The organism is Bacillus sp. DU-106 (assembly GCF_004799705.1).
GTDB classification, from domain to species: Bacteria; Bacillota; Bacilli; order Bacillales; family Bacillaceae_G; genus Bacillus_A; species Bacillus_A cereus.
In genome coordinates, this window is the sequence record NZ_CP026607.1 from 4,248,940 (window position 1) to 4,306,610 (window position 57,671).

Here is a 57,671-nt window from a genome sequence, read left to right on the forward strand (position 1 = left end):
ACAATACTCATAAATAATATTGTCCCTGACAAAGCTGCAGCAATACCAGCTTCTTTCGGATTACGTGAAGCGAAATTTGTAAAGAAATCTATTGAAAGATAACTTATACCTTTTTCAACAATTTGAAACAGTAACAAAAACAAAATTACGATTGAAAATAAAATTGCTATATAAAATAACAATTTGTAAATTCGATCTTTTAAAAAGCGTGATGCCATATTTTTTTGTATTTTTTTATGATTCAACATTCGCATATTATGTCATCCTCCTAAAACGGCGCATAATTGACTGCGAAATGATGTTCATAATAAAGGTAAACAAAAATAACGTTGCGCCTACAGCATACATGCTGTAATACGTAATCGTTCCATGCGGAGCATCACCTAAACTTACTTGCACAATATAGGCTGTTAACGTTTGAATAGAATGTGTCGGATCAAGCGATACATTTGGTGTGGATCCTGCTGCAATTACAACGATCATCGTTTCACCAATTGCACGAGAAGCTGCTAATATAATTGCTGCCATAATCCCTGTAAAAGCGGACGGAAACACCACTTGTTTTACCATTTCAAACCGCGTCGCTCCGAGTGCTAATGAAGCTTCTTTCGTCCCTTTCGCCACAGCTCTCATCGCGTCTTCAGATAGAGATGCAATTGTAGGCATCATCATAAATCCGATAACGATTCCTGGACTAATCGCATTAAAAAACTGTAAATCTGGTATAATCCTTTGTAAAAGCGGTGTAACAACTGTTAATGCAAAAAAACCATATACAATTGTCGGGATACCTGCTAATAGCTCTAACATCGGCTTTAATATTTTCCGTGCACTATTTGAAGCATATTCGCTTAAAAATACGGCACACGCTAAACCGATAGGAATTGCTACAAACATAGCAATTGCTGTTACAAGGAACGTTCCACATATAAGTGGTAATATACCGAATTTAGGATCTTCAAAAAATGGTAACCATTCTTTCTCCGTTAAAAAGGAGTATAATGATATTTTTTGAAAAAACATGATTGTTTCATTAGAGAGCGTAAAAACAATTCCAAGTGTCGTCACAATAGAAACACTAGCAATTATTTTTAGTAATAAAGGCACTATTCGATTGATTCGCTGCGTTTTTTTTCTTTGTTTTGTATTTCTTTCAATCAAATGTTGTACAGAAAATGTAATTTGACTTTTGTCATTATGAGCCAAAGATGAAAACCCCTTTCCACCCTGACATTACCCTTTTATTTCTGTTAACATACGCAGCTGTTCATTGTATTTTTCTTTTCTTAATTTTACATATCCGACCTCTTCAGCGAGGTTACCGACATGCTGAATCATAAACTCAACATAGTTTGCTACATTCATTTTATTTCGGATAGATGCATTATTCACATAAGTAAGTAGCGGCCTAGATAACGGCTTATACTTACCTGATTGAATGGTCTCTTTCGTCGGAAATACACCATTTACTTTTATTGCTTTCACCTTATCTCGATTAGCCATATAATAAGCATATCCTACAAAAGCAATGGCATGTTTATCATTCATTACCCCTTGCATAATAACTTGATCATCTTCAGACAAAGAGACTTTTTTTACAATGCGATGATTTTGTAAGATGACATTTTGAAAATAATCATACGTACCAGAGTCTACGCCTGGTGCATAAAACTTCACTTGTTCACGTGGCCATGTTGAATGAATTTGTGACCATCGCTTCTCTCTTCCATCTTCACTCCAAAGTAGTCGTAACTCGTCTACTGACATATCGTCTACCCATGTATTATGGCGATTCACAACAATCGTAAGACCGTCGTTAGCAACCTCAAAAGGTGTGAACTGAATAGAGTTTTTCTTCATTTCATTTTTCTCGACTTGTTTCATTACTCTCGAAGCATTATTTATATCTACTTCTCCTTTACTGAAACGATTAAATCCTCCCCCAGTTCCAGAAATACTGATGGAAATTTTCACGTCTGGATGCACCTTTGTATATTCCTCCGCTACTGCTTCTATAATAGGAAAAACCGTTGAGGATCCATCAACTCTCACTTCTCCCGTATCATTTAAAGCAAATGCAGTAGACATTTCAAAACAGAGGAACCATATTGATAATACGAAAACTTTAATCGGTGTACGCATCCATTTCACGTGTTCTTCCTCCTAGAAGTAACCGGAAATAACAGGATTACAGATATAAGAATACTGCTAAACTATTAATTCGGTTTTAATTGTTTGTAAAAGTTTTGTAAAGTTCCACAAAAATCAACATACGGTACAATTTCAATTCAGTAGTAGCTATTCATTTCCTCTGATGATTTCCCTATAAAACAGTTATCCCCTATCCCATCATATACAAGTATCATTTATACGGCCGCGTTTTTTCAATGTTGTATACTTGTCCACATTTATTACACGATATGCATAAACCATAAAAAAAAGCACACTATCTTTTCAGATAGTGTGCTTTTTTACAACTTTTTTATTCATCATCTTGCTCTTTATTTTTATTGTCTTTATCATCTTTTGGAGCTTCACCATTTACTTCCTTGTTTTTCAAATCAAAGTAAGCGTCCATAATTTCACGACCAATATATCCATTAATACCAGTCTTATCATCATGTACCCATGGAACGACAACAGAGAATGCTACTTCTGGATCTTCAAGTGGCGCATAACCTACTAATGTTAAGTTATATGTTTCCACACGTTCACCTTTTGCATTTCTACCAATCTCTTTATCTCCACCATACACAGTTTGCGCCGTACCCGTCTTCCCTGCCGCTTTATATTTTGCACCTGTAAAGTATTTTGTAGCTGTACCACCTGAATCATTATACACTTGTCTAAATCCTTCTTGAACATGTTTAATTTGCGATTCCGGCATATCAATACGATTTAATACTTTCGGTTCCATAGATTGAACAACTTTCCCAACTTCATCTGGTTTCACTGCCGGTTGACGAATTTCTTTTACAACTTGTGGTTGCATGCGATATCCGCCATTGGCAATCGTCGAAATATATTGCGCTAATTGAAGCGGTGTATACGTATCATACTGTCCAATTGATAAATCTAGTAAGAAACCTGGTTGACTACTTCTACCCATCTGACCAGCAGATTCATTCGGTAAATCAATTCCTGTTTTTACACCAAGTCCAAACTGTCCAAAATAATAACGCATCGTATCAAATGCTTTTTGAGGTATATCTAACGTACCACCTCTCACATATTTAACACCGGCGATATTCATCGCTGTTTTAAACATATAAACGTTAGAAGACATTTTTAAAGCTGTAAGGTCATTAATGTATCCCATCGTTTTCCAAGACGACTTCGTAGGTGTACCTTTTAATTTAATTGGTTCATCCAATTGCACCGATCCTGGTTGAATCGCACCAGTTTGATATCCAGTAAGTACTGTTGCACCTTTTACAGTTGATCCCATCGGATAAGAACTTGTCATGGTACCTAATGCAAAGTCATTTACTTTCGTTTGACCATCTTCGTTAACTAATTGTTTCCCCGCCATAGATAAAACTTCACCATTTTTTGGGTTCATCATTACAACGAATGCGCGATCTAAAAGAGGTTCGCTTCCTTTAAATCTCATTAAATTCTTCGCAAGAATATCTTCCACACGCTTTTGTAATTCCATATCAATTGTTAAATTCAGATCATTACCACTTTGTCCTTTTGATACATTAATCGTTTCTAAAATATTACCGTTTTTATCTGTAACATTTCTAACTTCTGCTTTCGTACCGTGCAGACTATCTTCATACTGTTGTTCAAGATAACTTTTTCCTACTCGGTCATTTCGATTATAATCACGAACAAGATAGTAATCTAGTCTTTCTCTCGGTAAGCCTTCATCAGATGTCGACACCCCACCTAGTACACTTCGGAATAAATCATCGTACGTATATTTTCGCTCCCAATCAACATTCGTATCTACACCTGGTAATGCTGCTAGGTTTTCACTAATAATCGAATATTCCTTTTCTGTAGCATCCTTTTTAATAACTTGAGGTGTCATTGCATATCCGCCGTCCATCTTACTTTTAATCGCTAGTATTTCTAGATCTTTTGCGGATAATTGATTAATCTCTTCTTCTGTTACACGACTTCGCTGACGCTCGTCTAATTCTTTATCATCAATTTTTTTATCTTTAAACTCTTGACGATCTTTATTCGTAATTTTTTCTTTAGCTTCCTCTTTATGCATAGCAAGCCAATAATCTTTTTTATCGCGATCTGTTAATTTATCTGTCGGTACTTCAATCAAATCTGCTAGCTTTTTCGCTGTTTCTAAGCGATCTTCTGCAGTTGATCCTTTCATTTTTGTAAATGTAATAGTACGAACGGCTGCATTATCTACTACAGGTCGCCCATAACGGTCAAATATTTTCCCACGCGGTACAGGATTACTTATCGTTGAGTTTTCTTTCTTCTCCACTTCATTCTTATATTCTTCACCGCGAACAATTTGTACATATCCGAGCCTTACAATAACAGCGGAGAACATTAAAAACACGCAGAAAAACAGCACGTTTAACCGAAAAGGAACGTGGGTCTTTTTCTTATTTTGCTTCTGCTTCTTGCTCATACAAACCCCCTCTACCAACAGCTATGTAATGTGAAAGGGACACCTTCATACAGGTGTCCTCACTGCTGTCTTACATCTTTTTCTATTCTAGCATAAAACAAACGAGAAGTTAACCTTCTGGTTCAGTTTGGTTTTGCGCGTTCCCTTGCGTTACAACACTTGCTTTACTCGCATTTCCCTCATCATATTTGACATTTTTAACTGCAAAATAAATAAGAAAATGTCCAGCACCTAAAATACATAATAAGTAAGGTAAACTTTTTTCAGGTGGAAAGAATAGTACAGCACATAAAAAACTTAAAATGGAACAGATTCTTCCGGCGTTTAACCATAGCTCCCGAACAACGACATATTCCACACGCCATTCTCTCGCATTTTTCGCTCTACCAATTACGTCATATGTCATTGATCCGTACGGAACAAGTAAAATAGGATATGCAATTGCAATACATGCCGCATAAATAAGTAATTTCGTGTATGTAACATTGAAAATAACTAAAAAGACGACAGCATATAAAATAATGCCTCCAAGTAAAATTGCTTTTTTTCGCCACTCCTTCTTTAACATACGAGCAACTAAGTAATAACATACAAAGGATACAGCAGAGTTCACTAAACTGTATTTCCCTAATGCAAACTCACTATTAGTTGCTAAATAAACATATACTGAAATGACAAAAATAAACGTTCCTTCTCTCAATCCTTGGAAAAAATGAGCTCGTGTAATCTTTCCCCAATTTTTATCAATCCGTCGTTCTTTCAATACTTGCACGATTTCATAACGCCCTTCACATTCTCTTTTAGATAAAAAGAAGCTTAAGACGACAGCAATTGCAAATAGAACTAATGAAAGAAAGAATATAACAGTATAGCCACTCCATTTCTCCATACGTGAAATTGTGTATCCTGCTGCTATTGGTCCAATCATTCCAGAGAAGGATGTAAGAAGTCCAAGAAACCCATTAAAGAAATCTCTTGTTTCTGGTTCTGTAATTTCAAATGTCAATAAGTTAAAAGCCAACCAGTAAAAACCGTATCCTACTCCTAAAAGAGCCCCCATTAATAAAATATACTGAGAAGCACTTTTCCCTGCTACTAAGACAACAATAAAAAAAATTGCGAGCGTCCCTACTCCTATTCGTAATAAAATCGAGCGATCGATACGTTTCGCTAATTTTCCCCCTACAAGAAATGTGAGAGGCTGTAATACCACGCTGGCTAAATTATACAAGCCAAGATTCACATAATTTTGTGTTTGTTTCCATAAATAAATATTTACAAACGTATTCGATAAAGAAATTGCGAGCGTGTATAAACCTCCTATAAGGAGCAATAACACTAAATCCCGATTCACTTCAACGTCACCAATTATATGTTTCCATTTCATACACAACTCTCCTTTACTTCATGTTCTAGTCTTCCAAAGACAAGCCCAATTATGTAAAAGGAAAGCATAGAAAAAAGCTAGGAGCTCTCCCCTAGCTTTTTCTATATTTATTACGATTATTTTGCTTCTTGGTAACGTTTTTCAGCAGCGTTCCAATCTACAACGTTCCAGAATGCGCCGATGTAGTCTGGACGACGGTTTTGGTAGTTTAAGTAGTAAGCATGCTCCCAAACATCTAAACCGATAACTGGAGTTTTACCTTCAGTTAAAGGAGAATCTTGGTTTGGAGTGCTTGTTACTTCTAACTCACCATTGTTTACTACTAACCAAGCCCAACCAGAACCGAAGCGAGTTGCGCCAGCTTTTGCGAATTCTTCTTTGAATGCATCGAAGCTACCGAATTTTGCTTCAATTGCAGTTGCAAGTTCACCTACAGGTTGTCCTCCGCCGTTTGGAGATAGGATTGTCCAGAAGAATGTATGGTTAGCATGTCCGCCACCATTGTTACGTACTGCTGTACGGATTGCTTCTGGTACTTCGTTTAAGTTTGCAACTAATTCTTCTACGCTTTTGTCAGCTAATTCTGCATGACCTTCTAAAGCAGCGTTTAAGTTTGTAATGTACGTGTTGTGATGTTTTGTATGATGGATGTTCATTGTTTCTTTGTCAAAGTGAGGCTCTAAAGCATCATACGCATAAGGTAAATTTGGTAATTCGTGTTTTGCCATTGTTATATTCCTCCCAGTTTATGTATTGCCACTTAAGTGACATACAACTTCATTCTACCCTAATTGCCATAGGGTGCAAACAAATAAATCACATTGTCTTGCTATCATTAAAGTAGCAAAATTCCCACTTCTTTTCAATTAAAATGCTCATATATTCCGTAAAAAAAGCTTCCTTCTACAAGGAAGCTTCCTGCTAACATAATAAACATGCGAAATGGATATGGACCCTGTAGGACTCGAACCTACGACCGGACGGTTATGAGCCGTCTGCTCTAACCAGCTGAGCTAAGGGTCCACAATTATGTATGTAACAACATATCAAATAGAGGAATTCCTATCGGATATGCTCTTTAAGAAATGTAAGATAAATTTACCATATAGAAAAGAAAAGTGTCAATTGTATTTTTCTTATTTAAAAGAAGAAAGTTAATAAAAGAAATTTAGTTATCTCCACTATATGTAAATATAATATATCTTGAGATTCTCTAGATTCCTACGTTACAATGATTTTATACATACATAAAGGAAGTGAATCTATGTCCATATTTACCCAATTCGTAAAAAGCATATACTCGCCTAAAGATATGGCGCTATTCCGTTTTCAAAAAATCGGTAAAACCATTTTGTATATTATGCTACTTTGCTTAATTACTACTATTCCAAGAACTTTTTTGTACGGTAGTTTTATCCAGGATGGTGTTGGCATGGTAAATCAAGTCATCGATAAAGATTTACCTGATTTTAAAATCGAAAATGGCGAACTAAAAGCCGATATTGATCAACCTATTGAAAAAGAAGAAGGAAATACACTTTTCGTATTTGATCCAAATTCAACAGACCTAGAAAAATATCAAAATAAAACAGGTTTATTTGTTTTAAAAGATAAAGTAGTCTCTATGGGAAATGGTCAAACACAAACGTATTCTTATAACGATTTGTTAGGTGCATCTCTTGAGAAAAAAGATCTACAAGAATTTATTTCTTTATTCGATAATATTTATCCAATTTTATTATTTGTTATTGGATTCTTAGTGTACCTATTCCAATTATTCATAACTTTTGTAGGCGTGACTTTACTTGCGTTCATCGGTTCTGCTATGAGCGGTCAACGTAAACTATCCTATAAACAAGTTTGGACACTAACTGCATACAGCTACACGATCCCAACCATTTTCTTCATGATTATGGATTTATTCAAAATCGTCGTACCTGGAGCAACGTTCATTTATATCGCTGTTGTTTTAATCGTTCTATACTTAACGATTAAAGAGGTACCCAAACCGAAAGAAAAATAAAAAATGCCTAAATAGGCATTTTTTTTTTGGACAAGCATATATTCCTAGCAAAGGAGTGAAGAATATGAAGAGATTAGGTATATTCCTATTCGTGCTTGTTCTCGGTTATATATTTTATTACGATATAAAAATCGGTACTTTACCGATGTTAAGTTCATATAAAAAAACAACTGCTGCTCAAACAATTAAAAAAGAAAACACAGACAGTCAACAAAATAAAGCGAACAAAACAGAAAAAGAAACGGATGTATCTTATAAAACAATTGAAGTAAAAACTGGTGAGACAGTTCTTTCTATTACAGAACAAATTAACAAGAAAAAAATTCCTTCCATAGAAAAAGTCATTGACGACTTTAAACAATTAAACAAAAGTACATCTGCTACAAAAATACAAATTGGAAAGTCTTATAAATTCCCGTTATATCAATAAGCTATCACTTAATCCTTGTCAATTACATAAAGGCGCTGATACAATAGTAAAAGTGAAACCGAGTACTTCGGTTTCTATAGCCCTATATCACGTATACTATCATTGATATGAGGGACTAAATAAGAAACTTCTTTTATAAGGAGAGCGATCTATTCGTGAATGAAATGACTCATCGTACAAAAACACGTCCAGTTAAAGTCGGTAATTTAACAATCGGCGGTAATAATGAATTAATTATACAAAGTATGACAACAACAAAAACACATGATGTTGAAGCAACAGTTGCTGAAATCAAGCGTTTAGAAGAAGCCGGCTGTCAAGTCGTCCGCGTTGCCGTTCCAGATGAACGCGCAGCAGATGCTATTGCTGATATAAAAAAACAAATCAACATTCCACTTGTTGCTGATATTCATTTTGATTATCGCCTTGCTTTAAAAGCAATTGAAGGTGGCATCGATAAAGTACGTATCAATCCAGGTAATATTGGTCGTCGCCATAAAGTAGAAGCTGTTGTAAATGCAGCAAAAGAGCGCGGTATTCCAATCCGTATCGGTGTAAACGCTGGTTCATTAGAGCGACACATTTTAGAAAAGTACGGGTACCCAACTGCAGATGGTATGGTTGAGAGCGCGCTACATCATATTAAAATTTTAGAGGACTTAGATTTCCACGATATTATCGTATCTATGAAAGCCTCTGATGTTAACTTAGCAATCGAAGCATACGAGAAAGCTGCTCGTGCTTTTGATTATCCATTACATTTAGGTATTACAGAATCTGGAACATTGTTTGCCGGAACTGTAAAAAGTGCTGCTGGTCTTGGAGCAATCTTAAATAAAGGCATCGGAAATACACTACGTATTTCATTAAGTGCTGATCCAGTTGAAGAAGTAAAAGTTGCTCGCGAATTATTAAAATCATTCGGTCTTGCGTCTAATGCAGCAACACTTATCTCTTGTCCAACTTGTGGTCGTATTGAAATCGATTTGATTAGCATTGCTAACGAAGTGGAAGAATACATCTCTACACTTCAAGTACCAATTAAAGTTGCAGTACTTGGTTGCGCTGTAAATGGCCCTGGTGAAGCTCGTGAAGCTGATATCGGTATTGCCGGTGCACGTGGAGAGGGATTATTATTCCGTAAAGGGCAAGTCGTTCGTAAAGTACCAGAAGAAACAATGGTAGAAGAACTGAAAAAAGAAATCGACGTAATTGCTGCTGAAATGGCTGCTGAACGAGAAAAAGAAAAAGAGACACAAGAACAATAAAAAGAAGGTTGCCACAATATTTGTGAGCAACCTTCTTTTCTACGTAAAAAAGCTCGTCAGTTACATAACCGACGAGCTTTTACTTTGCACATTTTGGACAACGACCATATATTTCAAACTTATGACCCGTTACTTCATAACCAGTAAAATCTTTATTCATAAAATCCATTGGGCAGGAAGTAATCTCTTTCGTCCCCCCACAATCCAAACAAATAAAATGATGATGATGTTCCATAATAGAACAAGTAAAACGAAAATGTTTTTCGCCATTTAATTCCGTTTGTTCTAAAACACCAATCTCAGCAAAAACTGTTAAGTTACGATAAATCGTATCAAAACTAAGCCCTGGATAATCGTCTTTCATATGTTCTAAAACGTCTTTCGCAGTTAAATAACGATTATGTGCTGCAAATAATCTGAGCATCTCTTCTCTTTTTCCAGTATGTTTATATCCTTTTTCTTTCATTAGGCGTAAAGCTTCTGTTAGATTCATACCTATCCCTACTTTATGCAGTTTTTTTCTTCTTCCATAAAATCGCACCGATTAAAATAAGAACTGCTATCATAACAATTGTACCACCTGGCGCTAGATCAAGTTGATACGAAGCAAACATTCCACCAATTACTGCAATTTCACCAAATAAAATGGAAAAGAAAATTGTTTGTTTAAATCCTTTAGCAATACGAATACTTGCTGCAACTGGTAATGTCATTAATGATGATACGAGAAGAACCCCCACTACACGCATTGATACTGCAATGACAAGAGCAACTAATATAATGAAAATAAAGTGAATCCATTTCGCTCTTAAACCAGTTGATACTGCGTATTCCTCATCAAATGATAATAGAAACAGCTCTTTATATAATAAAATAATTGTCGCAACAACAACAATTGCTACAATCCCAATAATAATTAAATCTGTACTTGTTACAGCACTGACACTACCAAATAAATAACTAAATAAGTCTGTGTTAAATCCATTTGCAAGTGAAATGAAAATAACTCCAACCCCCATCCCTGCCGAAAGGATAATTGGAATTGCTAATTCTTGATAGTGCTTATATACAGTTCGTAACTTTTCGATTAGTAGCGCTCCACCAATCGAGAAAATCATCCCCATATATAAGGGGTTTAAAAATCCACCTGTAAAAATGGTTTTTTCAAGTAATAAACTTGCTGCAATACCCGATAACGTCACGTGACTTAATGCATCCGCAATAAGAGATAAACGACGAATAACAACAAACACACCAATTAGCGGTGCAACAAGTCCAATTAAAATACCTGCGTATAAAGAATTACGTAAAAAGTCATATTGTAAAAAATCTTGTATCATTATATCCTCCCGTGATGCTCATGTTCGTGTTCTAAACGATGAACATGATGTCCATATAAGACGGACATTTCTGCATCTTCTAACTCTCGGAACTTCTCTACATTTCCATGGAAATGTAGATGTTGGTTCAGGCATGCAACATGTGTTACTTTTTCAGTAACAGCTCCCATATCATGAGTAACAAGAATTAATGTGATCCCGAGCCTTTTGTTTAAATCCTCTAATATTTCGTAAAAACTTTCCACATTTTTCACATCGATTCCAACAGTAGGCTCGTCCAAAATAAGCAATTCAGGATCACTAACGAGCGCACGAGCAATAAATACACGCTGTTGCTGTCCACCAGAAAGCTCTCCAATGTTACGACCTTGAAACTCACTCATCCCTACATCAGCAATTGCTTTTTCTACCTTTTTTTTATCCTCTTTTGTAAAAAAGCGAAAAAGCCCTTTTTTCGAAACAAGTCCCATTGAGACAACTTCAGAAACAGTTGCTGGAAAACCAGAATTGAAACTATTTGCCTTTTGGGATACATAACCAACTTTGTTCCATTCCTTAAACCTCTTACTATCAACGCCAAACACGCGTATACTTCCTTCTTTTGGCTTTAAAACGCCTAATAAACACTTAAGTAAAGTTGATTTACCTGAACCATTCGGTCCCACTAAACCTAAAAAAGCTCCCTTCGGAACTTGCAAATTAATATTTTCTAACACATTCCGATCTTCATATCGGAATGTTAAACCTTCAATTTCTAATATATTATTCATAGCATCTCACCTATTTTAATTCAGAATGATTCCGATTTATATCTATTTGAATTATAGTACAGCTTATTATAGTTGTAAACCAATCTGCCTAAAATATATCTATTTTTTCAAGAAACCTTACTATTATAACAAAAAGCAGAGAAAAATTCTCTGCTTTCAAAAAATATTCCTATAAACTTTTAGTGAATAGCCGATTTAAACTTACCACCATTTGTCTCTTGCGTGCTCATAATCGTAACAAACGCATTTTCATCAATTTCATGCACAATTGACTTTAATTTCGTCACTTCTAGACGCGTTACAACTGCATAAATAACTTCTTTTTCTTTATCCGTGTAACCACCTTTTGCTACAAGCTTTGTCGTTCCACGGCCAAGACGATGCAAAATCGCGTTTGATACTTCCTCATATTGATCAGATACAATTAAAACCGCCTTCGTTTCATCTAGCCCTTGAATTACTGTATCGATTGTTTTAAATGCGATATAGTACGTCATAACAGAATACATCGCTTGTTCCACACCAAACACAAATGCTGCCCATGCAAAAATAAATAAGTTCACAAACATTACGAATTCACCAACAGAGAACGGTAGTTTCTTCGTTAATAAAATCCCCATAATTTCAGTTCCATCTAACGACCCACCATGACGAATTACAAGTCCTACACCAAGACCTAAAATAAGCCCACCAAACACTGTCGCTAAAATAGGTTCTGTTGTAAATGGTGGCACCGCATGTAACGTTGACTCAATGAAAGCTAACGCTACAATACCAAATGTCGAAGATAACATAAATGTTTTTCCAATTTGCTTATAACCGGAATACATAAATGGGATATTGAGAACAACGACTAAAGTAGAAAAACTTAACCACCAAATGTTAGGAGTAAGATAATCTAATATAAGAGAAATACCAATAATTCCACCATCAATAATTTTATTTGGCATTAAAAATAGTTCAATCGCCACCGCCGCGCATGCTGCTCCAAAAATAATCATAACTAAACGATAAATGAGATGAATAACACTTTCTTTTCGATGTTGCTTTTGCTCCATAAGCCCTCCCTGTACTCTTTTTCTGTAGTTTCGTCCTTATATTATAACATACGCTTCTTTTCCTCATGAAAAAAGAAACTCCATACGAATATGTACAAGCTACATGCTCATATATTTCGATAGAAGAACGCGTGAAGGAGGATAATAAGATGAACCTCATTAAACAAATTGTTAATAAAAAATTAAATCATATTTCTACAAAAGAGTTATTAAAATATAGCAAAGAATACGAAGTTCCTATTACAGCCGCACAAGCTGACCAAATCGTTTTACTTATGAAGGGTAAAAATATTAATATTTACGATAACAACGAGCGACTAGAGCTCTTAAAACAGATCGCAAAAGTAACTTCCCCTGCCACTGCCCAACAAGTAAATACATTATTTCAGCAACTACTAAAATAAGGAGGGGATTTCCCCTCCTTATTGCGCTTTAATTTTTTCAAGAAGCCCTTCATCAAAAGTGCCGTTTTTCAGCATTTCGATTTCCAATTTATATGGTGGCTTCTTATCTTTTTTATCTTCCCCTACATACGGTGTTTCAAGAATTTTTGGTACATGCATTAACTGTGGATGATGTACAATGTGATGCAATGCTTTATACCCAATGTGACCAAATCCAATGTTTTCATGACGGTCTTTTCCTGCTCCGCGTACATTTTTACTATCATTAATATGAAGTACTTGTAAACGATCTATACCAACGATCTTATCAAATTCGTTTAATACGCCGTCAAAGTCATTTACAATATCATATCCTGCATCGTGCGTATGACACGTATCAAAGCATACAGATAGCTTTTCATTATATTTTACACCATCAATAATTTTTGCAATTTCTTCAAAGCTACGACCGCATTCTGTTCCTTTTCCTGCCATCGTCTCTAACGCAATGTTAACCGTCTGTTCTGGCGTTAATACTTCATTAAGCCCTTTAATAATTTGTTGAATACCAGCATCTGCTCCAGCACCAACGTGCGCTCCTGGGTGAAGAACAATTTGTTTCGCTACACCTAATGCCGATGTTCTTTCAATTTCCATGCGAAGAAAGTCTACGCCTAATTGGAATGTTTCTGGCTTCGTCGTATTCCCAACATTAATAATATACGGCGCATGGACGATAATTTCCTCAATTCCGTTCAGCTCCATATGTTTTCTTCCTGCTTCTATGTTCAATTCTTCAATTGGTTTTCTTCGTGTATTTTGCGGTGCACCTGTATAAATCATAAACGTTGTTGCACCGTATGAAACAGCCTCTTCACTTGCTGCTAATAACATTTTCTTACCACTCATGGAAACATGAGATCCAATCTTTAACATACAATCACCTCTTCAATATACAATAGATATAATGATAGCATAATTTGTAGAAATATGTAGTGAATTGTTTGTTCACAAAAGACGCACTACACAAATTCATATGACTATTTAGACAGACTATACTCTTCATTTAAATTAGCGGGATTAAAAAAAGATAAGGGAAACCCCTTATCTTTTTTTATTGCTATATTTTCTCTTCACTTTGTCACGTTCTGTTGCAAGTTTACGTTTATAGTTTGGTTTTACTTTTTTCGGTTTTTTAATAACTTTCGTTGCCATAACATCAAGTTCGTCATTTGGTTTTTTACGGCTCTTACGACGACGACGCTCACCTAAATCTGCCCACTCATCTCCACGTAAATCTACATGTTTAAACTCGATATGACGTTGTTTTTCTAAGCTATCTAACGCTTCTTCGTTTGCTGGATCATAAATCGTCACTGCAATACCAGAATGCCCTGCACGTGCTGTTCTTCCAACGCGGTGAACGAAGAAATCTAAATCTGATGGTAGCTCATAGTTAATAACATGGCTAATCCCTTCAATATCAATACCACGTGCTGCTAAATCAGTCGCAACAATATATTGGAATTCAAGGTCACGAATTTGTTTCATCATTTTTTTACGATCACGTGGTGATAAATCCCCGTGAATTCGTCCAACTTTTAAGCCACGTTCCATTAATCCATCAGCAACTTGGTCTGCCATCTTTTTCGTATTCGTGAAAACAACTGCTAAATACGGTTTAAATTGAAGTAGCATTTTATGCACTAAATCAATTTTATTACGATGTTTAGAAGGCACTAAATAGTGTTCAATGTTTCCAGCTGCAACTTGTTTTGGATTGATATGAATATGCTCTGGATTCTCCATATATTTCTTCAGAAACGGTTTTAGTTTTTGAGGAATTGTTGCAGAGAAAACTAACATTTGCAAGTTTTTAGGCATGCGTGCTGCAATTTTGTCTACATCATGAATGAATCCCATATCAAGCATTAAGTCTGCTTCATCGACAATAATCGTATTTGCTTTATGAACAAATAACGCTTGTTCTTCAACTAAGTCTTTAATACGTCCTGGTGTCCCAACTACGATATGAGGTTGTTTTTTCAATTTCTCAATTGAACGTTGTTTATCAGTTCCACCAATTAAACAACGTGCTGTAATCATTTGGTCTTCCGCACAAAACTTTGTTAATTTCACGATTTCTTCGTAAATTTGTTGTGCTAACTCACGAGTAGGCGCTGTAATAACAAGTTGTACTTCTTCACGACTTGCATTAATTCTGTTTAATGTAGGAAGTAAGTATGCATGTGTTTTCCCAGAACCTGTTTGGGATTGTCCAATTACACTTACACCTTTTTTCACGACTGGGAAAATTTTCTGCTGAATTCCTGTCGGCTCTGTAAAGCGTAGTTCACGAACTGCATCTATTAAAAATGGTTTAAAATCATACTGTGTAAAAGTTTGTTGTGTCATAAGTTACACCTTCTTTCTAAAATTTCTACTGCGCGCACAAATCAGTCAAGTCTACATTATATCGAAATCTACAAGTAAAATCCATCTTTAGTTTAGGTTTTCACTTCAAAAACTAACCTTCTTCCCTTTTATTGCATATTGTATGTGTATATACCTAACTGAAGAAAGGAGGATTTCTCACATGTTTCCGAAATCCCCTACAAGGCAAATGTATCCGAATCCAGGGCAGCAACCTTATACACCATATCCAATTCCACAACTACCACCAATGGCACAAAAAAAGAAAGGTTTTCTTGCTAAGCTTTTTAAAAAACACGATCCAACCGAGCCATTTATGCAAATGGTTCCACCTTACCGACAAATGGAAGGGCAACCAATGATGCATCAGCAACCACCACCGCCGCAATATCATCAGCAATATCCGCAGCAATACCAGCAACAATATCCGCAGCAACATCCTGAGCAAATGATACCGCCTCAAATGTATGAATCAAATGAAACGCGCGGCGGCTCAACTACAACTGCGGCAACAGCAAGCAGTGGCATCGGCAGTTTTTTTTCGAACTTAATTTCGAATCCAACTAATATGATAAATAACATCGAAAAAGTATCCCAAATCGTTCAATCTGTAGGTCCTGTCGTCGAACAGTATGGTCCTATTATGCGTAGTCTACCAAGCATTGTTAAAATCCTCACCTCTGGAAAAAGCACGGAAGAAAATCAAACGGAAAATGTAACAGAGCCAGTTGAGGTAGAAAGTCCGCCTCCTGCACCTCAAAAAAAGAAACGAAAACGAAAGAAAATAGTGATTGAACCTGTAATAGAAAAAGAGTTACCGAAAGAACCAGTTCAACAAACAGCAACAAAACCAAAACTATATGTGTAACAATCCTTTGTTTTCTATCCACTCCTCCTTTATAATGTAAAAGACTATGCACAAAAGTATCCCTTGTTTAGAAGGAGAGGATTACTCATATGAAAATTGTTAAAATTTCCCCTCGTGGTTATTGCTACGGTGTTGTCGATGCAATGGTAATTGCACGTAACGCCGCATTAGATAAATCATTGCCGAGACCCATTTATATTTTAGGTATGATTGTTCACAATAAACATGTTACAGACGCTTTTGAAGAAGATGGAATCATCACATTAGACGGTCCAAGTCGCTTAGAAATTTTAGATAAAATTGATTCTGGTACTGTTATTTTCACTGCACACGGTGTTTCTCCAGAAGTTAAACAACGCGCAAAAGAAAAAGGTTTAACAACAATCGATGCTACTTGCCCAGATGTTACCAAGACGCATGACCTTATCGAAGCTAAGAAAGCGGAAGGGTATCATGTCATTTATATCGGTAAAAAAAATCATCCAGAGCCAGAAGGCGCAGTTGGTATTGCACCTGACATCGTTCACCTTATCGAAAGAGCCGATGATTTAAAAACATTAGAAATCCCAACAGATAAAATTTTAGTAACAAATCAAACAACGATGAGTCAATGGGATGTTCAACATTTAATGGAGGACATTCAAAAAAAATTCCCAACAGCAGAATTCCATAAAGAAATTTGTTTAGCAACTCAAGTTCGCCAAGAAGCTGTCGCTAAACAAGCTGATGTTGCAGACTTAACAATTGTTGTTGGTGATCCGAAAAGTAACAATTCAAATCGCTTAGCACAAGTATCACAAGAAATCGCGGGTACAAAAGCATATCGAGTTGCTGATGTAAGCGAAATTCAATTAGAGTGGCTACAAGGTGTAGAAAACGTAGCTGTTACAGCAGGTGCTTCTACTCCAACGCCAATTACGAAAGAAGTTATCGCTTTCTTAGAGCAATATAACCCAATGAATCCCGCTACATGGGAAAGAGTTCGAAAAGTACCGTTACAAAAAATATTACCTCGCGTGAAAGTGAAAAAAGAACAATAATAAAAACCGTTGCTTGCATGAGCAACGGTTTTTATTTTTCTTATACAAATATAAATGGATCTGTATGTAACTGCGAAGCATGAATGTGTACATTGAGTTTCTTTGCATCCACTTTTTCTTGTAATTGCTTTTGTACACCTTGTTTCATTACTTTTTCAACATTATGTCCTGGGTCAACTATATTTAAACCGAGCATCATCGCATCATGAGCAACATGATAGTACATGTCACCAGTTACATATACATCTGCTCCTTTAAATTTCGCTTGGTTTATATATTTATTACCATCTCCACCAAGTACAGCTACTTTACGCACTTTATCGTCTAACTTACCGACAACTCTTGCGCCCTTCACGTCTAATGATTGTTTCACATGTTCTGCAAATTGACCAAGCGTCATTTCTTCTTGTAAGTATCCTATTTTTCCTAGGCCTAACGTTTCACCTTTATTATCAAGCGGATACACATCGTATGCTACTTCTTCATAAGGGTGCGCCGTTACCATTGCTTTAATCACTTTCCGCTGTAATGAAGCTGGAATAATCGTTTCGATTCGCACTTCTTCTACACGTTCTAACTGTCCAGTTTCCCCGATATAAGGATTTGTCCCCTCTTGAGGTACAAATGCGCCTGTACCCTCGCTACTAAACGTACAGTGGCTATAATTGCCGATATGACCAGCACCTGCGTCTCCTAATGCATTCCTTACTTCTTCTGCATGAGTGACTGGCACAAACACAACAACTTTTTTCATTTCTTCTGCATATGTCGGTGCCAAAACTTCTGTATTTTGCAATCCTAACGCCTCAGCAAGTAAATCATTTACCCCGCCCTTAGCAACATCCACATTTGTATGCGCTGCATAGATTGCAATATCATTTTTAATACACTTTTCAATAATTTTCCCATACGCCTTATCTGTATGAATCGCTTTTAACGGGTTAAAAATTAAAGGATGATGAGCAATAATGACATTTGCCCCTAATTGAATTGCTTCATCCACAACTTCTTCCGTTACATCTAACGCAATCAATACGTGCCGCACGGGTTTATTAAGCGCTCCAATCTGCAGGCCAATCTTATCTCCTTCCATCGCCAAATGCTTCGGATACATACTTTCAAATAAAGAAATAATTTCATGGCCATTTGGAATTTTACTCATGATAAAACCTCCCCTATCATTTTCATTTTCGCTTCTACTTCCCCACGCTTCGCTTTTGTTTCTTCAGAATCAGCTGCACGTTCTAACTGTTTTAAAATATTTTGGAAGTTTTTTAATTCTCCTTCCCATTTTTCAACGAAGGCTTCACTTTTTTCTGTTATTAAAAATGGTCCCATAAACAATTCAGCTTGTTTATTTTCAGAGTAAGGCGCTGCAACATTTCCTCGCTCCCCTACTAAAATTTCGTAAATTTTCCCATCTTCTTTTACGATTTTTTCATGGATAAGCTCCCAACCATTCTCAATAAACCATTCACGAATATGATGCGCTGCAATATTAGGCTGTAAAATTAAACGTGTTACACCTTCTAATTTTTCTTTACCACTTTCTAAAATGTCACGAATTAACGCTCCGCCCATTCCGGCAACCGTAATTACATCTACTTCTCCTGGTGCGATAACAGCTAATCCATTCCCTTTACGCACATCTACTTTATCTTGTAAACCACTTTCAGCTACAGTTGCTTGCGCAGAGCGAAATGGTCCATCTACGACCTCTCCTGCAACTGCTTTTGTAGCAATATTATTTATAATTGTATAACACGGTAAATACGCATGATCCGATCCAATATCAGCGACTGTAGATCCTACTGGTATTTCACGTACAACTTCTTCTAATCGTTTTGAAAGCTTTACTTCATTCATGTATTTCCATTACTCCTTCTCTTGTCAGTCTGTCTCCATGATAATGAATTTATAGTAGTTGTTGCAAGCCCATAACAACAATTCACTGCTCTATCATTCATCGTATTTTAGAAAATATAGAAAAACAAGCCCTTTGCATAAGCAAAAGGCTTGTCATACGGAACTTTATTTTTTCTTCGATAACCAATCAGCTACTTTAGCGGCTTGATCAGCTGGAACTATATTGGCAGGCATATTGCCTTTTCCTTTCGAAAGAATTTCTTTAATTTCATCCTTTGAAAGTTTCCCACCAATTTTTTGCAAGTTAGGTCCAACTGCCCCTTGTAACTGATCACCATGGCAGCTCGTACAACTTTGCTTCACAATATCTTCTGGTTTTGATGCCGTTTGTGCTGGCTTCCCGCCATTTTTTGCATCAGCTAACTCTTTAGATTTATTTAGCCCCTGAAATGAAAATACAAACATAACGATAATACCCAATGCTGCAATAAGAGCGAACGGAATCAGCGGATTACGTTTCATATCTCTTCTCCCCCTTCTATATCCCTAAATAGTTAGATGATTCAGTCATTTCCATTGTACTTGAAAACGCTCTATCAGAAAAGAGTAAACTACCACTTGTTAAAAATATTCCATAAATTCAGTTTATTGTTTTTTATTGTCATATCGCTTATTATTTCGATAATTATTAACGTTTCTCATCATATTTTTCGCTTTTCTACATATATTTTTGTATAGAATAAACAAAATTAATCGAAAAATCGAAAAATGAGCATTTGCAAATCAAAAGACAATTCTGTAAAATAAATTACAAGAAATTGTAATCGTTGCCGATAGCTAAATTTTAACAAAAATTAACAAAATAAAAAAGTTTACTTCACAATGGTGAAGTAAACTTAAAAAATAACCTATTCTAAGAAATCCTTAAGACGCTTACTACGGCTTGGATGTCTTAATTTGCGAAGTGCTTTTGCTTCAATTTGACGGATACGCTCTCTCGTTACGCCGAATACTTTCCCAACTTCTTCAAGCGTACGAGTTCGTCCATCATCTAAACCGAAACGAAGACGTAGAACATTTTCTTCACGATCTGTTAGCGTATCTAACACATCTTCTAATTGTTCTTTTAGCAATTCATAGGCTGCATGGTCCGCAGGCGATGTTGCTTCTTGGTCTTCAATAAAGTCACCTAAATGGGAGTCATCTTCTTCACCAATTGGTGTTTCAAGAGAAACTGGCTCCTGTGCAATTTTTAAGATTTCACGTACTTTTTCTGGAGCAAGATCCATTTCTTCACCAATCTCTTCAGGAGACGGTTCACGACCTAAATCTTGTAATAATTGGCGTTGTACACGAATTAACTTGTTAATCGTTTCAACCATATGAACTGGAATACGAATTGTTCGCGCTTGGTCTGCAATGGCACGTGTAATAGCTTGGCGAATCCACCAAGTTGCATACGTACTAAATTTGAAACCTTTACGATAATCGAACTTTTCAACAGCTTTAATTAGACCCATATTACCTTCTTGAATTAAGTCTAAGAAAAGCATACCACGGCCTACATAGCGCTTTGCAATACTTACTACAAGACGTAAGTTTGCTTCTGCAAGACGACGTTTCGCTTCTTCATCGCCTTCTTCAATACGCGTTGCAAGTCGAATTTCTTCTTCTGCAGATAGTAAGTCTACACGACCAATTTCTTTTAAATACATACGAACAGGATCGTTGATTTTAACCCCTGGTGGTACACTTAAATCATTGAGGTCAAACTCTTCTTCTGTTTTTGAAATTTGGCGATTATTAGGGCCTTCTTCGTTGTCATTATCACCAACTAAGTCAATGCCTTGTTCACCTAAATATTCATAGTATTCATCCATTTGATCGGATTCAATTTCAAATCCATTCATGCGTTCTGCAATCTCTTCATATGTAAGAACGCCACGTTTTTTTCCGAGCTCAGTGAGTTGTTCTTTCACTTGCTCAAGGGTCATTTCAGTTTCAATTTGTTTAGAACGAGCTGGTTTGTCAGCCATCTGTTCCCCTCCTTACGCGAGATACAAACATTCATTATACTAAAACTTTATCAAAAAAGCTATTTTCTCGCTTTTTGATTTTGTAAATATGCTACATAATATTTAGCAGCCTCTACAGGATCTGTTTTTTCCATTTGTTTCACTTTAAAGATGATCTCCATCTTTTCAAGTTTTTCCTGATGCCGTCTAAGCGTCTCCAAATGGCCTTGTAACACTTCTTCTGTGTATTCTGGATTAATAAATTCATCCGTCGAAATATCAGTGATAATATTTTTCAACTTTTCATCAGAGAGCCAACTTAAAAATGTTCCGACTGAAGGTTCATTTCCCTTTTCATAATATGCGTATAGTTCATATAAAATCCCTTTATGTTCTTCTGTATGAAAATCTTCTATATGGGATTCCATACGAACAGCTACTTCTGCACTTTGCAACATATGGTAAATAATTTCTCTTTCCGCTCTTTCAAAACCTGTTAACTTCGGTTTTGTTTGAACGACTTGAGACGGTTTAGCAACCTGCTTTATTTGTTTTTGCTGTACCTTTTGTTCTTTGCGATATTGGTGCAATTGATTCAAAAGTGTTTCCATTGAATACGAAAATTCTTGCGATAATGACTTCAAATATGACTCTGCCTGCATCGCATCTTGTAACAACGATAACTCTTTTAAAACACTTTTCACATATTCTTCTTTGCCAGACTCATCTTGCAAATTTTTCCCTAAACGCAAATAATTTATTTTAAAACCAACAAAACTCACACTTGATTTCACAAGATTTTCAAAAGCAGTAGTCCCATATTGTTGCACATATTCATCAGGATCAAGCTTATCTGGCAAGGATGTGACTTTCACTTGGCAACCAACTTTTAGCAATAATTGCCCTGCTTTCATCGTCGCTTCTCGCCCTGCTTTATCACCATCATAGCAAAGAACAACAGTTTCAACGTTACGTCGCAGAAGTTTTGCTTGTTCTTCAGTTAAAGCTGTTCCCATTGTCGCAACAGCTTCTTCCACACCACTTTTTACCGCAGCTAGTACATCGGCATATCCTTCGAAAAGAACCACTTGCCCACGCTTTCTAATAAATGGTCTTGCTTGGTGGAAGTTATACAACAATTTACTTTTGTGAAAAATCGGTGTTTCAGGACTATTTAAATATTTCGGAGTGTCATCTCCTAACGCCCTTCCACTAAACGCTATCACCTTACCTTGTAACGTATAGATCGGGAACATAACTCTTCCACGGAAGCGATCATAATGACTACCATCCTTCTCACTTCTTATTAGAAGGCCAGCTTGTTCCATAGTAGACAGCGATAAACCTCTTTTTTGTAAAATTTTCGTCGCTGCATCCCAAGCAGGTGATGCATAACCAATTTCAAACTTCTCAATCATCTCTTTCGTAATACCACGGTTTAATAAATATGAAAGTGCTTCATTTCCCTCTTCCGTATTTACTAATAAATGATGATAATACTTTTTCAATAATTCATGAGCTTGTTGCATGATGACAGTGTCATCAGATATGTCTTCTTGTTGTCCTTGCCCTGATGTATACTCTGCAACCGCAATTCCATTTCTTTCGCCTAGCTTTTGAACAGCCTCGGTAAAAGCCAGTCCTTCCATTTTCATTAGAAAGGAAAATACATTTCCACCTTCTCCACATCCGAAGCAATGAAAAATTTGCTTATCAGATGAAACAGAGAATGAAGGAGAATTCTCACCATGAAATGGACAAAGACCGAAATAGTTACGCCCCTGTTTTCTAAGTTGAACGTATTCACCAATGACTTCTACAATATCGGATGATGTCCGAATCTGTTCAACAACTTCTTCGGGAATTCTGTTCCCCATAACTCCATCTCCGTGTCGTATTTTGTATTCGATATAAATTAAAAAATTCCTTTATAATTCGACAATATTTTTCTAAACTTGTTAGAAAGTGTTGCCGATTACATTGTATAAACGATTTTGAACCTTTCCTATAGGTCCCTTATCTGTATAAATCGCATATACATACTTGCTATATAAAATTGTATACATTTGCTCATCTGTTACAAATGTATCTCTTAGAAACAATACATATACACCTTTTTACAAGAAGAGTAGCAAGCCACATATACTGTTTGATCTTGAGATTTGTAACTTTTTTATGTTGATCCATATAACAATCAACTACATTTTGTTCAGTATCTACAAAGATCCAATTGCCTTGCTATTTCCTTAAAGGATGAGCATATGATGCGACAAACAAAATTCCGACATGAAATTCCGCTCCAACTTGCACAATTTTAGCCTTCACGGGATATACATCTACACCAACTAATATGTTGTTGATGTTTTGCATATTTCTGTATTCTACATCCCTTCTGTGAATCCTTCCATAATGTGCGTTTTCTTGTATAGATTTTGTCGATTTAACGTAATTACATGTCTTTTTCGTAAATCCTATCCCTAGTTTATTCTGAAAAATTAAAGTCTAAACGTAAAATATAGGTTTTTATCACAATTTTTTATTATAATATATTTTCTTCAACTACGCTACATATCCCTTTATTTTTTCATCTTACATTTCAGGATGACAAACTCACACCTTGAATATACTAAAAGACAAAGGAGTATAAGTATAACCATTACACTACAATCTATTACAAAGTCCATAAGCACCATATTTCACACGAGCGAAAAAAGCACATTCACCTTTGGTAAATGTGCTAAAACATTTTTTGGTTTTGCACTGCATTCACAATAATATTTGCTGTTTCTTCAATCGCTTTATTCGATACATCGATTACTTGGCAATTTATTCTACTAATTACTTCCTCAAAGTGATCAATTTCTTCTTGAATACGATTAATATTTGCATATGTTGCTCCATCACTTAATCCAAGTGATTTTAATCGTTCTTTTCGAATATGATTTAACTTATCTGGCGTAATTTTCAAACCGAAACATTTTTCTTTTGCCACTTGATATAGTTCTTCAGGTGGGTCAACTTCTGGCACGAGTGGTACATTCGCAACTTTCAAGCGTTTGTTATGAGCTAAATATTGGGAAAGTGGTGTTTTTGATGTACGCGAAACACCAATCAACACGATATCTGCTTTTAAAATACCTCGTGCATCTCTGCCGTCATCATACTTCACAGCAAACTCAATCGCTTCAATCTTTTTAAAGTATTCTTCATCTAACCTACGGACAACACCTGGCTCATATCTCGGCACTTGCCCCGTAATTTCTTCAATTTGATCAATAAGAGGGCCGATAATATCGTATGCCTCTACCCCTTCTTTTGCAGCCTCTGTTACTAAATACTGGCGCATATCAGGCTTAACTAACGTAAAACATATAAGTGCTTGATTACTCTTAGCAATCGAAATCACTTCTTTTAATGTCCCTGTATCTTCTACATACGGTACACGTCTAATATCAGGAGCAAACGGGAATTGCCCCATTGCTGCTCGAACAACCAAATCAGCCGTTTCTCCTACAGAGTCAGATACGACATATACGATTTTATTATCCATTACATTACCTCACTTTAAACAAATTACACTTATTCGTTATTTACTAAATTTACAAACGCACGTGTAATATTTGTTTTTGTAATTCGCCCAATCACTTCTAAACCTTGTTTCGTATCTTTTACAACTGGCATTGCATCAATCTGTCTTTCTATTAATTCCATCGCAATATCATATAAAGAATCCTCTCTACGACACATCGCAATGTTTGGCATCCTTGTCATGATAATATTAACCGGAAGAGAGGTTAAATCCTGCTTTCCTAAGCTCGCTCTTAATAAATCTTTACGAGACACAACACCAACTAATAGAGTCATCTGATCTACAACGAACAATGTACCAACGTCCTCTAAAAACATCGTACAAATTGCATCGTATACGGAAACATTTTTATCAATTACAACCGGTCTAGATTGATAATCTTGTACTTTAATTTTCTTAACAGCTTCAGATAATAGCTGCCCCCCAGTTTTACCCGTATAAAAATAACCTACGCGTGGACGTGCTTCTAAATAACCAGCCATCGTTAAAATTGCTAAGTCTGGTCTTAGCGTCGCACGTGTTAGACCCAATTGCGCTGCAATTGATTCCCCTGTAATAGGACCGTGATCTTTTACAATCTGAATGATATGTTCTTGCCGTTTATTCAGCTCTATGATAATCACCACCTTTAATGCACAACGAAAAAAGTTATACTATCTCTTAAATATTATATACTAAATATGCTATTCGAAAAAGAAAGTATGTAAAAAGGACCGTATACGGCCCAAAATTATATTTGAAACTTATCAAGTTGTTCTAAAAAACGTCTTGATTTCAAATAAATTCCGCAATATTCATCATAATATGTATTCAATACTAAACGCATTTGTTTTTTTGTGCTATCCTTTACCGATACATTTCCGAGCCTATGTAAATCGAAATGGAAGAAAAGGCGTAATAATTTATGAACAGCTTCTCCTACCGGTATACGATATGGGTCTTGCTCTGCATGACGTGAGCACAGAAAACCGCCTTCCCTTACGGAGAAGGCGACAAAGTCTGTTTCTTGATGACAAATCGCACATGTATCAAAGTACGGGCGCATCCCTAATACCGGAAGCATTTTCGTTTGATAAATTAATGATAATACTTCTGGATCAACACCCTCACACATATAATGCAACGTTTGATATAACATTTCAAATAAATACGGATTATGTTTTTTATCTTCTGTTGCTTTATCAGTTAACTCAACAATAAATGATGCATAAGCAGTTAAAAATATATCCTCGCGAATTTCTTTCATAGTTGAAATAATCTCGCCTTGTTGCAATGTTCCAAGCCCAGATCCCATTTGAATTAGAAAATGGCCATGTGTCATTAATTGCGACACAGATGCTAATCGGCTTTTCGGTTTTTTTGCCCCTCTTGCCATTGCACTTACCTTACCAAGTTCTCTTGAGAATATTGTAACAATTTTGTTCGTTTCTCCGTAATCTGTCGTACGGATAACGATACCCTCAACTTTTTGAAACATGTTCGTCACCATCCAAGGTTTGAACAAAACGGGTCAAGAAATTGGAGAGTCTAGATGCGCTAGCTCCTCTTCATGTTGATCCATCTCATCGTTTACGTCTTTTTCCATTTCTTTCAAAAGCAAGTACGTTTCAATGCTTCCTGTTTTGGAGAAAAACTTCCAGGTAAAATCTAGCATAAGAATCCACCTTTCTCAATAAGCGTAGCCTATAAACCAATTTCCTTTGTTGTTATTAAATTGACCCATTTTGTCCATTTTCATGTGAGAAAAATTTTTCCTAATTTATCAAAGTTCATAAAAACCAATAATCAGTGGATGAACCAACCATCCACTGATTACAACTTTACTCTATTTTAGTACTCATCCTCGCGGAAACCTAGGTCACGAAGCTGAGACATTTTATTACGCCAATCTTTTTGCACTTTTACCCATACTTCTAAAAATACTTTAGAACCAAGTAGCGCTTCAATATCAAAACGAGCTCGCTTACCAACTTCTTTTAACATTTTCCCTTGTTTTCCGATGATGATTCCTTTTTGTGATGCACGTTCAACAACAATCGTTGCATTTATATAAACTGCCCCGCCCTCACGCTTTTGAATCGCATCGATAACAACAGCCACAGAATGCGGCACTTCTTCACGTGTTAAATGTAGTACTTTCTCACGAATAAGCTCTGCAATAATAAATCTCTCCGGATGATCCGTTACTTGATTCTCTGGATAGTATTGTGGTCCTTCTGGTAAATACTTTTTAATTGTTCCAATTAAAGCGTCCACATTATTACCGTCTAACGCAGAAATTGGTACAATCTCTGCAAATTCATGTAGTTTACGATATTGATCAATTAACTCTAGTAATTGCTCTGGATGAAGTTGGTCAATTTTATTAATGACTAAAAATACTGGTTGTTTCGTTTCTTTTAATTTCTCAATGATGAATTCCTCACCACGACCAAATCCTTCAACTGCATTAACCATAAACAGAACAATATCAACTTCTTTTAATGTCGTTTGAGCCATCTTTACCATGAAGTCGCCTAATTTATGTTTAGGTTTATGTATTCCTGGTGTATCAATGAAAATAACTTGTGCATCATTTTCTGTATATACACCTTGAATTTTATTACGAGTCGTTTGTGGCTTATCACTCATAATAGCAATTTTCTGGCCAATAATACGGTTTAAAAATGTAGATTTTCCAACATTCGGTCTGCCAATAATAGAGACAAAACCTGATTTATAACCTTTTCTATTCATGTAAATCCTCCGCTAAAAATGCTCCTGGTAACAATTCTCCGACTGTCGTCTCCTGAACGTCACCATGTAAGTTTGATAAGTATACTTTCGTATCCTGTTTACATAATTCTACCATAACTTGTCGACATGCTCCACAAGGAGGTACTGGGCGCTTTGTATCTGCTACAACCGCAATGGCTACAAATTCTTTATCTCCTTCAGAAACCGCCTTAAATAAAGCTGTTCTTTCAGCACAATTACATAAGCCATATGATGCATTCTCAACATTACATCCACGATATACTTTTCCACCGCGCGTTAATAATGCTGCACCTACTTGAAATTTAGAATATGGTACGTACGCTTGTTTACGCGCTTCGATTGCTTCTAGAATTAATTGTTTACTATTCATATTCCCGCATCCTTCCTGTTCACAGCTATGAAGAGATACACTCTCTCATTAAAGGCCCTTACAGCACTTCCAAAGCTTAATAAAAGCTTCGGAATGCAACTATACCATATACGGTAAAAAGATAATAGCACCAATTATAACAGCTATAATTGCAAACAATAAAACCGCTCCTGCCGCAACATCCTTTGCAATTTTTGCAAACGGATGAATATCGGCAGTCGCTAAATCTACCGTTTTTTCCACAGCCGTATTTACCATCTCTAAACTCATTACACTCCCTATTACAACAAGTAATATCATCCACTCTATTTTCGTAATATGGAAATAAAAGCCGCAGCATATAACAATGACTGCGGCTAAATAATGGATTTTCATATTTCGTTCATGACGAAAACAAAAGAATATACCAGCTATAGCATATCCAAAACTATCTATAAGTTTTCCTTTTTTCATCGTCCTAATCCAAAAGCTTCTAAAATTTCTTTTTGTCTTCCGAACATTTCTTTTTCATCTTCTTCTGTCATGTGATCATAACCAAGTAAATGTAAAAAGCCATGTAACGCCAAAAATCCAAGTTCACGATCGAAAGAATGTCCGTACTCTTCAGCTTGCTCTTTCGCCCTTGGAATAGAGATAATAAGATCACCTAACATGCGCGGCATCTCTGCGCCAACAATCTCCATTTCTCCTTCTCCCATCTCTTCCATAGCAAAGGATATTACATCTGTAGGTTGATCTTTATCTCGGTAATCACGATTAATTTCTCTAATGCGCTCATTATCTACAAATGTCACCGATACCTCCGCACCAGCCTCGATATTTTCCATTTGAGCTGCTTTTTCTAACACTTCACGAATTAAACTCATATACTCTTCTTTTACTTCTTCTGTTTCATCAATAAAATCAATTAACAAACTCATTCTTTCTCCTTTTCTTCCGGAGGTTCCGGATATGTAATACGCGAATGGAAAATACCATTTAACGTTTCACACAACGTTTTTCCAACGATTTGTAGTTCCTTAAACGTCAAATCACATTCACTAAATTGACCGTCTTGCAGTCGATCTTTAATAATACTTTGCACCAAATTATTAATTTGTTCTGGCGTTGGGTGATTCATAGAACGTACCGCAGCTTCTACACTATCAGCAATACCAACAATTGCCGATTCTTTCGAAGTTGCTTTTGAACCTGGATAACGGAACATCTCTTCTGTATATTTTTCTTTATCTTCTTTAATAGCTTTATAATAAAAATATTTCAGTAACGTTGTACCGTGATGTTGCCCAGCGATATCAATAATTTCTTGTGGAATATGATATTCTTCGAGCATTCTTACTCCATCCGTTACGTGAGCAATTATAATATCTTTACTTGTTACAGGATCTAATTTATCATGCGGGTTTTCAATTCCCATTTGGTTTTCAATAAAGAATTGCGGTTGTACTGTTTTTCCTACATCATGATAATATGCCCCTACACGCGCTAATACACCATTTGCCCCGACTGCTTCACAAGCAGCCTCAGAAAGATTCGCTACCATTACACTATGATGATATGTCCCTGGCGCTTCTAACAAAATTCTGCGTAAAAGTGGATGATTTGGGCTTGATAATTCCATAAGCTTCATACTTGATACGATTCCAAGTCCACTTTCTAAATATGGTAAAATCCCCATAGCCAAAACGGATGATATAATCCCTGAAAGTGAAGCCATTAATAATTGCGTACCAATTTCAAGAGGCGAAAAATTCCCATTACGTAATAATAAGAGCGCCGCCAATACGACTACATTTAATACAGAAACGAGTATACCAGCTTGTAAAATCATTGTACGACGATTTTTTTCTCGCAAGAAAATACTAACCGATAACGAACTTAACAATACGTAAATCCCTACACTATAATTTAATGTACTCGTTACTCCTTCATTAAACATAATACTTCCGCATACAGAAAAAATCATACTCGTTAAAAAGACAAATCGATCACCAATCATTAGTTTTACAAGTATTGTTCCCATCGCAACTGGGACAACATATGCAATCCCTGCGTATTCAAGTTTTTGAAACAAACTAATGATTTTCATTAAGACGATTGTGATAGACAAAATCGTAATATACGCTAAAACATACGGTCTATCTTCTCTTTTTCTCTTTAAAAATAATTCAAATTGTTTATGCATAAAGTATAGTAACACACCAATGAGTACCGCTAATCCAACATAAGGTTGAAAGCCGTTCCCTTTTTCTAACAAACCAACTAATTTCAACTGATTATACACATCACTTGAAATTGTTTCACCTTCTCTAACAAGAACTTGTCCTTGAAGAATATAAACAGGTGGAACTAAATCTTCCTCTGCTTTTCTCTTCTCTTTCGTTAAGATTGGGTCATAAAAATAGTTAGCTGAAATTGCATATCTTCCTAGCGCCTTAATTGATTCTTTTAAACCATTATCAACATTAACACTATTCATCTCACTTACATATCGTTCTTTCGCATCTTTCAATTCGTCCATTTTAATATGCTCAGTCATGATACTATTAATCGCTGTGACCGCAGCATCTTTCGCTAATACTAATTGGCTCGGATCTGCATTAATCAAATTCAGTAAGTTTGAATCAGATAACTCTTTCGTTAAGTCAGCGGGTAGTTTCTTTTTTAACTTGTCCACTTTCTCAGCATCAGTCATCTTTTTTTGATCATCCGGTCCAACAGCTTTAATCTCTTGCACCACTTCATCCACTTTAGCAAAGACGTCATTCACAATATCAACTTTGTTTTGTTTATACTCACTTTTATATGTATATTGATCTTCAACTTTTGTAGCGGCTTCTTTTTTCTTTTTATCCGTTGTAACTTTATCTTCAATTTTTATAGGAGAATGGATTGTCTTTTTCGCAATAGAATACATATTAACATCTAATTGTTCTGGTTTTACATTATTCATAAGCGCAAAAAACAGCACTGCTCCTAACACAACGTAAGAAATCCAACTTAGTTTTTTCGAATGTTGTAAATTACGAAACCACTTAGAAATTTCTTGAGATCTTGACATGATTTCAATACCTTCTCCTCTCCAGAAATAAAGTGAAACTATTTATAGCTTTCATTTCTTCTACCAAACGATACTTTGAGGCAATATTTTATACACTAGTACCAATAGTTTATTTTCCTTATCTTTCATGATAGTAAAAAATATGACGTTCGCCAACCTTATCATACAAAAAGAAATGATCCTGACAAATAGGATCATTCCATTTTATCATATGCCTCAATAATACGTTGCACCAATGGATGTCTCACAACGTCCGTTTGTTCTAATGTAATAAATGACAGACCTGATACACCAGATAAAATATTAGCAGCTATAGATAGCCCTGATTTTACCCCTTTTGGCAAGTCTACTTGTGAAGGGTCCCCTGTAATAACCATTTTAGAACTAAAACCTAATCTTGTTAAAAACATTTTTATTTGAGCACCCGTTGTATTTTGAGCCTCATCTAAAATAACAAATGAATCATCAAGCGTACGCCCCCTCATATAAGCAAGCGGAGCTATTTCAATTACTCCTCGCTCCATCATACGCTGCGTATATTCTTGTCCAAGAATATCATGTAAAGCATCATATAACGGGCGTAAGTATGGATCTACCTTCTCTTTCAAATCCCCTGGTAAAAAACCTAAATTTTCTCCAGCTTCTACAGCAGGTCTTGTTAAAATAATTTTCTTTACATATCCTTGTTTTAAAGCCCTCACAGCCATTACTACAGCTAAATATGTTTTTCCAGTTCCTGCAGGCCCTATCCCAAAGACAATATCATTCTTCTTCATCGCATGAATATATCTTCTTTGCCCCATTGTTTTTACACGAATGGATTTACCTTTTGCAGTCTTGAAAATTTCTTCCTCATATAACTCTTCAAATTGAGCAATTTTCCCTTGTTGTGCAAGCTGAATCGCATACGCAACATCTCTCTCTGAAATTGATATACTTTTACGAATTACAACAAGTAATTGCTGTAAGATTTTTTCTACGAGTGCCACCGTTTCAACTGCCCCAGATACATGAACAGTTTCTCCTCTAGTTACGATCGATACATTCAGTTCTCGTTCAATTACTTTTAAATGCGCATCATTAACTCCAAAAAGAGCGATTGCTTCGTTAGCATTTTCCAATTGTTGGTTCATTTCTACTAATTGTTCTGCCATTACTCAGTCTCCTTGAATATCGGATTCGGATATTGGTTGTGGCTCTGCAATATTTTCAACCACAGTATAATGCAATGTGACTTTTAGTTGATCCGCCTCAACCTCTTTACTCAAAATCTTATCACTTACAATCATAGCATGTTCATCCAATTTTTTCTTTAGTTCTTTTTCGGCCATCTCCTTCGCTACTTTCAGCGCTTGCTTTTCTGTATATTCTCGATTCGCTTCTTCCTCTTCTCTCACAACATCTTTTTCATATGCAATCGGCAGTGTAAAACCAAATAATTTCACATCATGCTTTACACTTTCAGTACGAGAGCGTTTATACTTATCATGCTGAAATCCCCATATTTTTATTTTCGTATCCCCGAATTTAAGAAAATGTTCATTGTATACATTACCAGTATACACTTGGAATTGCGTCTTTAACGGGACATCCACCTTAGATGTATACCACGTTTCGCCATATACAATACCTTTCGCTGAAACAATCGTCGGACTTTCCTCATTACCATATATTCCCGATACGAGAATCTGTCCTTTTTCTACATGATCATTTTTCAGTACAACCGGCTTTCCAACTTCTACAAACGTTTTTGTAATAATCGCTTCTTTTTTTGCTACTAAATTTTGCGGCCTTTGTTCCTTTTCTTTCTTCGGTTCGTTTTTTTCAACAATTTTAAAATGATAAGTCGTTCCCCTTACTTCTAGTCCCGCCCAAGTAATGGCATTAATATTATCTGTCAAATGGCGTTGTACATCTTCTACATTCGGCATTTGAAATTGTAGTTTCCCTTTTTTAATACCCATTTTATCCAATTCTTTCATCAATATATATTCTGTTTCAGGTTTAGCTCCTGTAATTTCAATTTTCCAAACCATATTTGACATTGCAATCACACCAAAAAAGAAAATTAAAAAACCAATTAAAAATCCACTGTTTTTAATTAAACGTTTATTCCAAAAAGGAAAACCATAACGTCCAATAAAATATAATTTACATTCATTTTTTCTATAAATTGGTTTTATTTTTTTCACATCGCGTAACAACATACAAAAAACTAACGTTTCATCAGCTATCTTTTTAACATCCCAAACTAATAAATTCCTCCGTACACATTCATTAACAAACCGTTCCGCTCCTCTACCTTCAATTCGCACTTTTACATATCCAAGCCACTTTATAAACCATTTATTTTTCATTTACCACCTTCACTACCTTTCTAAAAGTAGATATACTACTTTTTATTTGAAGCATTAAAATAGCTCGTACTAAAATAAAACAGAGTAAAACTGTAATCAGTCTCTATCAACGGAACTTTTACAGGATAAAGAAGAAAAACTTCACAAATGGAAGTTTCACTTCAATCACCTTTTTTTTCATTTTCTAAAAATGTTACTTGCTCAATTATCCCCTCGAGTAAAAGCTCTTCTGGAAGAATCGTTTTAATAACAAAGGATTGTCCTTTAATTAATAATTGACCGTGTTTTAAAAGCAATCGCACTTCTTTATCTGAAAACACTAATAACCCCCGATGATTTTCTATATAAATATGTATTTGCCCAACAAGAGTAATCCGAGGTAGATCCATTAATACATCCACTGGTAGGTCTACTTGTTTTGTCAACCAATTTTTCATTTGTTCTAATTTCTTCATCTCGAAAGACCCCCTCTCATCCCATATATATGTATTTTTTCACAAGTGCCTATCGTGTTATAACGACTTCACTAACATAACTATATTCTGCAAGAGTTCATATCATGTTAATTAAAACAGTCGCTATATGAAATCATATTTGTCAGGACAATGATGGATCAGAGGATGTTACCTTTAATAATAGAAGTATTAATACAAGAATATGCGCCCCTACAGGATATCAGTACAAGTTACATTAAGAAATTGAGCCTAGCGAGAAGTGGGAAACTTGAAAAAACCTGTTACAATTCGTTCTGGACGTGACATACTGACCATAGAATAAGTAGTTGTCATTTATTGGACAACTGAGATAAAGTAAAACTATAATCAATCCTCACCAATCGGGCTACCCGTTAATGCGGGATAAAATCAAAAAAAAAGAAAATTTCTTCACTCTGAATGTTACGTTGTAAGTAAGAATATTTTATAGATGGTTGTTATATGAATTTCAAAAAATATTAGGGTTCATTAAAAAATGAATTAATAAATGAGGAAATACGAAAGGAAATCGGCTTTGGTCAAGAAGTTTTGAATGTTATAAAACAAGTTACCGACAGTAATATCCAGCCATTTTATGCAACTGATGCAAAATCTAAAATAGTTAGAATCTCTTTCGTTACCTTTGAGGATTATGCTGAAGAGCAAGCTATAAAACTTCAATCTGAGTTTCAGAAGGCTCGGTACTTAGCTTTTATTCGCGAAAGAAGTTTTAGTCAAGGAAGTAAGAATAGGTGTAGAATCGGAATTATACAAGGAAATAATAAATTGAAACTTTAACTAGAGGGGTTTTTATCACTTACAGAAACGCTTTTTAAGCAATATAGCGTTTCGCCTTAATCAGAACAATAAAAAAACGTCTCATACGAAATGAGACGTTTTTTTATGCTAATAGCTGGATAACCAGCTTATTCACAAGTGATCCGTCTGTTTTACCTTTTACTTTCGGCATAACAGCAGTCATCACCTTACCCATATCTGCTTTAGAAGTCGCACCAACTTCAGAAATAACTTGCTTGATTACATCAACTAGTTCTTCTTCAGTTAATTGCTCTGGCAAATATGCGCTTAAAATCTGAATTTCACTTTGCAGTTTATTAACAAGGTCTTCACGACCAGCTTTTTTAAATTCAAGGAGGGAGTCCTTATACTGTTTTACTTCACGAGCTAAAACTGTTATTTCCTCTTCTTCAGTAAGAGTATGTTGCAGTTTAATACCTTCATTTTGTAAAGCAGCCTTAACCATACGAATAACGGTTAATTTTTCTTTTTGTTTATTCTTCATCGCTTGTTTCATATCATCGTTTAAACGACCGAGAAGACTCATAACTTACACCCTCTCTTAGAATTTACGCTTTCTTGCCGCTTCAGATTTCTTCTTACGTTTTACACTTGGTTTTTCATAAAACTCGCGCTTTCTTGCTTCAGCAAGTGTACCAGTTTTAGAAACCGATCTTTTAAAACGGCGAAGTGCATCCTCCAAAGACTCGTTTTTACGAACGACTGTTTTTGACATTCTCTTTCCCTCCCTCCGAAACATCACACTTACATACTAACTTCAGCATGCAAAAAGAAACACTTCTTCAGCATGTCTTTTACGATTATAATACATTTTATCACTTCAGGTCAACTATTTGGCAGAATAAAAGAAGAATAGAAGCATTTCCTTTTCAAAAGTTATGCAAATAACTAGTATCCTTCACTGATGAAGACAACTATATTTTTATCATTTCATCTTTTTTCATACAGGGATGCATGAAACGCCTCCCCACCTTCTATTACTTAACCGCTTCAAATAAAGAAAGCATGCAAACCGTTTCCGGTTGCACGCTCTTTTTATGCGCTAGCTGATTCTTTTTTCACATCATCTTCAAGAACACGAACAAATTGCGCTTCGTTATATGGATAACCAGCTTTCGTAATTTTCACTTTCACTAGCTTACCAATTAATTCTTCTGATCCTTCAAATACAATTTTCAAGTAGTTATCTGTATAACCTACATATAACCCTTCACGGTCGCCCTCTTTAAATTGCTCTTCCGGAATGATTTCAAGCACTTCACCTTCAAACGCTGATGCGTACTCTTTCGCTAATTGATTAGATAGCTCAATTAAACGATGAACACGATCGTTCTTCACATCTTCAGGAACTTGATCTTCCATGCGCGCTGCAGGTGTTCCTGTACGTTTTGAGTAAGGGAACACATGTAACTCAGAGAAGCGGTTCTCTTTAATGAAATTGTATGTTTCCATGAATTCTTCTTCTGTTTCACCTGGGAAACCAACGATTACGTCAGATGTAATCGCAAGGCCTGGTAACGCTTCTTTCAAACGATCTAAACGCTCTTGGAAGAATTCCATCGTATATTTACGACGCATACGTTTTAATACAGTATTAGAGCCAGATTGCAACGGAATATGCAAGTGGCGTACAACTACTTCAGATTTATCTAACACTTCAATTACTTCATCTGAAATTTGACTCGCTTCAATAGAAGAAATACGAAGACGTTTTAATCCGCCTACTTCCGCTTCCATATCACGAAGTAATCCAGCTAAGTTATAATCTTTTATGTCTTCGCCGTATCCACCTGTATGAATACCCGTTAATACGATTTCTTTATAGCCTGCATCCACTAATTGTTGCGCTTGTTTAATAACTTCTTTTCCATCACGAGAACGCATTAAACCGCGCGCCCAAGGAATGATACAGAATGTACAGAAGTTATTGCAACCCTCTTGTATTTTTAAAGACGCACGTGTACGATCCGTGAAATAAGGTACATCAAGTTCTTCGTACACACGTGTTTTCATAATATTGCGGACAGCATTAATTGGTTGACGCTCTTTACGGAATTCTTCGATGTAACCTAACATCTTTTCACGATCCTGTGTACCAACTACAATATCCACACCCGGGATCGCCATAATTTCAGCTGGAGATGTTTGTGCATAACATCCCGTTACACAAATAACTGCATCTGGATTTTGACGCACAGCACGTCTGATTACTTGACGGCTTTTTTTGTCCCCAGTATTCGTTACTGTACATGTGTTAATAACATATACATCAGCTTTCTTTTCATATTCTGTTCTTTCATAACCACCTTGTTTAAACAATTGCCAAATGGCTTCTGTTTCATAGTGGTTTACTTTACAACCTAACGTATGGAACGCAACAGTTGACATTGATCATCACCCCATCAATTCAAAATGATACGAAGCAGCACTTAACGCGTATAACGGCGCCGTTTCTGTTCTTAAAATTCTTGGTCCTAAACTACATGGTACAAATTTATGTTCACGAAGCGCTGTAATCTCTTCCTCAGCTAAACCGCCTTCTGGGCCAAATACAATCAATAGCTTTTGACCTGGTTTCATTGTCGTTAAAGCTTTCGCAAAATTAGATTTCTCGCCTTGTTTTGCTTCCTCTTCGTAAGCAACAAGACAAGCATCATACTCACCAATCATTGAAAGCAATTGCTTAAATGATGCTGGAGCATGTACTTCTGGAATTTCACTTCTATGTGATTGTTCCGCAGCTTCTTTCACAATTTTTCTTAAACGCTCAACTTTTTTATCAGCTTTTTTCGCATCCCATTTTACGATAGAGCGAGATGCTTGAAATGGTAAGAATGCAGCTGCCCCAAGCTCAGTTCCTTTTTGAAAAATTAACTCTAGCTTGTCTCCTTTTGGCAGTCCACTTGCAATCGTCACGAAAACAGGAAGTTCACTTGACGCCTCTACCCATTCTACAATAGCCGTATTAATAAATTCACTGGTAATTTCATCAATTGAACATACTGCTGTTTTTCCATTTACACAGCAATAAATATGATCACCAGCTGACATACGCATCACTCTTGCGATATGATGTACGTCATCACCTACAATGCGAATACTTGTCTCATTTACATATTTCTCTTCTACAAAATAACGTTGCATATAATCACCTTAGTAGAGTTTCGTTCCTTTCGTAAGTCAACACTTACGAAAAGAACGAAACGTTATCATTTTTCATATAACAAACGGCAAGTCCCTCACCTTATAGTGAGAGACTCCCCTTTTCATTATAGACTAAAATCTATATTACGCATTTCGTGCAATAATTGCTACCCAATCTTCCATTCGTAACACTTCTTCAATTGTAAATCCAGCTTTTTCTAGCGCCTCAGAAATTACTTTTTCCTTCGCAGCAATAATGCCCGATGTAATAAATAATCCACCTGACTTCACAACTCTTGCTGCATCTTCAGGGAATAATAGAATAATTTCTGCTAATAAGTTAGCTACGATTAAATCAACAGGACCTTCAATACCTTCTAAAAGACTATTTTGTCCAACAGACACGATATCATCTGTTTTATTTAAACGTACATTCATTTCTGCACTTTCAACCGCAACCGGATCTAAATCATACGCTTGAACAGAAGACGCACCTAATTTTGCTGCTGCAATACTAAGTACACCAGAACCTGTTCCTACATCAATAATAGCGTCACCTGGCTGTACTGTTTTTTCTAAAGCACGGATACACATCGTTGTTGTTGGATGAGTTCCTGTACCAAACGCCATACCCGGGTCTAATTCAATGATTTTTTCATCAGGAGAAGATGGTGTATATTCTTCCCAAGTCGGTACGATTGTGAATGTATCAGAAATTTGTACTGGATGGTAATATTTTTTCCAAGCAGTAGCCCAATCTTCTTCATTGACTTCGTTAACGGTAATATTTCCAGTACCAATTTCGATGTCGTAAGATGGAAGCACATCAATAGATGATTTTACACCTGCAATCGTTTCATGTAAAGAATCGGTTTGCGGGAAATATGCTTTTATTAATACACCTTCCGCCGGATATTCATCTGGATTCAATGCATAAATTTCACCATATTGTTGCTCGCGCTCTTTCGTTAACTCCGCTGGATCCTCAATCGCAACTCCGCTAGCACCAGCTTCATGTAAAATATGAGAGACAGCTTCTACTGCTTCTTCTGTTGTATGAATACTAATTTCTGACCATTTCACAATTTACCAACTCCATTTTTTATTTCCATTATTCCCCTTTGAAAGCACGTTTAAGCTTTCCGAATAAACTATCATCCTGCTCTTCTTGTCCTGCAAATTCACGTAATAAATCTTTTTGCTGTGAAGTCAATTTCGTCGGTACAACAACACGAACGACTACATATTGATCTCCTTGACCGTATCCACGTACGTTCGGAGCACCTTTTCCTTTTAAGCGGAACTCTGTTCCAGTTTGTGTTCCTGCTGGGATTTTCAACTTTACTTTACCATGAACAGTAGGGACTTCCACTTCAGCACCAAGTGCCATTTGTGCAAATGTTAATGGCATTTCGCAAATAATGTGGTCTCCTTCACGCTCGAAGAATTCATGATTTCTTACATGAACAACAACATATAAGTCTCCTGCTGGTCCGCCATTTACGCCGGCTTCACCTTTTCCAGACACACGAATTTGTTGACCATTATCAATACCCGCTGGAATTTTAACATTAATTTTTTTACGTTTACGAACTTTACCTGAACCGTGACATGTCGTACATTTTTCTTTAATAATTTGTCCAGTTCCTGAACAATGACCACAAGCTTGACGGTTTACGATACGACCAAACGGTGTGTTTTGTTCAACACTCACTTGACCAGAACCTGAACAATGTTTACATGTTTCTTTTGAAGTTCCTGGTTTTGCTCCACTACCTTTACAAGTATCACATGGATCTTCTACTGGAATTTCCACATTTAATTCCTTACCAAAAATAGCTTCTTCAAAATCTAAAGTGACTTGATATTGTAAGTCAGCGCCTTGGCGCGGAGCATTTGGATCACGACGTCTGCCGCCGCCACCGCCAAAGAAAGAACTAAATATATCTTCAAAACCGAAGCCACCGCCGAAGTCTCCTCCGCCGCCAAATCCACCGAATCCTTGATTTGCACCAGCATGACCAAATTGATCGTACTGCGCACGCTTTTGATCATCACTTAACACTTCGTATGCTTCTTGTACTTCTTTAAACTTTTCAATTGCATTTTCTTCTTTGCTTACGTCTGGATGGTATTTTTTAGCCAAACGACGATACGCTTTTTTTATTTCATCTGTTGAAGCGCCCTTGCTAAGTCCAAGGACCTCATAATAGTCTCGTTTACTCATAAATTTACAACCCCCGAATCTTTCACATAAACGTAATTTTAACACCGAAAGAAAGTGCTTTGCAACAAAGTTTCCTCACTTACAGTATGCAAAGCGAAAAACTTAAGATCCTCACACATCGCTTCTCATTCGTGAAAAAAGCCAAAGTCAAGGCACGCTTGACTTTGACTTTTTGTCATCTTACTTATTATGTTTACAGTTGAATTACTTGTCTTCTTTTACTTCTTCAAACTCAGCATCAACTACATTGTCTTTCTTCGCGCTAGCGTCTTGTGCACCTTGCGCACCTTCTGCTTGACCAGCAGCTGCTTGAGCTTGCTCGTATAATTTAACAGTTAATTGTTGTACGATTTCTTGTAAAGCATCTTTTTTCGCACGAATTTCTTCAAGCTCGTTTTTCTCGATTGCAGCTTGTAATGCTTCTTTCGCTTCTGTTGCTTTTGCAACTTCAGCTGCATCTACTTTACCTTCTAAATCTTTTACAACTTTGTCTGTTTGGAATACAAGTTGGTCAGCTTCATTACGAAGTTCAACTTCTTCCTTACGTTTTTGGTCAGCGTCAGCATTTGCTTCCGCTTCTTGTACCATACGTTCTACTTCTTCATCAGAAAGACCTGAAGAAGATTGGATTGTAATAGCTTGCTCTTTGCTTGTTCCTAAGTCTTTCGCACGTACGTTAACGATACCGTTCGCATCAATATCGAATGTTACTTCGATTTGTGGAATACCACGTGGTGCTGGTGGAAGGTCAGTTAATTGGAAACGACCTAACGTTTTGTTGTCAGCTGACATCGGACGCTCACCTTGTAATACGTGAATGTCTACTGCTGGTTGATTATCAGCAGCTGTCGAGAATACTTGTGACTTACTTGTTGGAATTGTAGTGTTACGCTCGATTAATTTCGTGAACACGCCACCCATAGTTTCAATACCTAAAGAAAGTGGAGTTACGTCTAATAATAGAACGCCTTCTACATCACCAGTAAGTACGCCACCTTGAACTGCAGCACCTAATGCTACAACTTCATCAGGGTTTACACCTTTATATGGCTCTTTACCAGTTTCACGTTTAATAGCTTCTTGTACAGCTGGGATACGAGTAGATCCACCAACAAGAATAACTTTATCTAATTCGCTTGGAGCAAAACCAGCGTCTTTTAATGCACGACGAGTTGGCTCTAATGTTCTTTCAACAAGACCTGCTGAAAGCTCTTCGAATTTCGCTCTTGTTAACGTTAATTCTAAGTGTAATGGACCAGCAGCTCCAGCACTAATGAATGGTAATGAAATTTGAGTTTGTGTTACACCAGAAAGATCTTTTTTCGCTTTTTCAGCTGCATCTTTCAAGCGTTGAAGCGCCATTTTATCTTGACTTAAATCAATGTTATTTTCTTTTTTGAACTCAGCTACTAAGTGATCGATGATAACTTGGTCAAAGTCATCGCCACCAAGACGGTTGTCACCAGCAGTTGAAATAACTTCGAATGTGCCGTCTGCTAACTCAAGGATAGATACGTCAAATGTACCGCCACCTAAGTCATATACTAAGATTTTTTGTTCTTCGTCTTGTTTTTCTAAACCGTAAGCAAGTGCTGCTGCTGTTGGCTCGTTAATGATACGCTCAACTTCTAAACCAGCGATACGACCAGCATCTTTCGTTGCTTGACGCTCTGCATCGTTGAAGTATGCAGGTACTGTAATAACAGCTTTCGTTACTGTTTCACCTAAGTATGCTTCAGCAGAAGCTTTTAAATTTTGTAAAATGATTGCAGAAATTTCTTGAGGTGTATAATCTTTACCTTCAACTTCTACTTTGTAGTCTGTACCCATATGACGTTTAACAGACATGATTGTATTTGGGTTTGTAATTGCTTGGCGCTTTGCAACTTCCCCAACTTGACGTTCTTCATTTTTGAAAGCTACAACAGAAGGTGTTGTACGGTTCCCTTCTGGATTTGGGATAACCTTTGGTTCTCCACCTTCCATAACAGCTACACAAGAGTTTGTTGTACCTAAGTCAATACCGATAATTTTACTCATGGCGAATCCTCCTAGTTTTATGTAAATTATTGATTTACTTTTACCATTGATGGGCGAATCACACGGTCTTTTAATTTATAACCTTTTTGGAATTCTTCCACAACCGCGTTTGATTCAAATTCACTATCTTCCACTTGCATAATAGCTTGGTGTTCATTAGGATCAAACTGTTTACCAACAGCTTCAATCACTTCCACACCTTCTTTAGTCAGCGCTTCTAACAATTGACGATGCACCATCTCCATACCTTGTAACAATGATTTCGTTTGCTCATCAGTCGCTTCCACTTGCATTGCTCTTTCAAAATTATCAAGAGCTGGCAAGATGTCTGAAACTAGACTTTGTGCTCTATATTTTTCAGCAGCCTGTTTATCCATTTGGACACGGCGCTTATAATTTTCAAAATCAGCTTGTAGACGTAATGTGCGACCTTCCGTTTCCGTTAGTTTCGCTTGTAACTCATCTACTTTTTCTTGTAAAAGAGCAGCCTCACTTTTTTCTTCTACAGTTTCTTCACTGTTTTCTGGCGTGACAGCTTCTTCAACTTGCGCTTCTTTTACTTCTTCTACCACTTGTTCGTTACGCTCTTCCACAATATTCACCTCCTTAAAAGGTATTAGGTATCATGCATAGCATGATTACCTAATCATTATATATTACACACAGCAATGAAAATTTCATCACTTGAGCGAATGTATTACTCTCATTTACTTTTTAAGCCCATCAGTAAATTGTCTCGTAAATAACTGTAACAAACTAATTACACGAGAATATTGCATTCTCGTAGGACCTAAAATAGCAATTGTTCCAAGTTGCTCTTCGCCGATCGAATATGTTGCAGAAATTAAACTACAATCCTCCATAGCCGTCGAAGAGTTTTCCCTACCAATTTTCACTTGAATCCCGACTTGTTTATGACGCAAAATGTCATAAAATTCGGCTTCATTATCAATCATGGTAAGTAAAGATCTAACCTTTTGAATGTCATGGAACTCTGGCTGCGAAAGCATATTTGCTTTTCCTCCAAAGTATATCTTTTCCGATAACGGAACTTGAAATGTACCATCCAACATTTTTATTGCACTATCGTAATTATGAACATACCCACGTAAAACTGTAACAATTTCCTTAAAGATTTTATTATGAAGTTCTTCCATCGGTACGCCAGATAGCTTTTCATTTAAAATATTAACCATTTTTTCTAAATCTGATAAATCAACAGATTCCGGAACGGTAATCGTTTTACTTTGTACATGCCCTGTATCGGTTACAATAATAGCGACTGCAGTTTGACGATCAAGCGGCACAATTTGTACATTTTTAAGTTTATTTGTACTTAACTTCGGTCCAAGAACAATTGCCGTATAATTCGTAAGTTCTGATAAAATTTGAGCAGATTGCTGTGCAATTTTTTCCGCTTCAAAAATTCTTTCAGCAAATAAATCTTTAATTTGTACAATTTCAGCGTTCGGTAAGTTTTGCGGCGCTAAAAGATGGTCTACATAAAATCGGTAGCCTTTCTCAGAAGGAACACGTCCAGAAGAACTGTGCGTTTTTTCAATAAAACCTAATTCTTCTAAGTCCGCCATTTCATTTCGAATAGTAGCTGAACTAAATGTGATTTCATCTTTTTTAGCCAACGTTCTAGACCCAACGGGCTGCGCTGATCCAATAAAGTCATCAATAATTGTTTGTAAAATTAAGAGCTGACGTTCCGTAAGCATCTCATCATCACCTCTGTTAGCACTCTTTGTCTTTGAGTGCTAAATCTATTAATAACTTACCAAAATTGACATTCAATTGTCAACGGAAACGTCACGAAATAATGAAACTTTTTCACGCCTATGGAACATTTAATTAGTCAATCAAAAATGATTGGAATACTTCATTCCCTAATAATTTTCCTTTTCGCGTTAAACGCACATGTCCATCTTCCTCTTCAAGCAATCCCTGCTCTTGGTTGCTTTGTAACTGCTTCGCGAAAACTTGATCCATCTCTACATTAAATTTATTGCGGAACGCCGTTTTAGAAACACCTTTTGTTTTTCGAAGCCCTAAGAACAGCTCTTCTTCCATTCTTTCTTTCTCCGTCACTTTGTGAACATCTAAATACGGAAATCCTGTTTCATCAATTTTATTAAAATATTGCTTCAGAGGACCAACATTTTGAATACGTTCTCCGTTCACATAACTATGAGCTCCAGCTCCAAATCCATAATACTCTTCATTATTCCAGTATGTGAGATTATGTCTACTTTTATTGTCACCTTTTGAGAAATTACTAATTTCATACTGGTTATAACCGTGTTTCTCCATTTCATCCATTACTATTTCATACATTTTCGCTTCATGGTCTTCACCCGGAAGACGTAATTTCCCTTTGTTCATTAAGTTATAAAACACTGTTTTTGGCTCCACAATTAATGAATATGCCGAGAAATGTTGTACACCAAGCGTAAAAGCAATATCTAATGTTTCTTTTACATCTTCTATCGTCTGTCCTGGCAAAGCATAAATAATATCTACATTAATATTTTTAAAGCCTACTTCCTGTGCCTCTCGAATCGCGTGGAATGCATCTTCCCTCGTATGCTTGCGCCCGATCTTCTCAAGAAGTTCATCACGGAACGTTTGCACACCAAAACTAATTCGATTTACTCCACCTTCTAGCAGTACATTTAGCTTCTCTTTCGGTAAATCTCCTGGATTCGCTTCAAATGTTAATTCACAATTCGGGGCGAACGGACGCAAATGACGATTAATAATCTCGAGTAATTTTTTTGTCTGTTCCATATTTAACGCTGTCGGAGTTCCCCCACCCACAAAAATCGTTTTCATACTATTAAATGGAACTTTTTGAACCGTATTTATTATTTCCTTCTCTAAATAATCTAAATATTGATCAACCGGTTGGCGTTCAATAAACACTTTATTAAAATCACAATAGTGACAAATGTGCTGACAAAATGGAATATGAATGTATGCAGCTTGTACCAAATATAACTCCTACCTTTCTAAAAAGAAAACCTCCGCACTCCGGAGGGTTCTCTACTTCTCTAACGTATTACGAATTTGTTCCATTCGCATTTTTCCCCAATCATACATCATTTCAACGATCGGTAAAAGTGACATGCCTAGTTCCGTCATATAATACTCAACGCGAGGAGGAATTTCGGGATATACTGTCCGATCAACAATCCCATCTTCCATTAACTCTTTTAATTGGTTCGACAAAACTTTATGAGAAATGCTTGGGAATAACCGTTGTAATTCACTGAAACGATGCGGCCCTTCCACACCAAGATGCCACAGTATCACAACTTTCCACTTTCCACTAATAATAGAAAGCGTCAATTCCTTTTCACAATTAAAATTACCATTTTGTATTTTATCTTGAATATCTTTTCGAATATTTTCGGACATTAACAATCTCCTAACTCTATATGAACTAAAAAGCTCTCTCATTATTGTAAATGAGAGCTGCTCAGATGTCTAAAAAGTAATTATACAGAAAAAAGAAGCCGCACAAACGACTTCTTTTTTATTTCAAATATTAGTTGTCATCCATTTTCAGTACAGCCATGAATGCCTCTTGCGGTACTTCTACAGAGCCAACAGACTTCATACGTTTTTTACCTTCTTTTTGCTTATCAAGAAGTTTACGCTTACGAGAAATGTCACCGCCGTAACATTTTGCAAGTACGTTTTTACGCATCGCTTTAATTGTAGAACGTGCTACAACTTTATTTCCGATAGTCGCCTGAATTGGCACTTCGAACTGTTGTCTCGGAATTAATTCTTTTAATTTCTCTACGATTACTTTACCACGGTCATACGCTGAATCACGGTGTACGATAAATGATAAAGCATCCACTTGTTCATTATTTAAAAGAATATCCATTTTCACAAGTTTAGATGGCTTATAGCCAATTAACTCGTAGTCAAATGATGCATACCCTTTCGTATTTGATTTCAATTGATCGAAGAAGTCATATACGATTTCTGATAACGGGATTTCATATGTTAATGTAACACGCGTTTCATCTAAATATTGCATATCAATAAACGTTCCACGTTTACCTTGGCAAATCTCCATTACAGCTCCAACATAGTCATTCGGAACCATAATTGAAGCCTTCACAAACGGCTCTTCTACACGATCGATAGACTGTGGATCTGGCATATTAGATGGGTTATCAACAATAACATCTTCACCGTTAGTTAAATAAACTTTATAAATAACGCTTGGCGCTGTTGTAATTAAGTCAATCTTAAATTCACGTTCAATACGTTCTTGAATGATTTCCATGTGAAGAAGCCCTAAGAAACCACAACGGAAACCAAATCCTAGCGCTTGAGATGTTTCTGGTTCAAACTCAAGAGCAGAATCGTTTAACTCTAATTTTTCTAATGCATCACGTAAATCGTTATAACGAGCAGAGTCAATTGGATACAGACCACAGAATACCATCGGGTTTAACTTACGGTAACCTGCTAACGGCTCTGCAGCTGGACGTTTCGCATGTGTAATCGTATCACCAACACGTGTGTCACCAACATTTTTAATCGATGCTGCTAAGAAACCTACATCACCTACTGTTAACTCGTCACGTTGCGTAGTTTTCGGTGTAAATACACCTACTTCTGTTACTTCAAATTCTTTACCCGTTGCCATCATACGTACTTTATCGCCAACTTTTACTGTTCCATTTACAACACGGATATAAGCAATTACACCGCGGTACGGATCATATAAAGAGTCGAAAATCATACATTGTAATGGTTCTTCTGAATCACCCGACGGAGCTGGTACTTTTTCAACAATTTGTTCTAAAATTTCTTCAATACCAATTCCAGCTTTCGCAGAAGCAAGTACCGCTTCTGATGCATCTAAACCAATTACATCTTCTACCTCTTGACGTACACGTTCTGGATCCGCACTCGGTAAGTCGATTTTATTAATAACTGGTAAAATTTCCAAATTATTATCAAGCGCTAAGTATACGTTTGCTAACGTTTGCGCTTCAATACCTTGCGCTGCATCTACTACAAGAATCGCGCCTTCACAAGCCGCTAAACTACGAGATACTTCGTACGTAAAGTCGACGTGTCCTGGTGTATCAATTAAATGAAGAATATACTCTTCACCATCTTTTGCTTTATAGTTTAATTGTACTGCGTTTAATTTGATTGTAATACCACGCTCACGCTCTAAATCCATAGAGTCAAGCAACTGAGCTTTCATTTCACGTTGTGTTAACGCGTTTGTTTTCTCTAAAATACGGTCTGCTAACGTTGATTTTCCGTGGTCAATATGAGCAATAATAGAGAAATTACGAATTTTGGACTGTCTTTTTGCTCTTTCTTCTTTATTCATCTATGTTCTCAACTCCTAATAGTCTCGCCAATATACACTAGCACTGATTATATCAATAGAGCAACAAAGATTCAATGAAAACTCGTGCTGCTTACGATACAAATCATTCTATCTATATCTTATGCGAATAAACCATAAGAGACAAACCCTTTTCAAATTTTAAAACGGCTGTCTTACAAACCAGTAAAACAACCGCCTCCCATGTTACTCTTAGCTAAAAATTCCTTTTATTTTCCCAACAACGATATCCGTTCCGAACTTCGTCATTTCATAAGCTACACTTGCTACTGCCATCCCAATTCCTTCTACAACATTAAAACTTCTTAAACGTTCTAACTGTTGTTGTTTTTCTGAGGCCGAAAACGAGCTACCCAAAATTTCTGATTCAGCACCTGTACTTTCTGTCCCTGTCATATGAGCTATTTGTTCATATGACAGTTGCTGATAGCCTTTCATACTTTTCAAACCATGATTAGCAAGTGCCACTCCTGCTATCATCATAAGTAAACATAAAGCCACACTACATATACACAAAAGCGTAAAGCGACTCAAACGATAATCATCTGTTCCCCTCAATGTGTATATGCTCCCGTATTATCTTGATCAATTTGATGATGCAGCGCCGCATTTAAACCACTCGCTATTACATTCGCCATATCCTCAATAAAAGTATCTACTTCTTTTGGGGTTACCATTAAATTATGACCAAGAGGAGATAGCACTTCATAAATCAGCCTTCTTTTTTCTTCTTCTTCCAACGTACCAACAGCACCTAAAAACATATTTCTGCTCTTTTCATCCGGCATATCTTCTTCCGTTAATTTTTTCTTTTCTCCAAATGAAAATCCCGCTGGTAACAAAGAGCGTGAAGGTTTATTTCCTTCTTTCATCTCTCGGCCGAAATGTTTCAAAATAAAATCAATCGTATCACTTGTAATCGAAACAGCATCGACCACAGTCGGAACACCAATCGCGATTACAGGGATACCTAATGTGTCTTTACTTAGTTCTTTACGTTTATTCCCAACCCCCGATCCGGGATGAATTCCAGTATCAGAAATTTGTATCGTGCTATTTACTCGTTCAATAGAACGGGCAGCTAATGCGTCAATTGCAATTACAAAGTCCGGGTTCGTCTTCTCAATAATCCCATAAATAACATCGCTCGTTTCGATTCCTGTAATTCCCATTACCCCCGGCCGAATTGCACTAACAGGCCTAAACCCTTCTTCTACACTTTCAGGCTGTAATTGAAACAAATGTCTCGTTACTAATACATTTTCTACAACTATCGGTCCAAGAGCATCTGGTGTTACATTCCAATTCCCAAGACCTACAATTAAACAGCTTGCTTCTTTTGTAACGCCAACCTCTTCTAAGAAATTAGAAAATTCTTTTGCAAAAATACGCTCCACTTTTTGTTGAAGTTCTGTATCTTGCTGACGTATACCTTGAACTTCAAGCGTTAAATAATTTCCAGGCTTTTTACCCATCGCTTCAGAGGCAGCTTCATCAATTGTTACTTTTGTAATTATAGTCCCCTCTTCTTCTCTCTCTTTTACAATAACTCCCTGTATCCCTTTTTGTTCCTCTTGGCTTTCTTGCAACATTTGATGGGCTTCTACAGCAAGGTCAGTTCTAATGCTATATTTACTTAAATCTAATGGTTCTTTCATCGTATCTCCTCCGTAATTCATAGTAAATATCGTTAGATTTCCCAAAGTTATATAAGGTCATTCTTTCCTTTACGTGAAATTTCATGGATATACTATTGCAATTCTCTTCACCGTTTGATAGAATATCACTTGTTCTATGTAAGAATCGAGTCATTCGATTGCACCAGGGAGGTGAAAAGTATGGCAAACATCAAATCTGCTATCAAACGCGCTAAACTTAGCGAAGAGCGTCGTGCACATAACGCTTCTATCAAGTCTGACATGCGTTCTGCTGTTAAAACTGTAGAAGCTTTAGTTACTAATAACGATCTTGAAAATGCTAAAGAAGCTTTCAAAACTGCTTCTAAAAAACTTGACAAAGCAGCTCGTAAAGGTCTTATCCACCAAAACGCTGCAGCTCGTCAAAAATCTCGCTTAGCGAAACAAGTAAACGCGTAAGGCGTTTAAAAAACGATCCATTTGGATCGTTTTTTTATATACAAAAAAGTTCATGTACTTAGTACATGAACTTTTTTGTGTCATCACATATGATTTAATCGCATTAAGAAAAACTCGAGCACAAGTTTCTTATCCATCTTTCCCGTCTTCATACTATAATCAGCTTCCGCTAATTCTATAATCACTTTTTTTAATTCTTCAAAAGAGAAAAACTTCGTTTGATTCATTGCCAACTTCACGCGATACGGATGTACACCAATATGAGACGCAATTTGATTTTGTCCATAACCACGTTGCTGTAGCTCTTTCACTTGATACAACAAGCGGAATTGACTCACTAATAACGCAAGCAATTTAATCGGCTCTTCCTGCTGCGTAAATAATCCATCCAAAATTTGCATTGCACCTGCAATATCTTTTTTCACCACTTTTTCTGTCAAAGCGAATACATTTTGCTCAACGGATTTTGGTACAAGCTCTGCAACAAGTTTCGTCGTAATCTCTCCGCCCATACCGACGTATAACGTTAACTTGTCCATTTCCTTCGCCAACATTGTTACATTACTTCCCACAAGCTCTAGCAACAAACTAACAGCCGCGTTATCAATATGCACATGCACTTCATCTGCACGAGCAACAATCCACTTCTGAACATCCTGTATTTGCATCGCATTTGCTTCTACTACATCTGCTGTTTTCTTTAATAGTTTTGTAATTTTTTTTCGCTCATCAAGTTTTTCGTAAAGCGCAACAAAAACAAGAATAGAAAATGGAGAAGGTTCACCAATGTATTCTTCTAAAATTTTTATATTTTGCTCTAACTTTTCTTTTTGCGAAGTCAAAAATAGCGGTGATTTTATTAACAGTACTTTCCGTTCTCCGAAGAAAGGAAGCGTACGCGCATCCTCAACCACATCTTCTAAATACGCTTCTTCTAAATCGTATGTCACAACATTAAACTCTCGATCTTCTTCTTCAAGTGCTTCTGTCGTAATAAGCTTTATCGTTTCATTTATAAAAAAAGCTTCCGTTCCATATAGTAAATATAACGGAGCAAACTGTTTCTTTTTAATTTTTTTATGTATATCACTCATACTTTTTCCTACTCCCTAACTTGGCAATATATATTTATACTAATGCCCTAGCTTTTGTTTTACAAGTACAAAGGAACAGGCTTTATAACCCGTCCCTTTATTTATATTAAACGCCACGCAATAAGCCCCGGGTTTCTTATTGGTGTGCGGTAATCACCTTCCCTTTATTATTCGCAATAAAAATTTGAGTATAAGTGCCAACTGTTAACATGCTTGGAAACGAAAAACTCACATTACTTCATGATTTAAAAGTAGCAAAAAAGCTCGTTTTCTCTTCATATGGAAATTGTAGATTTTTTTCTGACAATATTTTATACTAAAGTGGAATGTTGGGGAGGGATTCTAAATGAATGATTTTGAACAAAACGTTCAAAGTAAACGCAATGACGCTATTGATTCAGGGGTAGGATTTATCGTCTCATTTGGTTTTTTCGCAACACTTTTCATCATTGCAACTGTTATTAAATTTATCGGTTCTTAAAGACTGCCACTTCATGGCAGTCTTCTCTTTTTCATCTATTATGTGTTTTATCATATGTGATTTTACTTTTAAAGGTTCCATTTTCCCCTTTAAAAACATAGGAAATAGCACCTTGCTTGTCCGTGCGCCATATCGCACTCCCCATCTTCTCAAAACGCTCTATCACTTCTTTATGCGGGTGTCCATACCTATTCTGCTTACCAACAGATATAATCGCTACACGAGGCTGTATGACGTTCAAAAAAGGCTCTATAGATGACGTATTACTCCCATGATGAGCAACTTTTAAAACATCCACTTGTAAATCTGGATATGCCTCTACTAAAATCTTTTCCCCTTCTTCTTCCAAATCGCCTGTAAATAGCCACTTCAACCCTCCAAATTTTGCCCATATTACAATTGAAGCGTTATTTTCGCTTTTTTCTTTTCCTTTTGGAGCTAAAACGAAAAATTCCGCTTCATTTACACTCCAACTCGCCCCTTCCCCCACTTCAGTTATTTTCATTTCCTTTTCTAATGCCTGTTTCTTGACTACTTTTTCTAATACTGCATCTTTTCCCTTTCGGCCAAATACCACTTCTTTTACAGGTATATATGATAATAATTCTTGCGCAGCACCTATATGATCTGCATCTCCATGCGTTACGATTAATTTATCAATTGTTTTAATACCTTCTTTTTGTAAAAAGGGTATTAAAACATCATTCCCAACAGAAAATTCATGCTTTTTTTGTTGCCATTCTTCCTTATTCACACGAAGCGTTCCACCTGTATCAATAAGATAAATCCCTTTATCATACGGAAGGCGAATTAATATTGCATCACCTTGTCCAACATCAATAAATGTTACACTTCCGCTTCCTCTAAAATATGGATATACATAATGACATGTGCTAATAAAAATAAATACACTCGCAACTATACAAACCATTTTTTTCGGCGCTCTTCTTTCCCAAACCATCAATATACTGACAATACTCGCGCAATATACAGCTACAAGATTGAAGGGCGTTTCCCCGAAGATAAGCTGGGTAAATGGTAAACTTTCACAATAACTTAGAAAATCATTAGACATACTCAAGCCTATTGATAATACATCCGCAAATCCTTTTGCAAGAAACGGGACAATTGGCATACACAGTAAAATAATAATGCTACATGGTAATACAATGATAGATAAAAACGGAACGTATAAGAGATTGAGGAGAATGCTATATGGAGAAAAATAACCAAAGTGATATAACAAAATCGGAGTACTAACGAGCTGTGAAATGATAGAAATATAAATAGAATTTCGGATTACTCCGTTGCTACTCCCTAACAATAACGGAGCAGACAAAAGTAAAGCGAAGCTACCTACAAAAGAAAACTGAAATCCAATATTAAAAACAAGATAAGGGTCATATATAAGCATACATATAGCTGTTACACTTAAAGCATCTAAACTAGATAAACGAATCGAGCACATAAAAGCAATCAACATCAAAACCCCTGTTATAGAAGCTCTTATAACAGAGGGTGAAGCCCCTGCTAAAACCATATACAAAGGAATACAAATGATAAGGCAAATTGTTGCTACCTCCCTCGTCGCACCGCTTCTTAGCAAAATAAAATATACTATCACCATCAACAATACAATGTGTGAACCTGAAATTGCTAACAAATGTACAAGACCAAATTGTTGATATTGCTCTTCCACTTCAAACGTCATTTGTTGTCTATCACCAAAGAGTAATGCATTCATAAAAGCACCTGATTGCTCTGGAAACATTTCTGTAACTTTCGAGATTGCTTGTTGCCTTAAAAGAAGAATCCATTGCGTGAGCGACAGTGATGTTTTATAGCATTCAGAAATATATGTAGCCTCAAATGTGAAATGAATATGTTGCTTGTATAAATAATCACGGTAATTAAAACCATGAAAATTCCGAGCTATTTCCGGTTCTTTCCTCTCACCCTCGAATACACATGATATCCCTGCGTATAATTGTTGCATTTTTTTCTTTTCCAAAGCTGATTTTATTCTATAACTTAACTGCACTATATTTTTATTCTGATCTTCAAATTGAAAAGATAGGCGATCCCCATTAACAAGCGGTGTGTTTTGTATAACCCCTCTTGTAACTGCATAGGGCTTCCCTAGAGGCTTATTCCATACTTGAACATAGGAAGTGTATATAACGCTACTAAAGCACGCTACAATACAAAAAATGAAGGTTTTACGCGAAGTGCGATATAAACAGAAGAAAACATTTAAAAAGAGGCAAAAAACTATCAATAAAAGTGACGAGGAAAAGGCAATTGCAATCCCTATTATAAACGAGATTGCAACATACCCCCATTGTTCTTGCAACTTATACTCACTCCTTATAGCATCATTTTTGCTTTCGTGAATACATGCTGTAATTCTTCCATTGATAAATTATCTTTTTCTAAAGACACAAATAATTCTTTCAACTCTGTATAACGTTTTTGATCCTCTAATGCAGCAATATCATATTCTAGCGGAACGTGTTTCACTGTTACATTCGCTTGTTCAAATAACTCTATGGCGTATGGATGATTTTTATAATCCTGCGCATAATAAACCGCTGTAATACCACTTTGAATAATTGCCTTACAACATTGTAAACAAGGGAAATGCGTAACGTAAATTTCTGCTTCCTCTGTTTTCGCACCAAACTTGGCACATTGTAATAAAGCATTCATTTCGGCATGAATTGTCCGAACACAATGATTATCGATTACGTAACAACCATCATCTATACAATGTACGCCACCTTTAATTGAACCATTATATCCACCAGCAATAATTCGTTTATCGCGAACGATTGTCGCTCCTACCGCAAGCCTTGTACATGTACTACGCAAAGATAGTAGATGGCTTTGCGTCATAAAATATTGATCCCATGAAATTCGTTCCATATTTTTCACCTACTTTTTTGTCTACTTGTAGTGTAGCGAAAGAAGAAAAACTTCGTCAATCTTTTACGGAATAATAATTTGATCTTTTATCTTTTCAAGAGACTTCGCACCAATCCCATCAATCTCTAATAAATCTTCTATTTTCTGAAACGGACCATGTTCTTCTCGATATTTCAAAATACTTTCTGCCTTTCGAGAGCCAATCCCTGTAATTTTTTCTAGTTGTTCTTTCGCCGCTGTATTTATTCGAATCTTGCCATCTTCCTTAGAAGAAGTAAGCACCCCTTGTTCTGATTCATTTTTACTCGGTATATAAAGAAGCATTTGATCTTGTACAATTTGTGCTAAATTCACTTTTTTCATATCTACTTCTGATAAAAAACCACCAGCCTTTTGAACCGCATCCTTTACGCGATCTCCTTCCTTCATTTCATATACCCCTTCTTTACTAACCGCTCCTTTCACATCAATTATAATTGTTCTTTTCTGTTCCTTTGTATCCGATATTTTCGGTTTACCCTTTTTTTCGATCTCCTTCTCTTGTACATTCATTGTAATAGGCATTCGTTCTACACTCTGATTCGTTTTCCAAAAAACAAGAAAAAGTAAAGTTCCAATAATAGCTACTAAACCTAACCACTTTTTCGGAAAATCCCACATCATTTTACACCTCTAATCATAAATTTATAACATCATTCATATTGTTTAGGAGAAAGCTGTTACGAAGGAGGGATGAAACTTTGAACATAGGAATTATAGGGACAGGAAACATGGGGAATATACTAATCGATGCATTTTTAGAAACCCGTGCTGTCAAACCTTCGTGCCTTACAATCATTAATCGGACGCCTGCAAAAGCATATCATATAAAAGAAAAATACCCTTCTGTTCATATAGCAAAAACAATCCCGGAAGTAATCGAACAATCACAACTTATTTTTATTTGTGTCAAGCCGATAGATATATACCCTATCCTAAAAAAATACGCTGAACATTTTTCTGATGAAACGTGCTTAGTTTCTATTACAAGTCCAATATCTCCATCACAATTAGAGACTCTCGTACCTTGCCACGTCGCGCGTATCATTCCAAGTATCACAAATCGCGCGCTCTCTGGCGCCTCACTATTTACATTTGGAGATAATTGCTCTGAAGAATGGCAACAAAAACTACTTCGTCTATTCAAAAACATTTCTACACCTCTTGTAATAGAAGAAGATATAACGCGCGTTTCATCTGATATAGCAAGTTGCGGTCCTGCTTTCTTTAGTTATTTACTACAATGCTTCATTAACGCTGCTGTAGATAAAACAAATATTACACACGAAGAGGCTACTACTTTAGTAAGTGAAATGGTCGTGGGGATGGGGAAATTACTTGAAAAAGAAATCTTCACATTACCTACCTTACAAGAAAAGGTTTGCGTGAAAGGCGGCGTTACTGGGGAAGGCATTCGGGTTTTAGAAGAGCACGTTGGAGATATGTTCCATAAGTTAATCGAGCGAACACATGAAAAATTTGATGAAGATTTAGAATGCGTTGATCAGCAATTCAATAAACACACATAATAAATACGTCATTTTCATTCCAAATCCTTTTTATAAATACTTACTTTTTTACAATACATTTTCACTTCAACTACTATTCCCACACTTTACGCATACAATCTTCAGATTATGCTAGAACTAAAAATACATCTTCTTTATAAAACAAAAGCAACCTTCTCGGTTGCTTTTGTTTTATCCATTTTTCTTCGCCATGAAGAAAATACGCTCTGTTTGTTCTGTAACTTCAAGTCGCTCAAAATCACCTGTTACACGAAGCACTGTAAAACCTGCTTCTTCAAGCCATTTCGTTAACTCTTCCACTTGATATGCACGTTGCACGTGACATTCGTCAAACCGATGGTACACATCTTCTTCCGGATCTTGAACAAAGAATGTTAAATCATGCTCTACACTATTTGATTCTTCACCAGGGAAGCAATTCCAAATAAGAGATATTTCTTCTCCATTCACTGTATACGTTTCATTTTGAAATACATGATGTATTTTATATAAAGAATGTACATCAAATAAAAACAAACCATCTTGACGTAAATGATGAAATACTCTTCTAAATGTTTCTTGTACTCCATCTTCTTGCAATACATAATTTAATGAATCACAAAAGATGGTTACACAATCAAACTCACCTGGAACATCAAGCTCTCGCATGTCTTGTTGATAAAAAGGAATAAAGTATCCCTCTCCTCCTAGTTTTTGCTGAGCGACTGTTAACATTTCTTCTGAAAGATCGACACCTATTAAATCGTAACCCTTTTGCACAAGCGGCAGGGTTACATTACCTGTACCGCATGCTACATCAAGAATTTTTGCCTCTTTCATATCTGCCTGCTGTAAACTTTCCTCTGTAAATTCCACCCATTTATCATAAGGGACATCATTCATTAGTTCGTCGTACAACAATGCAAATTGTTCGTATTTCATTGGCCTAACTCTTCTGTAATATCTTCACGTGGCACATCGCCCCATAGACGCTCTAAATTATAGTGATTACGCTCATCTTTATGGAATACATGAGCAACTACATCTCCAAGATCAACTAATACCCAACGTGCTTCGTCAAACCCTTCCATACGTTGTACGTCGATTTGGAACTCATGTGCTTTTGATTTAATTTCACGTGCAATTGCTTGCACTTGTTTATCTGAATTTCCGTGACAAATAATGAAATAATCTGCAATTGGTGAAATACCTTGCATATTTAGGACAACCATATCTTCTGCTCTCTTATCATCAGCTGCTTTTGCCGCTAATACTAATAAATCTTTATCGTTCATTTACTCATTTCCTCCTTGATAACTGCATTGTATGTTTGGAATGTTAATGGATAAATCGTCTGATCTTTTTCCATTAAAAATTGAATTGTTCTCTTTAACGCAAATAATAAAGCTTGATTTATATCCGTATATGCGAGTTTACGAGCCTCTTCCACTCCTGGAAACTTTCGCCCAGGTTCAATGTAATCCGCTACATAAATCACTTTATCTAACATCGTCATATTCTCATGACCACTTGTATGATATGTAATAGCTTGCAAAATTTCAGAATCCGTAATGCCTACTTCTTTTTCTACTAAGTATGCCCCAACAGGTGCATGCCATAACTCTTTGTTATAGCAAAGTAAATCTTTCGGCAAATCTTCACGTTTAATAATCTCTTCCATCTCTGAAATTGCTCTACATTTCGCATAATCATGGAATATAGCTGCCATCTCTGCTTTTTTTTCGTCCACACCGTATAACTTAGCAAGCTCAATCGCTGTCTCCATTACACCAATTGTGTGTATAT

General features: G+C 36.3%; 60 protein-coding genes and 1 tRNA gene (2 of these 61 only partly in view). 9 read left to right on the forward strand and 52 right to left on the reverse strand.

What is annotated here, in order from left to right:
* The 7 genes from pstA to C3Y97_RS21630 all read right to left on the reverse strand — a co-directional run.
* On the reverse strand, nucleotides 1–254 hold the 5' end (the start) of the coding sequence (gene pstA, locus C3Y97_RS21600; RefSeq protein WP_001242557.1) for a phosphate ABC transporter permease PstA. Its footprint begins 613 nt before the window's first position; the window shows 254 of its 867 coding nt (coding positions 1–254); it begins with the start codon at nucleotides 252–254; its stop codon lies beyond the left edge, outside the window.
* A gap of 1 nt (nucleotide 255) precedes the next feature.
* Nucleotides 256–1,206, reverse strand: coding sequence for a phosphate ABC transporter permease subunit PstC (pstC, locus tag C3Y97_RS21605; protein ID WP_000940918.1), 951 nt, complete (start codon nucleotides 1,204–1,206; stop codon nucleotides 256–258).
* A 27-nt stretch (nucleotides 1,207–1,233) separates the two neighbouring features.
* Complete coding sequence (locus C3Y97_RS21610; RefSeq protein WP_000871829.1) at nucleotides 1,234–2,151, reverse strand: PstS family phosphate ABC transporter substrate-binding protein; 918 nt, start codon at nucleotides 2,149–2,151, stop codon at nucleotides 1,234–1,236.
* Nucleotides 2,152–2,482: 331 nt separating this feature from the next.
* Complete coding sequence (locus C3Y97_RS21615) at nucleotides 2,483–4,609, reverse strand: peptidoglycan D,D-transpeptidase FtsI family protein (RefSeq protein WP_000038992.1); 2,127 nt, start codon at nucleotides 4,607–4,609, stop codon at nucleotides 2,483–2,485.
* Between the two features lie 109 nt (nucleotides 4,610–4,718).
* Nucleotides 4,719–5,996 (reverse strand): MFS transporter, encoded by a 1,278-nt coding sequence (locus C3Y97_RS21620; protein ID WP_000871384.1) that lies wholly within the window; start codon nucleotides 5,994–5,996, stop codon nucleotides 4,719–4,721.
* Nucleotides 5,997–6,112: 116 nt separating this feature from the next.
* Nucleotides 6,113–6,724: a superoxide dismutase [Mn] gene (gene sodA / locus C3Y97_RS21625; protein ID WP_001052031.1), complete on the reverse strand. Its 612-nt coding sequence runs from the start codon at nucleotides 6,722–6,724 to the stop codon at nucleotides 6,113–6,115.
* 221 nt (nucleotides 6,725–6,945) lie between these two features.
* Nucleotides 6,946–7,019 (reverse strand) — tRNA-Ile (locus tag C3Y97_RS21630).
* Between the two features lie 241 nt (nucleotides 7,020–7,260).
* On the opposite strand from C3Y97_RS21630, the gene yqgB reads away from it, so the two are divergent.
* The 3 genes from yqgB to ispG all read left to right on the forward strand — a co-directional run bounded on the left by yqgB (nucleotide 7,261) and on the right by ispG (nucleotide 9,717).
* Nucleotides 7,261–8,019 carry a protein YqgB gene (gene yqgB, locus C3Y97_RS21635; protein ID WP_000021898.1) on the forward strand — a complete coding sequence of 253 codons (759 nt, stop codon included), beginning with the start codon at nucleotides 7,261–7,263 and terminating at the stop codon, nucleotides 8,017–8,019.
* Nucleotides 8,020–8,083: 64 nt separating this feature from the next.
* Nucleotides 8,084–8,449, forward strand: coding sequence for a protein YqfZ (yqfZ, locus tag C3Y97_RS21640; protein ID WP_000825414.1), 366 nt, complete (start codon nucleotides 8,084–8,086; stop codon nucleotides 8,447–8,449).
* A gap of 164 nt (nucleotides 8,450–8,613) precedes the next feature.
* The gene (ispG, locus tag C3Y97_RS21645; RefSeq protein ID WP_153577907.1) at nucleotides 8,614–9,717 is read left to right on the forward strand and encodes a flavodoxin-dependent (E)-4-hydroxy-3-methylbut-2-enyl-diphosphate synthase; all 1,104 of its coding nucleotides are present in this window, start codon (nucleotides 8,614–8,616) and stop codon (nucleotides 9,715–9,717) included.
* 79 nt (nucleotides 9,718–9,796) lie between these two features.
* On the opposite strand, the gene C3Y97_RS21650 is transcribed toward ispG, so the two are convergent.
* From C3Y97_RS21650 to C3Y97_RS21665, 4 genes are all read right to left on the reverse strand, one after another.
* Complete coding sequence (locus C3Y97_RS21650; protein WP_001054516.1) at nucleotides 9,797–10,210, reverse strand: Fur family transcriptional regulator; 414 nt, start codon at nucleotides 10,208–10,210, stop codon at nucleotides 9,797–9,799.
* A 13-nt stretch (nucleotides 10,211–10,223) separates the two neighbouring features.
* Entirely contained in the window at nucleotides 10,224–11,057 is an 834-nt protein-coding gene (locus C3Y97_RS21655; protein ID WP_000613815.1) for a metal ABC transporter permease, read from the reverse strand.
* Nucleotides 11,057–11,827, reverse strand: a complete 771-nt coding sequence (locus tag C3Y97_RS21660; RefSeq protein WP_001059663.1) for a metal ABC transporter ATP-binding protein — start codon at nucleotides 11,825–11,827, stop codon at nucleotides 11,057–11,059. The genes C3Y97_RS21655 and C3Y97_RS21660 overlap by 1 nt, the downstream gene beginning before the upstream one ends.
* A gap of 179 nt (nucleotides 11,828–12,006) precedes the next feature.
* Nucleotides 12,007–12,885 carry a YitT family protein gene (locus tag C3Y97_RS21665; RefSeq protein WP_000435963.1) on the reverse strand — a complete coding sequence of 293 codons (879 nt, stop codon included), beginning with the start codon at nucleotides 12,883–12,885 and terminating at the stop codon, nucleotides 12,007–12,009.
* A gap of 149 nt (nucleotides 12,886–13,034) precedes the next feature.
* Here C3Y97_RS21665 and C3Y97_RS21670 point away from each other — a divergent pair, with 149 nt between their 5' ends.
* Nucleotides 13,035–13,289 carry a DUF2624 domain-containing protein gene (locus C3Y97_RS21670; protein ID WP_001048954.1) on the forward strand — a complete coding sequence of 85 codons (255 nt, stop codon included), beginning with the start codon at nucleotides 13,035–13,037 and terminating at the stop codon, nucleotides 13,287–13,289.
* Between the two features lie 18 nt (nucleotides 13,290–13,307).
* On the opposite strand, the gene C3Y97_RS21675 is transcribed toward C3Y97_RS21670, so the two are convergent.
* Nucleotides 13,308–14,204 (reverse strand): deoxyribonuclease IV, encoded by an 897-nt coding sequence (locus C3Y97_RS21675; protein ID WP_000912460.1) that lies wholly within the window; start codon nucleotides 14,202–14,204, stop codon nucleotides 13,308–13,310.
* Between the two features lie 168 nt (nucleotides 14,205–14,372).
* Nucleotides 14,373–15,683 carry a DEAD/DEAH box helicase gene (locus C3Y97_RS21680; RefSeq protein WP_000194017.1) on the reverse strand — a complete coding sequence of 437 codons (1,311 nt, stop codon included), beginning with the start codon at nucleotides 15,681–15,683 and terminating at the stop codon, nucleotides 14,373–14,375.
* Nucleotides 15,684–15,864: 181 nt separating this feature from the next.
* Here C3Y97_RS21680 and vrrA point away from each other — a divergent pair, with 181 nt between their 5' ends.
* Complete coding sequence (vrrA, locus tag C3Y97_RS21685; protein WP_136363635.1) at nucleotides 15,865–16,569, forward strand: VrrA/YqfQ family protein; 705 nt, start codon at nucleotides 15,865–15,867, stop codon at nucleotides 16,567–16,569.
* An 89-nt stretch (nucleotides 16,570–16,658) separates the two neighbouring features.
* Entirely contained in the window at nucleotides 16,659–17,609 is a 951-nt protein-coding gene (locus C3Y97_RS21690) for a 4-hydroxy-3-methylbut-2-enyl diphosphate reductase (RefSeq protein WP_000706662.1), read from the forward strand.
* A gap of 40 nt (nucleotides 17,610–17,649) precedes the next feature.
* Here the strand turns inward: C3Y97_RS21690 and C3Y97_RS21695 are convergent, their stop codons facing one another.
* The 32 genes from C3Y97_RS21695 to gpr form a co-directional block, all read right to left on the reverse strand.
* Nucleotides 17,650–18,771 (reverse strand): Nif3-like dinuclear metal center hexameric protein, encoded by a 1,122-nt coding sequence (locus tag C3Y97_RS21695; protein ID WP_000036242.1) that lies wholly within the window; start codon nucleotides 18,769–18,771, stop codon nucleotides 17,650–17,652.
* Nucleotides 18,768–19,475: a tRNA (adenine(22)-N(1))-methyltransferase gene (locus tag C3Y97_RS21700; protein ID WP_001006542.1), complete on the reverse strand. Its 708-nt coding sequence runs from the start codon at nucleotides 19,473–19,475 to the stop codon at nucleotides 18,768–18,770. Before C3Y97_RS21700 ends, C3Y97_RS21695 begins: the two co-directional genes overlap by 4 nt.
* A 165-nt stretch (nucleotides 19,476–19,640) precedes the next feature.
* Nucleotides 19,641–19,997 (reverse strand): cytochrome c550, encoded by a 357-nt coding sequence (gene cccA / locus C3Y97_RS21705; protein ID WP_000828141.1) that lies wholly within the window; start codon nucleotides 19,995–19,997, stop codon nucleotides 19,641–19,643.
* A 386-nt stretch (nucleotides 19,998–20,383) separates the two neighbouring features.
* Nucleotides 20,384–21,511 (reverse strand): RNA polymerase sigma factor RpoD, encoded by a 1,128-nt coding sequence (gene rpoD / locus C3Y97_RS21710; RefSeq protein ID WP_000764065.1) that lies wholly within the window; start codon nucleotides 21,509–21,511, stop codon nucleotides 20,384–20,386.
* Nucleotides 21,512–21,570: 59 nt separating this feature from the next.
* Nucleotides 21,571–23,367 (reverse strand): DNA primase, encoded by a 1,797-nt coding sequence (gene dnaG, locus C3Y97_RS21715; RefSeq protein WP_000528223.1) that lies wholly within the window; start codon nucleotides 23,365–23,367, stop codon nucleotides 21,571–21,573.
* An 81-nt stretch (nucleotides 23,368–23,448) separates the two neighbouring features.
* The gene (locus C3Y97_RS27910) at nucleotides 23,449–23,592 is read right to left on the reverse strand and encodes a hypothetical protein (protein ID WP_000479734.1); all 144 of its coding nucleotides are present in this window, start codon (nucleotides 23,590–23,592) and stop codon (nucleotides 23,449–23,451) included.
* 635 nt (nucleotides 23,593–24,227) lie between these two features.
* Nucleotides 24,228–25,040: a pyruvate, water dikinase regulatory protein gene (locus C3Y97_RS21720; RefSeq protein WP_000368945.1), complete on the reverse strand. Its 813-nt coding sequence runs from the start codon at nucleotides 25,038–25,040 to the stop codon at nucleotides 24,228–24,230.
* Between the two features lie 29 nt (nucleotides 25,041–25,069).
* Nucleotides 25,070–25,702 carry a transcriptional regulator CcpN gene (gene ccpN / locus C3Y97_RS21725; RefSeq protein ID WP_000583756.1) on the reverse strand — a complete coding sequence of 211 codons (633 nt, stop codon included), beginning with the start codon at nucleotides 25,700–25,702 and terminating at the stop codon, nucleotides 25,070–25,072.
* A gap of 107 nt (nucleotides 25,703–25,809) precedes the next feature.
* A complete protein-coding gene (gene recO / locus C3Y97_RS21730) occupies nucleotides 25,810–26,556 on the reverse strand; it encodes a DNA repair protein RecO (protein ID WP_000487009.1) in 747 nt (248 codons plus the stop codon).
* A 33-nt stretch (nucleotides 26,557–26,589) separates the two neighbouring features.
* Nucleotides 26,590–26,733: a YqzL family protein gene (locus tag C3Y97_RS21735; protein WP_000883924.1), complete on the reverse strand. Its 144-nt coding sequence runs from the start codon at nucleotides 26,731–26,733 to the stop codon at nucleotides 26,590–26,592.
* A 176-nt stretch (nucleotides 26,734–26,909) separates the two neighbouring features.
* Nucleotides 26,910–27,815 carry a GTPase Era gene (gene era / locus C3Y97_RS21740; protein ID WP_001080230.1) on the reverse strand — a complete coding sequence of 302 codons (906 nt, stop codon included), beginning with the start codon at nucleotides 27,813–27,815 and terminating at the stop codon, nucleotides 26,910–26,912.
* The gene (locus C3Y97_RS21745) at nucleotides 27,808–28,206 is read right to left on the reverse strand and encodes a cytidine deaminase (RefSeq protein WP_001086285.1); all 399 of its coding nucleotides are present in this window, start codon (nucleotides 28,204–28,206) and stop codon (nucleotides 27,808–27,810) included. The genes era and C3Y97_RS21745 overlap by 8 nt, the downstream gene beginning before the upstream one ends.
* Nucleotides 28,207–28,305: 99 nt before the next feature.
* Nucleotides 28,306–28,659, reverse strand: a complete 354-nt coding sequence (locus tag C3Y97_RS21750) for a diacylglycerol kinase family protein (RefSeq protein ID WP_000715466.1) — start codon at nucleotides 28,657–28,659, stop codon at nucleotides 28,306–28,308.
* Entirely contained in the window at nucleotides 28,656–29,126 is a 471-nt protein-coding gene (gene ybeY / locus C3Y97_RS21755) for an rRNA maturation RNase YbeY (RefSeq protein ID WP_136363636.1), read from the reverse strand. The genes C3Y97_RS21750 and ybeY overlap by 4 nt, the downstream gene beginning before the upstream one ends.
* On the reverse strand, nucleotides 29,123–31,267 hold the full coding sequence (locus tag C3Y97_RS21760; protein WP_000091509.1) for an HD family phosphohydrolase: 2,145 nt from the start codon (nucleotides 31,265–31,267) through the stop codon (nucleotides 29,123–29,125). Before C3Y97_RS21760 ends, ybeY begins: the two co-directional genes overlap by 4 nt.
* A gap of 194 nt (nucleotides 31,268–31,461) precedes the next feature.
* Nucleotides 31,462–32,421: a PhoH family protein gene (locus C3Y97_RS21765; protein ID WP_000840501.1), complete on the reverse strand. Its 960-nt coding sequence runs from the start codon at nucleotides 32,419–32,421 to the stop codon at nucleotides 31,462–31,464.
* Nucleotides 32,422–32,424: 3 nt separating this feature from the next.
* Nucleotides 32,425–33,624 (reverse strand): sporulation protein YqfD, encoded by a 1,200-nt coding sequence (gene yqfD / locus C3Y97_RS21770; protein WP_000792498.1) that lies wholly within the window; start codon nucleotides 33,622–33,624, stop codon nucleotides 32,425–32,427.
* A 161-nt stretch (nucleotides 33,625–33,785) separates the two neighbouring features.
* The gene (gene yqfC, locus C3Y97_RS21775) at nucleotides 33,786–34,079 is read right to left on the reverse strand and encodes a sporulation protein YqfC (protein ID WP_000732269.1); all 294 of its coding nucleotides are present in this window, start codon (nucleotides 34,077–34,079) and stop codon (nucleotides 33,786–33,788) included.
* A 919-nt stretch (nucleotides 34,080–34,998) separates the two neighbouring features.
* Nucleotides 34,999–35,442 carry a GatB/YqeY domain-containing protein gene (locus tag C3Y97_RS21785; RefSeq protein ID WP_000054562.1) on the reverse strand — a complete coding sequence of 148 codons (444 nt, stop codon included), beginning with the start codon at nucleotides 35,440–35,442 and terminating at the stop codon, nucleotides 34,999–35,001.
* A 15-nt stretch (nucleotides 35,443–35,457) separates the two neighbouring features.
* A complete protein-coding gene (rpsU, locus tag C3Y97_RS21790) occupies nucleotides 35,458–35,631 on the reverse strand; it encodes a 30S ribosomal protein S21 (RefSeq protein ID WP_000048061.1) in 174 nt (57 codons plus the stop codon).
* Between the two features lie 320 nt (nucleotides 35,632–35,951).
* Nucleotides 35,952–37,304, reverse strand: a complete 1,353-nt coding sequence (mtaB, locus tag C3Y97_RS21795) for a tRNA (N(6)-L-threonylcarbamoyladenosine(37)-C(2))-methylthiotransferase MtaB (protein ID WP_000108680.1) — start codon at nucleotides 37,302–37,304, stop codon at nucleotides 35,952–35,954.
* Between the two features lie 6 nt (nucleotides 37,305–37,310).
* On the reverse strand, nucleotides 37,311–38,060 hold the full coding sequence (locus tag C3Y97_RS21800) for a 16S rRNA (uracil(1498)-N(3))-methyltransferase (RefSeq protein WP_088321961.1): 750 nt from the start codon (nucleotides 38,058–38,060) through the stop codon (nucleotides 37,311–37,313).
* A 144-nt stretch (nucleotides 38,061–38,204) separates the two neighbouring features.
* Nucleotides 38,205–39,143: a 50S ribosomal protein L11 methyltransferase gene (prmA, locus tag C3Y97_RS21805; protein WP_000872097.1), complete on the reverse strand. Its 939-nt coding sequence runs from the start codon at nucleotides 39,141–39,143 to the stop codon at nucleotides 38,205–38,207.
* A 28-nt stretch (nucleotides 39,144–39,171) separates the two neighbouring features.
* A complete protein-coding gene (gene dnaJ, locus C3Y97_RS21810) occupies nucleotides 39,172–40,287 on the reverse strand; it encodes a molecular chaperone DnaJ (RefSeq protein ID WP_000043946.1) in 1,116 nt (371 codons plus the stop codon).
* Nucleotides 40,288–40,491: 204 nt separating this feature from the next.
* Nucleotides 40,492–42,327 (reverse strand): chaperone protein DnaK, encoded by a 1,836-nt coding sequence (gene dnaK / locus C3Y97_RS21815; RefSeq protein WP_136363637.1) that lies wholly within the window; start codon nucleotides 42,325–42,327, stop codon nucleotides 40,492–40,494.
* 26 nt (nucleotides 42,328–42,353) lie between these two features.
* The gene (gene grpE, locus C3Y97_RS21820; RefSeq protein ID WP_000392711.1) at nucleotides 42,354–42,920 is read right to left on the reverse strand and encodes a nucleotide exchange factor GrpE; all 567 of its coding nucleotides are present in this window, start codon (nucleotides 42,918–42,920) and stop codon (nucleotides 42,354–42,356) included.
* Between the two features lie 114 nt (nucleotides 42,921–43,034).
* Nucleotides 43,035–44,051, reverse strand: a complete 1,017-nt coding sequence (gene hrcA / locus C3Y97_RS21825) for a heat-inducible transcriptional repressor HrcA (protein WP_000954941.1) — start codon at nucleotides 44,049–44,051, stop codon at nucleotides 43,035–43,037.
* Nucleotides 44,052–44,184: 133 nt separating this feature from the next.
* On the reverse strand, nucleotides 44,185–45,324 hold the full coding sequence (gene hemW, locus C3Y97_RS21830; RefSeq protein ID WP_136363638.1) for a radical SAM family heme chaperone HemW: 1,140 nt from the start codon (nucleotides 45,322–45,324) through the stop codon (nucleotides 44,185–44,187).
* A gap of 51 nt (nucleotides 45,325–45,375) precedes the next feature.
* Nucleotides 45,376–45,750 (reverse strand): winged helix-turn-helix transcriptional regulator, encoded by a 375-nt coding sequence (locus C3Y97_RS21835; RefSeq protein WP_001293539.1) that lies wholly within the window; start codon nucleotides 45,748–45,750, stop codon nucleotides 45,376–45,378.
* A 130-nt stretch (nucleotides 45,751–45,880) separates the two neighbouring features.
* Nucleotides 45,881–47,704, reverse strand: coding sequence for an elongation factor 4 (gene lepA, locus C3Y97_RS21840; RefSeq protein ID WP_001030951.1), 1,824 nt, complete (start codon nucleotides 47,702–47,704; stop codon nucleotides 45,881–45,883).
* A gap of 210 nt (nucleotides 47,705–47,914) precedes the next feature.
* Nucleotides 47,915–48,280 carry a YqxA family protein gene (locus C3Y97_RS21845; protein ID WP_001215037.1) on the reverse strand — a complete coding sequence of 122 codons (366 nt, stop codon included), beginning with the start codon at nucleotides 48,278–48,280 and terminating at the stop codon, nucleotides 47,915–47,917.
* Complete coding sequence (gene gpr / locus C3Y97_RS21850) at nucleotides 48,277–49,380, reverse strand: GPR endopeptidase (RefSeq protein ID WP_000662618.1); 1,104 nt, start codon at nucleotides 49,378–49,380, stop codon at nucleotides 48,277–48,279. Before gpr ends, C3Y97_RS21845 begins: the two co-directional genes overlap by 4 nt.
* A 180-nt stretch (nucleotides 49,381–49,560) precedes the next feature.
* Between gpr and rpsT the strand changes: the two genes are divergently transcribed.
* Nucleotides 49,561–49,818 (forward strand): 30S ribosomal protein S20, encoded by a 258-nt coding sequence (gene rpsT / locus C3Y97_RS21855; protein ID WP_001274011.1) that lies wholly within the window; start codon nucleotides 49,561–49,563, stop codon nucleotides 49,816–49,818.
* Between the two features lie 83 nt (nucleotides 49,819–49,901).
* Here rpsT and holA read toward each other — a convergent pair whose 3' ends face one another.
* Nucleotides 49,902–50,912 carry a DNA polymerase III subunit delta gene (holA, locus tag C3Y97_RS21860; protein WP_136363639.1) on the reverse strand — a complete coding sequence of 337 codons (1,011 nt, stop codon included), beginning with the start codon at nucleotides 50,910–50,912 and terminating at the stop codon, nucleotides 49,902–49,904.
* A gap of 346 nt (nucleotides 50,913–51,258) precedes the next feature.
* On the opposite strand from holA, the gene C3Y97_RS21865 reads away from it, so the two are divergent.
* Nucleotides 51,259–51,393, forward strand: a complete 135-nt coding sequence (locus tag C3Y97_RS21865) for a YqzM family protein (protein WP_000997609.1) — start codon at nucleotides 51,259–51,261, stop codon at nucleotides 51,391–51,393.
* Between the two features lie 31 nt (nucleotides 51,394–51,424).
* On the opposite strand, the gene C3Y97_RS21870 is transcribed toward C3Y97_RS21865, so the two are convergent.
* The 3 genes from C3Y97_RS21870 to C3Y97_RS21880 form a co-directional block, all read right to left on the reverse strand.
* Nucleotides 51,425–53,746 (reverse strand): DNA internalization-related competence protein ComEC/Rec2, encoded by a 2,322-nt coding sequence (locus C3Y97_RS21870; protein ID WP_074554848.1) that lies wholly within the window; start codon nucleotides 53,744–53,746, stop codon nucleotides 51,425–51,427.
* Between the two features lie 14 nt (nucleotides 53,747–53,760).
* Complete coding sequence (locus C3Y97_RS21875; RefSeq protein WP_000439770.1) at nucleotides 53,761–54,318, reverse strand: ComE operon protein 2; 558 nt, start codon at nucleotides 54,316–54,318, stop codon at nucleotides 53,761–53,763.
* A gap of 63 nt (nucleotides 54,319–54,381) precedes the next feature.
* Entirely contained in the window at nucleotides 54,382–54,981 is a 600-nt protein-coding gene (locus C3Y97_RS21880; protein WP_000989932.1) for a helix-hairpin-helix domain-containing protein, read from the reverse strand.
* Between the two features lie 77 nt (nucleotides 54,982–55,058).
* On the opposite strand from C3Y97_RS21880, the gene comER reads away from it, so the two are divergent.
* Nucleotides 55,059–55,886, forward strand: a complete 828-nt coding sequence (gene comER / locus C3Y97_RS21885; protein WP_001020554.1) for a late competence protein ComER — start codon at nucleotides 55,059–55,061, stop codon at nucleotides 55,884–55,886.
* A 171-nt stretch (nucleotides 55,887–56,057) separates the two neighbouring features.
* Here the strand turns inward: comER and C3Y97_RS21890 are convergent, their stop codons facing one another.
* The 3 genes in view from C3Y97_RS21890 to yqeK are tightly spaced (each overlapping or abutting the next) and all read right to left on the reverse strand, a layout consistent with a single transcriptional unit that may run on beyond the window.
* Nucleotides 56,058–56,807, reverse strand: a complete 750-nt coding sequence (locus C3Y97_RS21890; RefSeq protein WP_000873069.1) for a class I SAM-dependent methyltransferase — start codon at nucleotides 56,805–56,807, stop codon at nucleotides 56,058–56,060.
* Entirely contained in the window at nucleotides 56,804–57,160 is a 357-nt protein-coding gene (gene rsfS, locus C3Y97_RS21895) for a ribosome silencing factor (protein ID WP_000998173.1), read from the reverse strand. Before rsfS ends, C3Y97_RS21890 begins: the two co-directional genes overlap by 4 nt.
* A protein-coding gene (gene yqeK, locus C3Y97_RS21900; protein ID WP_001078477.1) for a bis(5'-nucleosyl)-tetraphosphatase (symmetrical) YqeK crosses the window boundary here: on the reverse strand, nucleotides 57,157–57,671 show its 3' portion. The gene runs 55 nt beyond the window's last position; only the last 515 of its 570 coding nucleotides appear in the window; its start codon lies beyond the right edge, outside the window — the gene reads right to left on this strand; its stop codon occupies nucleotides 57,157–57,159. Before yqeK ends, rsfS begins: the two co-directional genes overlap by 4 nt.

Excerpts from the sequence above, each read along its gene's own strand:
- C3Y97_RS21615 (WP_000038992.1), bottom strand. The coding sequence starts at position 4,609 with ATGAGCAAGAAGCAGAAGCAAAATAAGAAAAAGACCCACGTTCCTTTT.
- C3Y97_RS21620 (WP_000871384.1), bottom strand. The coding sequence starts at position 5,996 with ATGAAATGGAAACATATAATTGGTGACGTTGAAGTGAATCGGGATTTA.
- sodA (WP_001052031.1), bottom strand. The coding sequence starts at position 6,724 with ATGGCAAAACACGAATTACCAAATTTACCTTATGCGTATGATGCTTTA.
- yqgB (WP_000021898.1), top strand. The coding sequence starts at position 7,261 with ATGTCCATATTTACCCAATTCGTAAAAAGCATATACTCGCCTAAAGAT.
- yqfZ (WP_000825414.1), top strand. The coding sequence starts at position 8,084 with ATGAAGAGATTAGGTATATTCCTATTCGTGCTTGTTCTCGGTTATATA.
- ispG (WP_153577907.1), top strand. The coding sequence starts at position 8,614 with ATGACTCATCGTACAAAAACACGTCCAGTTAAAGTCGGTAATTTAACA.
- C3Y97_RS21650 (WP_001054516.1), bottom strand. The coding sequence starts at position 10,210 with ATGAATCTAACAGAAGCTTTACGCCTAATGAAAGAAAAAGGATATAAA.
- C3Y97_RS21655 (WP_000613815.1), bottom strand. The coding sequence starts at position 11,057 with ATGATACAAGATTTTTTACAATATGACTTTTTACGTAATTCTTTATAC.
- C3Y97_RS21660 (WP_001059663.1), bottom strand. The coding sequence starts at position 11,827 with ATGAATAATATATTAGAAATTGAAGGTTTAACATTCCGATATGAAGAT.
- C3Y97_RS21665 (WP_000435963.1), bottom strand. The coding sequence starts at position 12,885 with ATGGAGCAAAAGCAACATCGAAAAGAAAGTGTTATTCATCTCATTTAT.
- C3Y97_RS21670 (WP_001048954.1), top strand. The coding sequence starts at position 13,035 with ATGAACCTCATTAAACAAATTGTTAATAAAAAATTAAATCATATTTCT.
- C3Y97_RS21675 (WP_000912460.1), bottom strand. The coding sequence starts at position 14,204 with ATGTTAAAGATTGGATCTCATGTTTCCATGAGTGGTAAGAAAATGTTA.
- C3Y97_RS21680 (WP_000194017.1), bottom strand. The coding sequence starts at position 15,683 with ATGACACAACAAACTTTTACACAGTATGATTTTAAACCATTTTTAATA.
- vrrA (WP_136363635.1), top strand. The coding sequence starts at position 15,865 with ATGTTTCCGAAATCCCCTACAAGGCAAATGTATCCGAATCCAGGGCAG.
- C3Y97_RS21690 (WP_000706662.1), top strand. The coding sequence starts at position 16,659 with ATGAAAATTGTTAAAATTTCCCCTCGTGGTTATTGCTACGGTGTTGTC.
- C3Y97_RS21695 (WP_000036242.1), bottom strand. The coding sequence starts at position 18,771 with ATGAGTAAAATTCCAAATGGCCATGAAATTATTTCTTTATTTGAAAGT.
- C3Y97_RS21700 (WP_001006542.1), bottom strand. The coding sequence starts at position 19,475 with ATGAATGAAGTAAAGCTTTCAAAACGATTAGAAGAAGTTGTACGTGAA.
- cccA (WP_000828141.1), bottom strand. The coding sequence starts at position 19,997 with ATGAAACGTAATCCGCTGATTCCGTTCGCTCTTATTGCAGCATTGGGT.
- rpoD (WP_000764065.1), bottom strand. The coding sequence starts at position 21,511 with ATGGCTGACAAACCAGCTCGTTCTAAACAAATTGAAACTGAAATGACC.
- dnaG (WP_000528223.1), bottom strand. The coding sequence starts at position 23,367 with ATGGGGAACAGAATTCCCGAAGAAGTTGTTGAACAGATTCGGACATCA.
- C3Y97_RS21720 (WP_000368945.1), bottom strand. The coding sequence starts at position 25,040 with ATGGATAATAAAATCGTATATGTCGTATCTGACTCTGTAGGAGAAACG.
- recO (WP_000487009.1), bottom strand. The coding sequence starts at position 26,556 with ATGTTTCAAAAAGTTGAGGGTATCGTTATCCGTACGACAGATTACGGA.
- C3Y97_RS21735 (WP_000883924.1), bottom strand. The coding sequence starts at position 26,733 with ATGCTAGATTTTACCTGGAAGTTTTTCTCCAAAACAGGAAGCATTGAA.
- era (WP_001080230.1), bottom strand. The coding sequence starts at position 27,815 with ATGAATAGAAAAGGTTATAAATCAGGTTTTGTCTCTATTATTGGCAGA.
- C3Y97_RS21745 (WP_001086285.1), bottom strand. The coding sequence starts at position 28,206 with ATGAATAGTAAACAATTAATTCTAGAAGCAATCGAAGCGCGTAAACAA.
- C3Y97_RS21750 (WP_000715466.1), bottom strand. The coding sequence starts at position 28,659 with ATGAAAAAAGGAAAACTTATAGATAGTTTTGGATATGCTATAGCTGGT.
- ybeY (WP_136363636.1), bottom strand. The coding sequence starts at position 29,126 with ATGAGTTTGTTAATTGATTTTATTGATGAAACAGAAGAAGTAAAAGAA.
- C3Y97_RS21760 (WP_000091509.1), bottom strand. The coding sequence starts at position 31,267 with ATGTCAAGATCTCAAGAAATTTCTAAGTGGTTTCGTAATTTACAACAT.
- C3Y97_RS21765 (WP_000840501.1), bottom strand. The coding sequence starts at position 32,421 with ATGGCAGAACAATTAGTAGAAATGAACCAACAATTGGAAAATGCTAAC.
- yqfD (WP_000792498.1), bottom strand. The coding sequence starts at position 33,624 with ATGAAAAATAAATGGTTTATAAAGTGGCTTGGATATGTAAAAGTGCGA.
- yqfC (WP_000732269.1), bottom strand. The coding sequence starts at position 34,079 with ATGAAGAAATTAGAACAAATGAAAAATTGGTTGACAAAACAAGTAGAC.
- C3Y97_RS21785 (WP_000054562.1), bottom strand. The coding sequence starts at position 35,442 with ATGAGTCTTCTCGGTCGTTTAAACGATGATATGAAACAAGCGATGAAG.
- rpsU (WP_000048061.1), bottom strand. The coding sequence starts at position 35,631 with ATGTCAAAAACAGTCGTTCGTAAAAACGAGTCTTTGGAGGATGCACTT.
- mtaB (WP_000108680.1), bottom strand. The coding sequence starts at position 37,304 with ATGTCAACTGTTGCGTTCCATACGTTAGGTTGTAAAGTAAACCACTAT.
- C3Y97_RS21800 (WP_088321961.1), bottom strand. The coding sequence starts at position 38,060 with ATGCAACGTTATTTTGTAGAAGAGAAATATGTAAATGAGACAAGTATT.
- dnaJ (WP_000043946.1), bottom strand. The coding sequence starts at position 40,287 with ATGAGTAAACGAGACTATTATGAGGTCCTTGGACTTAGCAAGGGCGCT.
- dnaK (WP_136363637.1), bottom strand. The coding sequence starts at position 42,327 with ATGAGTAAAATTATCGGTATTGACTTAGGTACAACAAACTCTTGTGTA.
- hrcA (WP_000954941.1), bottom strand. The coding sequence starts at position 44,051 with ATGCTTACGGAACGTCAGCTCTTAATTTTACAAACAATTATTGATGAC.
- C3Y97_RS21835 (WP_001293539.1), bottom strand. The coding sequence starts at position 45,750 with ATGTCCGAAAATATTCGAAAAGATATTCAAGATAAAATACAAAATGGT.
- lepA (WP_001030951.1), bottom strand. The coding sequence starts at position 47,704 with ATGAATAAAGAAGAAAGAGCAAAAAGACAGTCCAAAATTCGTAATTTC.
- gpr (WP_000662618.1), bottom strand. The coding sequence starts at position 49,380 with ATGAAAGAACCATTAGATTTAAGTAAATATAGCATTAGAACTGACCTT.
- rpsT (WP_001274011.1), top strand. The coding sequence starts at position 49,561 with ATGGCAAACATCAAATCTGCTATCAAACGCGCTAAACTTAGCGAAGAG.
- holA (WP_136363639.1), bottom strand. The coding sequence starts at position 50,912 with ATGAGTGATATACATAAAAAAATTAAAAAGAAACAGTTTGCTCCGTTA.
- C3Y97_RS21865 (WP_000997609.1), top strand. The coding sequence starts at position 51,259 with ATGAATGATTTTGAACAAAACGTTCAAAGTAAACGCAATGACGCTATT.
- C3Y97_RS21875 (WP_000439770.1), bottom strand. The coding sequence starts at position 54,318 with ATGGAACGAATTTCATGGGATCAATATTTTATGACGCAAAGCCATCTA.
- C3Y97_RS21880 (WP_000989932.1), bottom strand. The coding sequence starts at position 54,981 with ATGATGTGGGATTTTCCGAAAAAGTGGTTAGGTTTAGTAGCTATTATT.
- C3Y97_RS21890 (WP_000873069.1), bottom strand. The coding sequence starts at position 56,807 with ATGAAATACGAACAATTTGCATTGTTGTACGACGAACTAATGAATGAT.
- rsfS (WP_000998173.1), bottom strand. The coding sequence starts at position 57,160 with ATGAACGATAAAGATTTATTAGTATTAGCGGCAAAAGCAGCTGATGAT.